We start from the raw sequence: 57,671 nt of genomic DNA, 5'->3' as shown, positions 1-57,671 counted from the left end.
TTCTAATTGATTTCTATGTAAAATCTGTGTAAGGATTATGTATTCAGCTGTTAAATATTCATAAGTCTCTGAACAAGCTTCACGCATTCCGCCGCATCCTCAGAATAGCCATCTGCGTTAATCTCATCCTTGAAGGTTTCGTTGATGCAGGCACCGCCAATGATAATCTGAGCGTTGCAGCCCTTTTCCTTGGCAAGCTTCACTACATCGTCCATGCGCATCATGGTGGTAGTCATAAGTGCAGATAAGCCAATGATATCAGCATTTACCTCTACAGCCTTGTCGATGATAGTCTCCGCTGGAACATCCTTGCCTAGATCAATCACCTCAAATCCATAGTTCTTAAGCATGAGTGCCACCAGATTCTTGCCAATATCGTGGATATCTCCCTCCACTGTAGCAATGACGATTTTTGCCTTAGCCTCAGTATCCTTGCTGGCAAGAAGCGGCTCAATGTGCTTCATTCCAATTTCCATTGCATTTGCACCAGCAATAAGCTGTGGAAGGAAGTATTTCTTTTTATCGTAAAGCTCACCAACCACATTAATACCCTTAATAAGGTGTTTCTCTATGATTGTCTGTGGCTCAATTCCTTCATCCAAAAGCTTCTGGATTTCAGCGACAATCTGTCCCTTTTTTCCTTTGATTACACATTCAGCAACAGGTCCCACCCCATCACAGGCATTTGATACAGTAAGTCCTCCGGAAGACGCAGGCGCTGCCTGAGCATTACCTGCCGCTTGAGCTGGTGCTGCCTTTGTCTCCACTACAGGAAGAGCTGCATATTTTTCAAGAGCACCAGGTTTATTCATAAGTGTATCTGCCGCTGCCGCGCAGTACATAAGCATCTCCTGATTTGGATTTGCTATAGCCATAGTCAAGCCCTTGCTGACAGCAATTGTAAGATAAGTCGTATTTACGAAGCCACGGTTTGGCATTCCAAAGGAAATGTTTGAAAGTCCGCAAACTGTAGGAAGACCCAATTCGTATTTACAGTATTCAATCGTCTCGAAGCACTGTAGTGCAGCTGTACCTTCTGCTCCTACAGTCTGAACTAAAACGTCAATAACTGCATCCTCTTTTCTTATGCCAAGCTCTGCTGCTTTATTCAAAACAGTATCAATGTGCTGCTTTTTCTCATTAATATCCTTTGGAAGGCCTGCACCAGAAAGAGGAAGTGTAATAAACATTGCACCGTATTTTTTAGCAAGCTTCAGCATCGACTCCATCTTCTCTTCCTCTGCTGAGATAGAGTTAATAAGAGCACGTCCAGGATAAATTCGAAGAGCAGCCTCCATAACATCCACATGGCTGGTGTCGATGCAGAGAGGTAAATCAACGGCAGATGTTACCTCATAAATACTATCCAGCATCATCTGCTTTTCATCGATACCATTCATTCCCATATTCACATCAAGAATAGAAGCCCCTCGTTCCTCCTGCTCTCTTGCAAAATCCACAACCATAGAAAGAGAGCCATTTCGAAGAGTCTCCTGAAACTTCTTCTTTCCAGTAGGATTGATGCGCTCGCCGATAACCATGAAATTGCCATCTAAATCAATCCAGGTATTCATACGCTCCGAAGTAACAACTCGAAGAGGCTTATCCTGAATCTGATGAGCCTTTTTATCCTTTAATCGTAAAACCAACTCTCTGATATGGTCAGGTGTAGAACCACAGCAGCCACCGAAAAGCGATGCTCCAGCTTCATACAATTTTTCACAGGCATCAGTGAATTCCACTGGTGTCATTTTATAGACAGTCTTTCCATTTTCAAGTTCAGGAAGACCCGCATTTGGCTTTACCATAATTGGCACATTTGCGACAGGTGCCATCTGATTAACAAGCTCAAGCATTGCGTCAGGGCCGGTGTTGCAATTCATTCCCACACAATCAACTCCCATGGACTGAAGCACGATAATAGCAGTCTCTGGCGAGGTTCCGTATAAAGTTTTTCCGTCAGGATTGTAGGTAAGTGAAACGATAATTGGCAAGTCACAGCTTTCCTTGATTGCAAGAACTGCGGCACGACATTCCTGAAGACTCATCATTGTCTCAACCACGAACAAATCAACGCCCTCAGAAAGAATTGCCTGAACCTGTTCCTTGTAGCAATCTACAAGGTCTTCAAACATCAAATCTCCGATGGGATACAGCTGCTTTCCTGTCATAGAAATGTCGGCAGCTACAAATTTACCAGCTGGCGCGATTTCCCGAGTAAGTCTAACAAGCTTACGGTTGATTTCAACTAAATCATTTTCCAAGCCATACTCTGCAAGCTTAATTCTGGTTCCAGTAAAGGTTGGAGCCAAAACTATATCAGAGCCAGCCTCATAATAAGCCTTCTGAACCTCCTGGATTGCCCATGAATTCTCAAGAATCCATTTTTCAGGACATACGCCTGCTGGCATTCCCCTCTTCTGAAGCTCAGTTCCAGTGGCTCCGTCAATAAAAACTGTTCTCTTTTCAAGTAGCTGTCTAAATTCCTGTCGTGTCATTCTGTCTTACTCCTCAATTGCATGCCTAACATAATCAATAAACTCCCGCGCCAAATCACTAGGAGTGTATTCATTATTATATAAATAACCAAACTCTATCTGCCCCTCATCATTAAATAGCTCAAAGCCTGGTTTATACTCCCTCTCGTAATTATTGAAGGATTCAGCACTAAGATTTGCCAGATGATTTTTCTCCAGCATGTTGTGCATTACATAATCACTATTTGTGACTACAGAAATATCCTTCCTGATATCAATTGGCTGCCCATTTGCGTCCTTCCATTTGCCCAATCGCAAATATTCATCATTCTCAGACTGGATAAACTTCAACCCATCAAGGCTTTTTTCGTCTTTTGAATTCGTATATGCGATATCCTCAGGTGCAAAATAAACCATGCCATTCATTGATTTGAGAGAAACAAATCTGAGATTGTATTTCTTAATCAAATACTCTATCTGTGCCCTTGTATCAGGGAAAACATAGATAAAGCTCACCTCATCATCTGATAGCTTCAAGCGCTCGATAAGGGATATTGTGCTGTCTGCATGAACATAAAAGCAGGCATCCTCATTTTTATGCGCCTCATAGAAGTTTGAAAAACAATTTGCTATCCATGAGCTATGAAGCATACCAATTCTAACAGTATTTTTTTGAACATTGCTGTTCTCGCTTTCAAGCTTGTCAAAGTCAGCTACAATAGTGCTGGCCTTCTTATAAAAAGCCTTCCCCTTTTCAGTTAAAATAATTCCCTTGCTGACGCGCTTAAACAGCGGATATTCCAGCTCGTTTTCAAGAGATGCGATCACCTTGCTGACGCTAGACTGCGTGGTAAATAAAACCAATCCCGCCTCACTGAATGATCCCACGTCTGCGGCCACTACAAAATATTTTAATTGCTTGATTTCCATAGCAATTCTCCTATCACTTTACTATGCTAAAGATTTTAACATAAACAAAAGAGCAGTTAAACAATAACTGCTCCTTTATCCCTCTAAATATTATTAATAAGACAATTAATTTAATCCAATTGCAAGACCTATTCCTCTTACCAGGAAGGCAATCACCCAAGCAACTGCGCACTGGAATAACACCATCTTAATAGCAGCTCTTCCACCGGCCTCTCGCTTCTCTGCAGCAATTGCAGCAACACAAGGTGTGTAAAGCAAACAGAAAATCAAGAAAACAAAAACTGTAAGCGGAGTGAGCTCTGCCTGCAAACCTTCAGCCCCACCATAAAGTACAGTAATCATTGATACAACACTTTCCTTGGCAAGGAAGCCCGAAATAAGTGATGTAACCATCTTCCAATCTCCAAATCCGAGTGGAATAAAGATTGGTGCCAATACACCTGCGAGACTGGCAAGAATGCTATCCTCTGAAGACTCCACCATATGGAAATAGAAATTGAAATTCTGAAGGAACCACACGGCAACTGTACCAAGGAAAATAACGGTAAAGGCTCTCTGAATGAAGTCCTTCGCCTTGTCCCACATAAGCATCAATACACTCTTTAGACTTGGCAATCTATAGTTTGGAAGCTCCATGACAAATGGAACTGCTTCGCCTTTAAACTTTGTGTTCTTTCCGCAAAGAGCTACCAAAACTGCCACAACGATACCAATAAAGTAAAGAGATATCATAACTATCGCAGCTTTATCTGGGAAGAAAGCAGCTGCAAAGAACGCATAAATTGGCATCTTTGCACTACAGCTCATGAAAGGAATCAAAAGCTGAGTCATCTTTCTATCTCTGTCAGATGGCAATGTACGAGTAGACATGATTGCTGGAACTGAACATCCAAATCCAATAAGCATTGGCACAATGCTTCGTCCTGAAAGGCCAATACGTCTAAGTAATTTATCCATTACAAATGCAACACGAGCCATGTAGCCGCTGTCCTCCAAAAGTGAAAGGAAGAAATACAGCACCATAATAATTGGAACAAAGCTTAACACTGAACCAACACCAGTAAAGATGGCATCAATTACCATTGAGTGAATTGGTGCAGCCACATTAGCTGCTGTAAGAACATTATCAACAGAATCTGTAATTGCACCTATAATGTTTTCAAGAATACCCTGAAGGAACGCACCTACCACATTAAAGGTAAGATAAAATACAAGCGCCATAATGCCTACAAAAGCAGGAATAGCAGTCCACTTACCTGTGAAGAACTTATCGAGATTTCTACTTCTGATATGCTCCTTGCTCTCCTTTGGCTTTACAATTGTCTCTTCGCAAATACGATTTATAAATGTAAATCGCATATCAGCCATAGCAGCCGCTCTATCAAGACCTCTCTCCTTCTCCATCTGAAGGATGATTTTCTCCAAAGTATCTTGTTCATTTTCATCTAAAGAAAGTGCCTTTGCCACAAGGGAATCTCCCTCAAGGAGCTTAGTCGCAGCAAAGCGAATTGGAATATCTGCCTTTTCTGCATGGTCTTCAATAAGGCTCATTACGCCATGAATTGCTCTGTGAACAGCACCGTTATGATCTTCCTTCCCACAGAAATCTGTACGGCCTGGCTTTTCATTATATTTTGCAATGTGAAGAGCATGGGAAACAAGCTCCGCAATACCCTCGTTCTTAGCAGCAGAAATTGGAACAACCGGAATCTGAAGCAATTCCTCAAGCTCATTAATGAGAACTGATCCACCATTTCCTGCCATCTCATCCATCATGTTAAGGGCAAGGATTGTAGGAATCTCCAGCTCCAAAAGCTGCATTGTAAGATAAAGGTTTCTCTCTATATTAGTAGCATCAACAATATTGATGATAGCAGTTGGCTTTTCCTCCAAAACGAAGCGGCGAGACACAATCTCCTCACTGGAATATGGACTCATTGAATAAATTCCAGGAAGGTCGACAACCTCAGTATTTGGATAACCCTTAATGGCACCACTTTTTCTATCAACTGTAACACCAGGGAAATTTCCCACGTGCTGATTTGCACCAGTAAGCTGATTGAAAAGAGTAGTCTTTCCGCAGTTTTGATTTCCAACAAGTGCAAATGTTAACATGCCAGTGTTAACAGCCTTCGCCTTGTGCTCCACCTCATAATCATGAGTGAGAGTCTCCTCACCAAGTGCAGGATGAGGGATGTCCTTCGCATGCAGCTTGCGGCTCTTCTCAACTTCTGCTGTATTGCGAACATTTTCTATTTCAATCTGCTTAGCATCTGCCAGTCTGATGGTAAGCTCATATCCAGAAATACGAAGCTCTATTGGGTCTCCAAGTGGAGCATACTTAATCATGGAAACATCCGACCCTGGAATTATTCCCATATCCAGCAAGTGCTGACGCAATGCACCGCTACCTCCAACCGCCTTAACCGTGGCAGTCTTGCCTATTTCTAAAGTGCTTAAATTCAATTTTCGACTCCTCTAATCGTAGTTAGTTTATTAACGCGTCCATTATATCATACTAACCGAAGTTTGTTGTATACAATATACAATTTTGTTTGAATAATGCTCTTTGTGCGGTCCTTATTTATTGGTCCCGCTATTATTTTGCTCCATTTATTTGGTAAATAGCCCACCTTGCCACCGTGCCCTGCCCAGTTCTCCTGCACAATCACAAAATGTTGATTTTCTATAAGCTGCGTGTCGCTTTCTTTATTAGTGGGTGTTCGTCTCATTCTTTGCACTTCTATTGCCACAGTATGCTTTACACAGACACCCTATATTTTTAAAAATAGCTTTCCAAAGCAAGTTTAGGAGTAATTGTGCGATTTTGGAATGAGCTTAGTAAAATCTTAAAGCAGGTTTTGCAGGATTTAAGTATGGGCTGCCATGGACGGCAGCCCAAGGCTGATAGTGAAACGGACTGAACTTGAAGCCGGTACTTAAATCTACAAAACCTGCTTTTGATTTTACTTAGCGAATGTAGTATGAGCACAATTATCCTAAACCTTGTTTGGAAAAGCTATTTGAAGTTTACAGGTGTCTGTGTATAAGCATACAGTGGCGTCGAAGTGCAAAATCAATAGAAGAACACCCACATAAAGCTCCACCAGCAGCTTAAGAAAATCTAACATTTTGCTCAAATGCTGCAGGAGAACTGGGCAGGCACGGTGGCAAGGTGGGCTATCTCTATATTTTTGAGCAAAATAATAGCGGTCCCTAGCCTAAGCCAGGAACCGCATAAAGAGCATTATTCAATCAAAATTTTATTCTGTAAATAGTGGTGTTGAGTAGTAGCGATCGCCTGAGTCTGGGAGAAGAGCTACGATTGTCTTGCCCTTGTTCTCTGGCTTCTTAGCGTACTCGATAGCACCGTGAAGTGCCGCACCTGAAGAAATACCAACAGAGATACCTTCCTTCTTTGCAAGAAGCTTAGCTGCCTTAAATGCATCCTCAGCCTCTGCTGTGAAAATTTCATCGTATACTTCTGTGTTAAGTACATCAGGTACGAAGCCTGCGCCGATACCCTGAATCTTGTGAGCACCTGCACGGCCCTCTGAAAGAACTGGAGAATCCTTTGGCTCGAGAGCAACAACCTTTACGTCAGGGTTCTGGCTCTTAAGGTACTCACCTACACCTGTTACAGTTCCGCCTGTACCAACACCTGCAATAAAGAGATCAACCTTTCCGTCTGTGTCTCTCCAAATCTCTGGACCTGTAGTCTCACGGTGTGCAGCTGAGTTTGCAGGGTTAACGAACTGGCCTGGGATAAAGCTGCCTTCGATTTCTGCAGCAAGCTCCTCTGCCTTTGCTATAGCACCCTTCATACCCTTAGCGCCTTCTGTAAGAACGATTTCAGAACCATAAGCCTTAAGGATGTTTCTACGCTCAACTGACATTGTCTCAGGCATTGTAAGGATTGCGCGATAACCCTTTGCAGCTGCGATTGCAGCAAGGCCGATACCTGTGTTTCCTGAAGTAGGCTCAATTATAACTGAACCTTCCTTAAGCTGTCCCTTCTTCTCAGCATCTTCAATCATAGCAAGTGCTACTCTGTCCTTTACAGAGCCTGCTGGATTGAAGTACTCAAGCTTAACAAGAACCTTTGCCTCAAGGCCAAGCTCCTTTTCAATGTTTGTAACCTCAACGAGAGGTGTGTTTCCAATGAGCTCAGATGCGCTCTTGTAAATGTTTGCCATAACATGTTCCTCCGATAAATGTTTTAAATATTATACTGCTTCTGAATTCTGATGTGAATCCGTATTTACGTTGTTAATTCCATCAATTGCTGCAAAGCCCTTCTCAAGATCTTCGATGATGTCGTCGATGTGCTCTGTACCAATTGAAAGTCTGATTGTAGACTGTGTGATTCCCTGATCTAAAAGCTCAGCCTCTGTAAGCTGTGAATGTGTTGTTGTCGCTGGGTGAATAACAAGGCTCTTAACATCAGCTACATTTGCAAGGATAGAGAAAATCTGAAGATTGTCGATAAACTTAAATGCCTCTTCCTTTCCACCCTTAATTTCAAATGTAAAGATGCTGCCGCCATCCTTAGGGAAATACTTCTTATATAATTCGTGATCTGGATGGTCCGATAGCGAAGGATGGTTAACCTTTGCAACCTTTGGATGATTCTTAAGGAACTCAACAACCTTTGTTGTATTCTCTGCATGTCTGTCGAGACGAAGTGGCAGTGTCTCGATTCCCTGAAGAAGAAGGAATGCGTTGAATGGTGAAATTGTAGCACCTGTATCGCGAAGAAGGATTGCTCTGATATATGTTACGAATGCTGCAGGGGCTGTAGCATCAGCAAATGAAATTCCGTGATAGCTTGGGTTTGGTTCTGCAATTGCAAGGAACTTTCCGCTCTTCTTCCAATCATAGGTACCAGCCTCAATGATAACTCCACCAAGTGTTGTTCCGTGTCCACCAAAGAACTTTGTAGCTGAGTGAACTACGATGTCTGCACCGTGCTCAATTGGACGTACCCAGTAAGCTGCTCCAAATGTGTTATCAACTACAAGTGGAAGATCGTGACGGTGTGCGATTTCTGCAAGTGCATCGATATCAGGAATATCTGAGTTTGGATTTCCAAGTGTCTCGATGTAGATTGCCTTTGTGTCTTCCTGAATTGCATCCTCAACCTCTTTAAGGTTGTGAGCATCTACGAATGTAGCTGTAATTCCGTACTGTGGAAGTGTATGTGCAAGTAAGTTGTAGCTTCCGCCGTAGATTGTCTTCTGTGCTACGAAGTGACCGCCGTTTGCCGCAAGGGCCTCAAGTGTATATGTGATTGCTGCTGCACCAGATGCAACTGCAAGTGCTGCTGTGCCACCTTCAAGAGCTGCAACTCTCTGTTCTAATACGCCCTGTGTAGAGTTTGTAAGTCTTCCGTAAATGTTTCCTGCATCTGCAAGACCAAAGCGGTCAGCTGCATGCTGAGAATCTCTAAATACATAAGATGTTGTCTGATAAATAGGTACTGCTCTTGCATCAGATGCTGGATCTGGATTTTCCTGTCCTACGTGAAGTGCTAATGTCTCGAATCTATAATTGCTCATAATTTTCTCCTCCTTTTGAATTACCTACCCTTTCGCTATGTTTTTGTGTTGAATAGATAATATAATTAATTACCTACCAAGTCAATAGGTTTTAAGATAAAGAAAAACTATAGCCAGTTATCAATCAAATTTATAACCAGCTATAGTCTAATAAAGTCTTATTCTAAAGCCACCTTTTGCTCCTTTAATAATGGGACAAGCGCGATATAAAGTGCATACGCATTTACGAATAAAGCTCCAAGCCAGGCGCTAATCTCTGCATAAGGCGTAGCCTTAAATCCAATTCTGCTAATGAAAAATGAAATTACAAAGGTTCTAAGAATCATCTCAAGGATTCCTGAAAACATTGGTAGCATTGGCTTTCCCATACCCTGCACCGTTGCTCTAACAATAAATAAGATGTTAAGGAAAATAAGCATTACACCGCATCTTGGCAGGAAGATACATACAAGCTCTATCTGCTTCTTACCATCCAACAGGAAGTCTGCAAGCTGTGCTGGCAGAAATACCATGATTGAGCCAAGAATCAGATAGAAAACTCCAACCATGCCAAGGCCTACCTTTACTCCCTCCTTGATTCGTCCGTATTCCTTAGCACCATAGTTTTGACTGGTGTATGCCGTGATGGCACTTCCAGTTGTAGCTGCAGGATTCATGAACAGATTCAAATACTTTGAGCACACTGAATATGAAGCAGTAAAGACAACGCCGTAGCCATTTACAAATGCCTGAACCACCATGCATCCAACAGCTGTTATAGAATTCATAATAGCCATTGGAAGACCATTCTTTAAAAGCTCATAATATACATTCCCTGAATTAATAAAATGCGCTTTTTTAAGCTTAATCATCTCAATCTGTCTTAAGCTGTTGATACAGATAACGACAGAAACCACCTGCGCTACTACTGTAGCAATGGCTGCACCCTCAACGCCAGAGCCAAGTCCAAAAATGAAAAAGCTATCTAACGTAAGATTCAAAATAGATGAAATGACGATAGCCTTTAATGGAGTCCTGCTATCACCAAAGGAGCGCAAAATTGAACCTGCTATATTATAGCTGATGCCAACTGGCAAACCACCAAAGACAATATAACCGTATTTCAGGCTATCCTTCATAATCACTTCATCAGTATTTAAAAATGTAAGAAGATTTGACAAAAATAACAGGCTTATAGTCGAAAGAACAATTGCTAAAATTACCCCAAGCTCTATAGTTGCTGCAAGTCTTCTTCTAAGCTGTTCCTCATCCTTTGCTCCATAGCTTTGTGCAATTAGAACTGCAAATCCATTTGCCAGTCCAAAGGAAAAGCCCACAATCAAAAAGAAAAGTGACCCCATATTACCTACAGCAGCAAGAGCATTGTCTCCCAAGCCCTTTCCAACAATCAAAGTGTCTACAAAATTGTATACCTGCTGAAGCATACTTGTTAAAAATAAAGGCCAGAAAAAAGCATTGATTAGCTTAAATGGACTTCCTTGGGTAAAATCAATATCTCTCTTTTTTGTCGCGCTAAAAATTTTTGCCATAATAACCCTCAATACAAAAATGCATACTACGCAATTGTTATGCTGTAGTATGCATTGTACACAATCAAAAAATTTTATGATGGTATTAATTTGATATCTTTTAGGTCATTTATTGCTTTAAATTTCTACTCTAACAAAATCAGCTCACTGTCACGAACAGTTAAATAATTATTCGCTCCTTCACTATAGGTATCAAACGTACCCGAGATTGTAATAAAGTCACCCTCCTTAGGGTAATCCTCCTGTGAATATTTATTTTCATCGAGAGTAAACTCCAGCCCTTGTGCGCAACACTGAGTAGCATCCTTGATTATACAGGCATAATAAACATTTCCTGTACTCTCATCTTTATATATAGAACAAGTACCCTCCATTTTGATTTTTTCACCTATATATTCCTGAGGCTCCATTACCATATTATAAACCTCAGAATAAACAAAAGTAGATGATAAGACAGTCAAATCAATATCTACTGATGGGTCAGCCTTTGCCTCATCTTCAGTCATATCAGCCTCAAGCCCTTCTCCAACTATTGCATCTTCAGCAGTCTCCTCTGCCACCTGACTACTTTCCACAACAGAAGATTTTCCAGTTGTATCCTCAATACTTTCAGCGTCAGCACATGACACGAAACATATTGCCTGCAACAAAATTCCTAACAAAACAATCTTCTTTTTCATCAGCTATTACCCCCTGACTTTTCCTAGCAAGTAACATGCTAAAAACAAAACTACATCTGCAGCTACGATAGTCGAACCCACAGGAGTTCCCGCAAGAATAGAGATAATAATTCCAAACAGTGCGCAGACAACTGATGAAATAGCAGAGAACACTATTACTGCCCTAAAGCTTTTGAGAATACTCATGGCTGACAGTGTAGGAAAAATAACAAGCGCTGATATGAGTAACGATCCCACTAAATTCATAGCCAGCACAATAATCACGGCAATGATTGTGGCAATTAGAAAATTGTACGCCTTCACATTAGTTCCTACCGCTATGGCAAAATTCTCGTCGAAGGTCACTGCAAATATCCTGTTGTAAAAAAGGATGAAAATGCCTACAACTATCACTGACATTATCCCACTAATCCAAACCTCTTCCTTTGTAAGTGTAAGTATAGAAGTGGAGCCAAACAAGGTGGAACATACATCTCCAGAAATATTAGAAGAAACTGGAAATACATTCATCAGCATATAGCCAAAGGCCAAGGCTCCCACCGAAATCATTGCAATGGCTGCGTCCCCCTTCACCTTTGTATTATTACCATTTTTCAGCAAAAGAATGGCTGCAAGCACTGTGAAAGGAAGTACTATAATCATCTTATTTGTGAAGTTTAGTACCGCAGCAATGGACATGGCACCAAATGCCACATGAGATAGTCCATCCCCTATATAAGAATATCTTTTAAGTACAAGTGTGACGCCAAGCAGTGATGAACACAATGCAATCAGCACTCCAACGATTATTGCGTATCTTACAAAGGGATACTGAAGATACATAAAAAGCATTTCTAACATGTACTTACACCTCCCTCTATAGAAATAGATTCCGGAATCTGATTCACGTCAAATATCGTATTTGCGTATTTTTGTACATTTGCAATATCGTGACTAATCATAATTATTGTCAGACCTTCATCATTAAGCTGCTTTATCATTCTATACATTTCTTCTGTTGCCTCCGGATCAAGGCCAGCTACTGGTTCGTCCAAAATCAAAACCTGTTTTGTAGCACAAAGTGCTCTTGCAAGAAGAACTCTTTGCTGCTGACCTCCTGACAGTTCTCTATAGCATCTTTTGGCCAGATGACCTATTCCCATTCGCTCTATATTTTTAAGCGCCATTTCCTTTTGACTCCTAGAATAGAAAAATCTATGGGTTAAGCCATTTTGACAGCCTGAAAGAACAATTTCAAATACTGATGCCGGAAAATCACGCTGAACATCAGACTGCTGAGGTAGATATCCTACTGCAGCCCTAGTAAAACCATCTCCGTAATTCAATTCACCTGAAATAGGAGGAATGAGCCCCACGATTGTTCTAAGCAGAGTGGTCTTTCCCGAACCATTTTCTCCAACAATACAGAAATAGTCTCCAGCCTTTACCTCAAAGCTCACATTTCGAAGTACAGACTTTCCTTCATAGCCAACCGCCAAATCCTTTGCTGATAATACAATCATTTTTATTTCTTACCTCAATGCTTCCTTTAATACTTCCAAATTGCTTTCCATAATACTCATATAAGAAGTCCCACCTGCAATATCCTGACTTGTAGTAGACTGCATTGAATCCATTGCTAAAACTGTCGCATCCTTGTTTGCAGTGTTTTGAATTATCGTGTTTGCAATCTTTCCATCTGATTTTTCTATTGTAAGTACTGTGTTAAGTCCAAGTTCATCTACCTTTTTTGAAAGGAAAGCAACTGTTTCAAAGCTTGCCTCTGTCTCAGCTGAGCATCCAACAAAAGCTGCATAATAGTTTAGGCCATAGTCATCAACCAAATATCTGAATGGGAATCTGTCTCCAAAAAGTAATGTATCCTTACTAGCATCTGCTACTGCTGCAGTGTATGTTTTATCTAAAGCTTCAAGCTTCGCAATGTACGCATCTGCATTTGAACTATACATATGGCTATTATCTGCATCGATAACTGAAAGATTGTCTGCAATCACCTTCACTAGAGTTTGTGCATTCTTTAGCGAAAGCCAAACATGCTCATCGATTTCTGGACCTTCTTCCTCTTCTCCTTCGTCTTCCTCTTCCTCGGCTTCCATGCCCTCTACAACCTCTTCTTCCTTAAGGTTGCTCTCTCCCAAAGCATCTAAAAGATTGATAACAACCATATCTGGATTAACAGACTCTTTAAGGGCATCCTCAACCCACTCATCTGATTCACCGCCTACGTAGATAAACATGTCGCAATTGGCAACCTTCATAATGTCCTCAGCTGTTGGCTGGAAGCTATGTAAATCAACGCCATTGTCCAGAAGCATTGTAATTTCTACGTTGTCATTATCACCTACAAGCTCCTTTACCCAGTCATACTCTGGAAAGATTGTGGTAACCACAGAGATTTTCTGGTTTGATTCACCTGTGACTGGCACCTGTTCTTCAGTAATCCCATCTAATTTTGTAGACTGATTATTGCCACATCCAATGAGACTTCCTGCAAAAATAACTACAGTAAATAAAAGAGTCATAAGTCTACGATTCTTTGTGAATAGTCTTTTAGTAAAAACCTTCGATATTAAATTTTTCATTTTTAGATCCTTTCATGCTTATCATCAAATTTATGCAACACAAATAAGACCTGAGCTAGCAGGCCTGAAAATAAGCATTTTTTAAGAATCTAATCTAACCTTTTGTGAAACTAATGTAGTCTGAACAGACTGATATTTATAATCTAAGCTTACAGTAAATATCTGCGATAAAACGACCGCATAAAATACTGCAGCTATAAGACCAGTACCAAGTGACTTAAGACTGCTCTCGCACTGAGCAAGCATTGAACATATAGGACAGTCAGCACTATCATTACAATGATGGTTAACATGCCCTGAAGAATACGCAACTGAAAAAAGCATCACAAAGATAGTAGCTACAAGAGCTACCATAGATATTATTCTGCTGTGAGACTTATTCATATACATGCAAATATCCTTTTTCAAATAATTAACGTCATAGAAATCATAGATAAATTTTTTTCATTTGTCAAAGAATAAATGCATGTATACAATATTCTTTTAATCCCAACCCAAAGCTTTACTCTTTTCCTTCATATCATTTACTATCTGCTTTGGCGCTACCACAGCCAACTATATGGGGGATAAGGTTCTCATACGATTTGCAGAAATCATCCGCTCAGCCATACGCTCCACAGATTTGGCTGGACGAATGGGTGGTGATGAATTTATTGAAATTTAATTCATGGCTTCAAGACTATCTTTATATAATCTTGTTCTGGTAATGATTACAAAAAATACTATATCAAGTACAATTGAAACTGGATTAACCAGTGTTTTGTAAACATCACTGAATGGATAGATCATTGCTCCTGTAAGAACGATATTTTCAAACATATGTAAAAAGAATATTGGAAAGACTTTTCTGTGTGAAATAACATATATCGAACTATATACAAGGGAATTTGTTACACACATAAGTACAAAGCATACCGCTAAAAGCATGTTTGAATGAGCCCATTCATACTGAATCTGAGCAGGATAAAAGAACAGTGGTAAATGCCATATTCCCCAGATTAATCCAATAATTATCGAACCTTTTACAACATTCTTTTTATTGATTACCATATCTGAGAGAAAGCCTCTCCAGCCAAACTCTTCAGAGAATGGTCCTGATATCAGCCCCCAAAACAGGAAATAGAAAACCATTAACGGATTTCCCGCAATAAGTTTTAGCCCCTCAAATCCGAGATTTTCTCCTCCATTCATCTTGGATATTGTCTGTGTGACAAAGCACTCAATACATATGAGAAGCAAGCTGATAAATATAGCTAAAATACTTCTTTTATCCGGTACAAGACATCTTTTGAAGAAATCTTTAATATTCTCTTTTTTGTATAAAACAGCGACAAAAATGCCTCCTAAAAGTGATGGAAGCATACCCCCGATAACAAAAAAGATAGATGCAAAGTCAAATGAAGATACCGAAGTCTCTTCTACATTCATTTGTAATACTATTGGCGTAAATTGAAAGAGCCACGTCAATAAAAGTGTAACTATAACGAAAATAACAGCTACCTTTTTCTTGCTTAAATTCTCATTTTTCATGCACTACCCCCATCCCCGTAACAATTTTTTATAATACTGTTCAATATTTTATCAGTTTATATGGCTGTTATCTACGCATTTAGTGCTAATTTTAATAAGGGGCCTCGCCCAGATGATTTAATCATCTAAAGCGACAGCCCCCCACATTTTATGATAGCTGGGTATCAATTATATTAATAGCAGCATAAATTATCTAAAACTCATCCATATGATACATTCTTACAAACTCACCGAACTGAGGAAGCTCAATCCAATAAAATCCATCTCTATTTATTGAAACAGTAAGAATTCCTTTACCTATCAAGCGTTCCTTATATGTATTAAAGCTTGCAGATGAGATAGGTTCTGTCTTTTCGACTTCTTTAATTATATCTTCACGCTTAACTTTTTGAGAGTCTGCACCAAGCTCAACCATGGATTTTACAATAAGTATTTCCTTTTCAGTAAGCTCGGTCCAAATCTTAGAATAACAATATTTTATTAACTCGCTGGTATACTCAAATTCAAGATTCTTACTCTTACCATTCACTGTCTTTTCAAAAAACAGCCAACCTAAAACCTGATAAGCGAAAGCATATCCTCGAGTCATTTTTGCAAGCTTGATTGCTTCTTTCTCAGATATATCAAATGTATTGAGATATGAAACAGCAATCTGACTATAATCTAATGGCTCAACCATAATCTGGAATGCCCTGGTTAAGAAAGTACAATCTTTAAATTCCGGTTTATTAGTCACATCTCTATAATTTGATAACAAACCAGTCATAATAATATGTACTGGAAGCTTTGCTCGAAGCAAGCCTTGGAATGTATGTGCAAACTCTCGCATCTCAGATGTTGCCGAAACATCATCAAGAGTAATAATGATTCTTTTTTCATGAGAAGATAAAGTTTGAACCATTCTCTCAATCAAAACATTGATATCAAAAATCTTCTCTTTACTATATTCAAGCCCAGCACTGATACCGGCTATTGATATCTCAATACTTGGTTTTAGAAAACACTTCTGAACCTGCTTTTCCTGAGCCAACTTCGCAGCCAATTGAAGCTGCATATCCTTGGTGACATTCAAATCTATAACAATCCAAGAATCATCCTTTTTTAATTCCTCAACAATTTTGGAAAGCATAACAGTCTTACCGCAGCCTCTAACTCCAGTAATCATGTAACATTTTTCACTTGGATTTGGATACGAAAAATTCTCTACTATTTCCTCAGTCTGCACTGTAGAAATATATTTACCTGGTTCCATACCAAAAGTATGTGTAAAAGGATTTTGCATGTCAGTTCCTCCATTCATCTGCTTATATTATAACAAGCAAATGCAAATGTAGCAACCTTTCTTATATTGTATAAACCTTTCTTACTCTTTCTTATCTGTATAATACCCTGCAAACCTTTCTTATTCTTTCATATCCTTTCTTATCGTTAAATATAACTAGCAACCTTTCTTCCTACCCCATTCGCTCATCAATCTCAGATTTCAAAAACATTTTCGTATTGTCCAAATCCTTCACGGAATGAAGCTTGTCCCTTTTCATGAGGTCATTTACATTTTGCCTACTACAATCCAAAGCATCACATACCCCAGTTGTAGAGATGGTTCTCTGATAAATAAATGTTTTAAACATGTCATAAGTAATATCCTGCTGTTTTCCAATGGAATAAAGTTCTTCACAAGAAATGAAACGTTTCTCATCCCAGGCAATTCCATATCCACTGGTAACGAGATGAAGCGAATAATAGAAATTTTCATTTATAGTAAGATAGTTAATCCAAAAATATTTATCCTGCAGTTTGTTCAAATCACAAAGCCTTGTCTCTCCATTTCTAAAAAAAACTATAATCTTTAAATCTGGAAGAAGGACATAGTCTTTTATCCTTTTAGCTAATCTCGAACAAATATCTATAGGCATAGCTTTTGCTGGGATTGGTTTTAAATAAAAATCATCTTGCGCACATCTTCCATCGGCATGCTTCAACAATTCAAACTCATTGTATTCATCAAGCTTTGCAGCATTTAAAATACTTCCAATATTCTGTCGGTCAATTGGAACAACTCGCTGCTCAATCCAAAGGTGTGATACACGCGGTCCCAATGTATATGTGCCATCTATAATAGCCTTATCTAAAAGAATTGGAGCATCTTTATACTCCAAATCTTCTGGTAGCTCAACTAAGTACTCATCACGTTTTTCATTATATATAACAACACCGTAAAGCTTCTCATCATCAGGAAGATCACTTCTTATTTCGAAGTACTTCATATAATTTCCACCTTTCAGAAATCATTTCACAAATTTTATCGCAATATCCTTTTTTCATTATTGAATCATCTATTCCATCAAACAAAGAAGTTATAATTTCTTTTTTATTAGAAGGAAGTTTTAACATTTTCTTTTGAGGAATCAATGAAAGATTTTCAAAAGTATAGCCTGAACCAATAAAATCCATTACTTTAATATCTTCCAATAACTCCTTCTTAGTTAACTTTTCTGGTTCTCTTGTGTCATACAGAAGAGATAAGCCTTGATCAAATAATGGTGCCAATCTTATATTTCCTTCTATATCTTTAAGCACCTCAATATTTGCACCATGTCGATCTCGATTTAAAATAAGATAATCTATAGTGAACATATTATAAATATATTCTAACCAACCTTGTCTTTTGCAAAAATCTAATGAAGATTCTCCTGGCTCAGCCATTACCTCATAAAATGCATCAAGTGCAATTTTCTTTTCACCTGCTTTTTTATAATCATATGAGCGACATATATAAGTCTCATACTCTTCCCCCTGAATAAGAATTAAAGCATGAACAAGTTCATAATCCAAATGCTCTATTCCAAGCGAGGTCAATAGTCTATCAGCAATGATTTCATTCACACATTCATGACCAATAATTCCTTTTCTCGTATCAAATCTAGAAAGTTTGTAATATACTTTTCTTCCATTGATAATCTCTTGGGCTTTCAGAAGGGTGCCGGCAGTCCCAGAACTATGCCTCGTCTTGCTCCAATCTAAATATCTTAAATCTTCTAAATCAAAAAAAATTTGCATAGGAATACCTCCTATACAGATTATAATTTTAAATCTTTACTATCGTCAAGTTTTATAGTATTTATTGGTAAAAATAATAACCAGTTATAAAATGAATTAATAACTGGCTAAACCTTTCTTACTCACCACATAGAATAACAAAAAATAGTAATACATAAATCAACAAACAATTAGTCGCTAAAAAATATATGTGATATATTTAGATTAACAATTTGTAAAAGGAGACTATGTATGGGCGAAAAATTTTTTGGTGAAAATACACCTAAGCTTGGTTTCGGCTTGATGCGTCTGCCAAAGGAAGCTGACAATCCTTCAAAGATTGACATTGAACAGACCAAGAAAATGGTAGATATGTTTATGGAAGCAGGTCTTACATATTTTGATACTGCCTTTGTTTATGATGGTGGCGAATCCGAGAAGGCAGCAAAAGTAGCTCTCGTAGACAGATATCCTAGAGAAAGCTACACTCTTGCTACAAAGCTTGGAGCTTTTGCAGCTCATGATGAGGAAAGTGCAAAGCAGGAGCTTCTTACCAGCTTGGAGCGTACTGGTGCAGGCTACATTGATTATTATCTGCTCCATGCTCTCTCAGATGGAAACTTAAAAAAATACGAAGAATGGCATCTTTGGGACTACGTAAAAGAGATGAAAGAAAAAGGGCTTATCAAGCACTATGGCTTTTCTTTCCACGATACGCCTGAGCGCTTAGATGAAATTCTTACAGCTCATCCAGATGCAGAATTCGTTCAGCTTCAAATTAACTATGCTGACTGGAACAATCCTAATGTACAGTCCAGAGGCTGCTACGAGGTAGCTAGAAAGCACGGTAAATCTATCGTGGTTATGGAGCCAATCAAAGGTGGTACACTGGCAAATCCTCCAGCTGCAGTACGTGAGCTCTTAAAGAAAGCAAATCCTAATACAAGTATTGCATCTTGGGCTATCCGCTTCGTTGCTTCCTTAGATGGAATTATCACTGTACTTTCTGGAATGTCTAATGTAGAGCAGATGGCTGATAATCTCTCATATATGAGTAACTTTAAGCCTCTATCCAATGAAGAACAGCAGGTTATTTCAAAAGCGCAGAATATACTTGATAGCATTGATTCTATTCCTTGTACATCATGTCACTACTGTACAGACGGTTGTCCAATGCAAATTCCTATTCCAGAGATTTTCTCTGCCAGAAACAAACAGCTTATTTGGGAACAAATAGAAGCTGGTAAACAGGATTACGAAAAGGCAACTAAAGATCGCGGTGTTGCCAGCGCATGTGTCCAGTGTGGACAGTGCGAAAGTGTTTGTCCTCAGCATATAAATATTATTGAAAGACTTCAGGATTGCGCCAGCGTGTTTGAATAAATATCCCTGTGAGGATTAGTCTTGGCGACTCCAATCTCCACTATCTTTGCTTCTAGAGGGACAAATGATTTCTGCAGGTATGTAAATGCATCCTTCATTTGCTCTGGCTCTAGTGTCTTGCCTAAAGTTATGTGAGGCATCCAGGAATATGGTAGATAATATTTACTAAAGGATATTTCTTCCATATCTTTTAATGCTTCATATAACTTTACCTGCAAGTCCATTATGTATTCGTTTATCACTGGGGATGCATAGATTACCCCAGGTAATATCTGTCCTAAAGTAGGAATCAGAATTTCTCCTGATGATAGTGTTTTCATCACAGCCGAAGCCTTTTCCACTACCGCTTCCTCATCCTTGGCTTCTATGCTAAGAATGGTCAAGTGTGATGGTACATTGTTATCTATCATGAAGTTATTTCCACAAGCTTTTGCCACACCATCAATATATCCTGATAAGATTTTATTTGCTTTTTCATCAAAATATGCTGATATTAAGTACATTTTCTACTCCCCACACAAATCTTCCGGTCTGCATTTCAATACTTTGCTTAGTGATAAAACAGTAGATGCAGCGGCTTTATTTATATCCTTTGCACCAATTTCATACTGCTGCAAGGTCCTCAGATTAATCCCTGCCTCCCTGGCTAATTCACTCTGTGACATTCCATAAAGCTTTCTATATGCCTGAAGCCTTCTGACTGTATCTGCATGCTCAGCTTTACTATTAATATATTCAACAATCTTTTCTTCATCCATTTCGTGATATGGATTATATTTCTTACTGAGCTCTTCTACTGTTATAATTTTCTGAATGTCTCTGAATGATTTACCAGAAGACCATTGATAATATGCCAACACCCATCCTGTCCAGTATTCTACAGTAGGTGGAGTATATGATGTATCCACTTCCTTACGACCATCAATCCCATAAACCTTTGTTACAACTGTATCCACCAATTCTGTCCCTGATTTTCCAACCAGATATCTAGGATTACCAACTTCAAATTGATGGGCAATACCAGAGTTTATAAACAGCTGCATAAAAAAATTCAATGTAAAGTTATATCCATTAACAGCAACATCAAATGCCTCTGCCAAGTTTAACATTGCATCATATAGATACATTTGATTATATGCATGAACCATACTAGCTCTCCTCTCGCATTAAATCCAAAATGTAAACTCCACCCTTATCCAAGGTGTTAGAAATCTCATTATAGCTATTTCTTGCGATTGTATCTCTTGACATTCTCTTTGGATAATAGTCTATATAGTCAACAGGATTTGCCTCAATAAACTTTAATCTTGAAAAAGCTTTTTCACTCTTGATGAAATATTGCGTTCCCAGCTCTCCAAGATACATGGCCTTTTCAAGTTGTGAAATGCTAATGGAATTTGAAACAAATGCTCTAGCAAAAGAAAAGTAAGAGTCATCTGCCCTATAACCAACTATCACATCATATTCTTCTATATCCACATAATATTTTTTCTTTAAATACTCCAAGCCATCTAACGCTACAGGGTTACTAATTTTGACATTGCGATGCTCTAATAAAACAGTTAGCCAATTCAAAATTGAATACTCACTGCCATTTAAATCTAGAACTTTTAATCCTTCTAAATTTACCTCATACGAATTTACAAATCCTGCCCTTTCATCATCTACTGCCCATTCTTTAGCAAGCTCAATATGCTTTGTACAGTAAAATCCCTGTCCATAATCATTATATATATTGCCCTCTTTATACTTTGGCTTTTCTATAATTCTCTCAGATCCATGATATAGAATAATATTATCCATATAGCCTCCTATACTTCTCTAGAAGTATATATATTATAACTCCACAGAAGTATATATTCAAGAATATAAAAAAGCCAGCCATGGCTTCCATGACTGACTTTATTAGAGTCCCGAAGGACTCCAATAATAAGTTATTTAATTAATCCTTAGACTCAACCTAATCCTGTATCCAATGCCATCATCAAAATAAATCCTGCCGCAAAGCATATTGTGGCGATGTTTGAATGTGGGCCTTCAGACATTTCTGGGATTAATTCCTCCACTACAACATACATCATTGCTCCTGCAGCAAAGCTAAGTAAATATGGCATCGTAGGAATTAGTAAGGCTGATGCAGCAATAACAAGAAGCGCGCCAACGGGCTCCACAATTCCCGATAAAACACCATAAAGAAATGTCTTCCCCTTTGGCACCCCTTCACCTAAAAGAGGTACTGAAACTATTGCACCCTCTGGGAAATTTTGAATTGCAATACCCAGTGATAACGCCAATGCGCCAGCAAAAGTAATTGAAGAATTCCCATACAACCAGCCTGCACACACAATACCTACAGCCATTCCCTCTGGCAAATTATGAAGTGTGACAGCTAACACCAGCTTTGTTGTGCGCTTCAACCCACTGTGAAGACCTTCTTCACAATGATTGAAATGCATATGTGGAGTCAATACATCCAGCACAAGTAAAAAAAGCATACCAATCGCAAAACCTATTGCCACTGGTATAAAACGCATTTTTCCCATATCAGTGGCCTGTTCCAGCGCTGGTAAAATCAAACTGAAGAATGACGCAGCCACCATTACACCAGACGCAAAGCCAGTCAACGCCCTCTGAAGTTTTTCTGTCATACCTTCCTTAAAAAGGAATACGCTAGCAGCTCCTAAGCTGGTTCCTAAAAATGGAATAATAATTATTTGCCACATAAAATCTTACCCCTATACTGTCTATCACAATATAGGGGTATTCTAACCTTTCCTTGTGTTTTTTTAATGATTTAGCTTAATGCTTATTTAATACTAACATTAAACGCACTCATTCCAGGATAAACTGCTAAGCAGGATTCTAGCTGGCAATTTCATTAATGCCAGCTAGAAGTCTTACACTAGTTAGAAATCTCTAACCAAAAGTAGAATAGCAGAACTCATTAGATTACTCAAGAAATCTCATATTATTTTATTGATTATTTTTATCGATAAAGAAATTTTAATATCACATTAATCTACTTTACCAAACAGGTATTCCCGCCATCTGCCCAATCTAAAATCGGTCTTGCATCAGGTATAAATAGCATATCCCTTGGAATTTCATCCTTAGCAAAAAATCTATGCTCTAATACCTCACAATCCTCATCAGAAATCTCTCCTTCATAGGTATGACCCTTAAAAATCACAGCAAGAGAATATACAACGTCATCATTTGGATAGGTAATCACTCTATCCTCTCCTGAATAAAGACCGAACAATTCTGGATCTGTAATCTTTATTCCCACCTCTTCAAATACTTCTCTTTTTACTGCTTCAATGTATGTCTCGTGTGGTTCTAATGCTCCTCCTGGGATACACCACAACCCATTGTCACTTCTCTTTTGGAGTAGCACTTCGCCCTTTTCATTTTCAAGTAATAAGCCACATCCAACTGTCATAAGAAGCTCATGCCCAAAAGTTTTTCTCAAATCTCCAAGATAATTCATAATACACTATTCCTTTTTTCTTTATTAGAAAGCCTCGTCCAATACCTGCTGCAATGTATTTCCTGAAGCCTGAAGTGCAATTTTTTCTTCTTCGCTTAGACGAATTGGAACGGAACCTTCAACACCGTTTCTACCAACTATAGCTGGCATACTAAGTGCCACTCCATCAATTCCGAAGTCTCCATGCTGGATGCTGGAAATTGGAAGAATTGACTTCTCATCACGAATTATTGCCTCACAGATTCTGCGAACACTCATGGCAATTCCGTAGTAAGTAGCACCCTTCTTCTCAATAATGCCATAAGCACTATTTTTAACATCCTCGGCAATTCTCGCCATTGATTTCTCATGCTCAAAATGGCCTCTCATCTCACAGAAATCATGGATTGGAATTCCTGATACATTTGCTGAAGACCATGCAGCTATTTCGCTGTCACCATGCTCTCCAATAATGAAAGCGTGAACAGAACGGCTGTCTACATCAAGATGCTCACCTAACAAATATTTAAATCTGGCTGTATCAAGAACTGTACCTGAACCAAATACCCTATTCTCAGGGAAGCCACTGAGCTTTACAGCTACAGATGTAAGAATATCAACAGGGTTAGCTACAATAAGAAGAATTCCATCCTTATTGTATTTTGTAATCTCAGGAATAATTGATTTAAAGATTCCTACGTTCTTCTTTACAAGATCAAGTCTTGTCTCACCAGGCTTCTGGCCTGCACCTGCAGTAACAACTACAACTGCCGCATCCCCTGCATCCTTATAATCGCCTGCATATATAGACATTGGCTTTGCAAAAGGTAAACCATGACTGATATCAAGGGCTTCACCCTCTGCCTTGTCCTTGTTCACATCAATGAGAACCATCTCAGAAAATAATCCACTCTCCATAAGTGCAAAGGCTGATGCTGAACCAACAAATCCACAACCTACAACGGCAACTTTTCTTTCATTTACTTTACTCATGATTGTACCTCCTACGTTTTTCTTTATTCTCCTACATTTTAGCTTAAGAGGCAATAACCCCAAGTTGCATTTGCAACTTTTAAATTGATAACATTTATCATTTATTTTTTTCTACAAATGTAAAGCAGATGATTTGTATGTCCTAGAAGCTCTCTCTTTTCTGAAAAAGCAAGGTACCAGTTCTTGAAACCTTCAAAATCTTCTTCTGGAATAGAAAAGTCAAGTCGATGCTCTATTGGCTCTAATAATCCATCTACTCCAGCTGTTGTAATCCATTCGACAGCCTTTGTCTCAAATAACTTTTCAAAATCAACAACATCATAACCGGTGAATAGCTGTTCTTTAAAATGTTTCACCTTATAATCTGAAGAGAAATTCTCCTCCTCTCCAAATTTCCAGTTGCCCTGGAAATAATTTGAATACATTATCGCAAATACGGATATGAAAGCAAATAAGATTGTTCCACCTGGCCTTGTTACCCTGATTGCTTCATCAATAGCCTTATTAACATCTACATCTTCATAAAGATGGTACATTGGGCCAAAAACTAAAGTAACATCATAGGAATCATCTTTAAGGCAGCTTAAATCAGTAGCGTCACCTTGCAATGCTCTAAGATTAGAAAGTCCCGCGCTCTTTTCCTTAAGAATTCCTATATTTTTCTCCACAAGCTCTACTGATGTCACATCATAGCCTTCCTTGGCAAGAGCAATAGAGTATCTTCCAGTACCTGCACCTACCTCTAAAATCTTAGCGTCTGTTCCCAAGTATCTATGAACATATTCCATAGTAATGGCATACTCTAACTGACCGTGTCTAGAGCGCTCTAATCTTGTTTCCTCATTATAATCAGTATAAAAATCACTAACTATTTCCTGCCTTGAACCATTTTCATCTATAGAATTTATTCTTGTGAAGTACTTTGTATCATTCTCATGATGAATGTATGCTCCGTTTTTTAGCTGCACCCGAAGACTGGCGGTATTGTCTTTATTGCAAGATAGATACGCCTCATGAATGCTCATCTCTCTTGCCTTTGCCAAAGTTAATTTTAGACCTTCTGTAGCATAACCTTTGCCACGGAATTTTGAAGAAATACCATAGCCAATATGTCCTGGACCTTCTCTTAAGAAATCATTTAAGCAGTGTCTCAAGTTAAAAACTCCCACATACTTATCATCATCCGACAACAAAAAGGTGGTATCTGGCACAAAACCTTCTGGAAGATCTTTTCCCTCAGACCAGTTTCTCTTTTTCTCTATCCACTGCAAGAACTGATTGTAATCATAGCCATACACACAATTTATAAATCCATTCTCATCCTGTTTAAAAGTCATAAACAAATCGTATGCCTTTTGATAATCACTGTCCTGCACTCTTACTAATTCCATTAGCGTGTCCTCCTGTTGTCTTGTATTATTTAATATTAAAAAAGCCTCATCAAACCCTAATAGTTTGATGAGGCTAGTAAACAATACTATAAATGTATAAAACTACTCTATACACCTGCACTCACCAAACATAGCAAAATCAGACCCCGGATTCTTCGAATCGGCGTCATTATTTGAAGCTATGAAATTATTGGTAAGTGTAAATGTTGTCATATACATTTCTTTTCCTATGTGTATTTTTTGACAGTATAATTATTATCGCAGTGATTGTCAATGAATTTTTATCTAAACTGAGTAACTACTTCAAGAGTTCTTACAAACTCTTCAAGTCCAGCCTTATCTTCATCTGAAAATCTATTGAGACTTGGGCTATCAATATCCAAGACACCAATAACCTTGCCGTCCTTATGAATAGGAACTACTATCTCAGAATTGGATGCACAGTCACATGCAATATGTCCTGGGAATTCGTGCACATTTGGAACTACAAGTGTCTCGTCCTTTTCTGCAGCTGTTCCACATACACCTTTTCCAATAGCAATTCTTATGCAGGCAACCTTTCCCTGAAATGGTCCAAGTAATAATGAACCATTATTCATCAAATAAAAGCCTGCCCAGTTTAAATCCTCTAAATTTTCATTTATAAGCGCTGAAGCATTTGAAAGTACTGGAATGTAATTTGGCTCATCCTCGGCTAATGCTTTTAATTGTTCTGCAAGCAATTTATAATCAGTCATTTGTATTCCTCCAAATTAAAATGTTTGCGCCACCTGATCTTTCATCATCATATTCAAGGAACAATGCATCAACATTCTCCTTACCTTTTTTAGGGGAGTTTTTTCACAGCCCCTTTTTAAAAACAAATATTAATCTTCCTCATAAATAACCGACTTATCAATCTGGTCTAATGCCTTGTCAATCTCTTCCAAAAATTGCTGGCCCATCTTAGACATAACAGTATTTTTCTTAGTGATATATCCGATATCCATTACACTGTTTGGGTTTTCCTCATCGCCTCGGAATGGCACAACAATATAGCCATCTCCGTTAAGATCACCCCAGACAATTCCTGAGCATAACGTATATCCGTTAAGAGCTCGCACCAAATTAAGCATTGTTGAACGGTCTGTTACACGAAGCATCTTAGGATAGAAGTTCTCGCTAAGGATTTCCTCAGCAAGGTATTCACTATTATCTCCCTGCTCGAAGAACATGCAAGGATAATCCTGCAAATCCTCTATGCTGATGGACTCCATCTTTGCAAGTGGATGCTCATGCCATAAATATACAAAGGCTTTACACTTAATCAGGGAATGAAACTCAAGGCTGTGCTCTGTGAAAAGACGATTTAATCCTTTTCTGTTAAGCTCATTAATATAAAGAATACCTATTTCACTCTTAAGTGAGCTAACGTCCTTGATGATATCTAACGTGGTAGTTTCACGAAGAGCAAAATCGAATTCATTCATATCGTACTGCTTTGCCATATCTACAAAAGCTCGTACTGCAAAGGTGTAGTGCTGAGTGGAAACACCAAACTTTCTCTTGTAGGTACCCTCTCCGCTGTACTTCTGCATTACCATATCGTATTGACGATAAAAGCCTCTGATATCATTAAGGAACTCCTCCCCCTCAGGGGTAACGATAACACCCTTGTTGGTTCGCATGAATATCGTAATTCCGATTTCATTTTCAAGCTCCTGAATAGCACTTGTAAGTGTTGGCTGAACAATATAGAGCTTTTCTGCAGCCTTGTTCATTGAGCCATATTCTTCGATTGTAAGTGCATATATTACCTGTTGTATTGTCATTTTTTCTCCCTATTTTAATCCTTTCACAGACTAACTTACTAGGTAATATATTATTTTATCTAGGCCCCCAAATCAAGTCCAAATATTTATTCAAAGTTACTATTCAAATGCAAAGTAAAACTGCTGCCAAGGAAAGCAGCAGTTTTATCTGCAAGCAGACAGCTGATTTTGAACCAGTTCAAAATCAACTGCAGTTACGCATTTGAGTAAATTTGATATTTACTCAAATGCTACTACAGCCCCGTCGTAAGTGTCAGCAATAAATTTCTTTACATCATCAGACTTAAGAACGTCTACAAGAGCCTTGATACCATCATTGTTCTCGTTGCCTTCTGCTACTGCGATAATGTTTACATAAGTCTTTGCAGCCTCTGAATCTGTTGACTCATAAGCAATTGAATCCTTTGCTACTGAGAAACCTGCCTCAAGAGCATAGTTACCATTGAGAACTACGAATGCTACCTCATCCTTAACACGTGCAACCTGTGCTGCCTCAAGCTCCTGGAACTCCAAGTTCTTTGGATTCTCTACGATGTCGTTGATTGTAGCTGTAAGACCTGCACCATCCTTAAGCTTAAGAAGTCCATTGTCCTGAAGAAGAAGGAGTGCTCTTGCCTCGTTTGTTGTATCGTTTGGAATAGCAACTACATCGCCATCAGCTGCATCATCAAGTGAAGCCTTTGTGCCTGGATAAATTCCGAATGGCTCATAGTGGATATCACCTGCATCAACAAGATGTGTTCCCTGCTCCTCGTTGAAGCTATCAAGATATGGAACGTGCTGGAAATAGTTTGCATCAAACTCACCTGATTCTACAACAAGGTTTGGCTGAACATAATCATCAAAAACTGTTACATCAAGCTTGTAGCCCTTTGCCTCAAGAAGTGGTGCTGCAAACTCTAAGATTTCTGCATGAGGTGTAGCTGATGCTGCAACCTTGATTGTCTGAAGCTCTGCTGGTGCTGCCTCGCTCTCAGCCGCTGTCTCTGCTGGTGCTGAAGTATCTGCAGGTGCTGACTCCTCTGCTCCACAGCCTGTGATTGCTCCAAGTACGAATGTCGCTCCTAAAATGCTTGCTAATATTTTCTTTGTCATAATCATTTCTCCTTTACCCTTTATTATGTCGCGTTTATCTTATGCATTAAGTTATAAACTTTATTACCCTACTAATCAATAGGTTTTACCCTAAACAAAACTTATAGCCTGTTATCAATTCAATTGATAACTAAATCATGTTTTAATTATATGAGAATGTTCTAAGGAATTTCTGCGCTCTCTCTGTCTCAGGTGCAATAAAGAACCCTTCCACATCATCAGATTCCTCCACAATTTCTCCCTTATCAAAGAATATAATTCTATCTGCTACAGCCTCTGCAAATCCCATTTCATGGGTAACAATAAGCATTGTTGAACCTGACTTTGCAAGCTCAAGCATTGTCTCAAGCACCTCATGTACCATCTCAGGATCGAGGGCTGCTGTCACCTCATCAAAAAGTAAAATCTCTGGATGCATCAAAAGCGCTCTTACGATTGCAACACGCTGCTTCTGTCCACCTGAAAGCTGGCGTGGGAAATAATCCTTTTTATCAAGAAGTCCCACCTTATCAAGAAGCACAAGTGCCTCCTTGGTAGCTTCCTCCTTGCTTCTCTTCTGAACCTTAGTTGGTGCCAGAATCAAATTATCTATAACTGATAAATGCGGAAACAGCTCATAAGACTGAAACACCATTCCAATCTTCTGTCTAAGCTTTGTAATTTCCCGCTTATCTGCCTCCACTGGGAGTCCATCGATTGTAATAACGCCCCCCTGAATATCCTCAAGTCCGTTCAAGCATCGAAGGAAAGTACTCTTTCCACAGCCAGATGGTCCAATAATAACCACAACCTCTCCCTTATTTACGGAAAGGTTGATGTCCTTAAGAACTATGTTATTTCCAAATTCTTTTCGTAAATGTTTAACCTTTAGTAATTCACTCATTTATGCCCACCTCTTTTCAAGATATACACTAAGTCTGCTGATTGGCCAGCATACCAAAAAGTACAGCAAGAATACTACTGCAAAAACACCAAAGGCTGCATTAGGCGAAGCCTTTCTGTTTGCCTCTATAATCTGCTGCGCCACCTTTAATACCTCCACGATTCCAATCATCATTACAAGAGAAGTTGTCTTTATCATTCTTGTAATAAGATTGATGGAAAGCGGTATCAATCGTCTGATTGTCTGTGGCAAAATAACATATCCGTACGCCTGAATCTTGTTCATTCCTAACGCATATGCGGATTCAAACTGCACCTTTGAAATACTTTTAATGGAGCCTCTAACCAGATCTCCCATCTCAGCAGTTCCCCAAAAGCAAAATACAAATATAGCCGAAGTCTCTGCCGACAAATCCCAGCCAAATACTCTTGTCGTTCCAAAATAGACTATGAACAACAGAACCATCTGCGGCATTATTCTAACTATCTCCAAATAGATTTTTAAAATGACATGTAAAATCGGATTTTTTAGTGTCATAAGCACACCGATAATCAATCCCAGTGCAATGCTTATAACTACGGATATAAGACTGATTTCAACAGAAACCCACAGTCCCTGAAGCAGTCTAAGAAAGTTCGTGCCTTTAAATAAAACATCAATCCCCAAATCCTGCATAACGCAACCTCCTTTCAATAATCGCTCCTATGATAGAAACTGGAAGAAGCATTATGAGATAAAATACGACTAGCAGGAACAGACACTCGATAGTCTTCGCGTACATTCCTATTAGGTCCTTTGCTGTAAACATCAAATCCATCAGACTGATGGTTGAGAAAACAGATGTCTCCTTCAAAAGGAAAATCACATTAGCCAAAAGTCCAGGCACACTGATAGAGATAGCCTGCGGCAGGATAACATGAATGAAGGTCTGCCCCTTTGTCATCCCAAGACTAAGAGCGCTCTCTGTCTGAATGACAGCCACCGATTCAAGACCACTTCTAAAGGTCTCAATCATATAGGCTCCTCCAAGAAGTCCCAACCCCAGCACACCGCAGGTCTCCGCTGTTATCTTTATGCCCACCTTTGGAAGCGCAAAATAAATAAAAAACAACTGTACCAAAAGTGGAGTATTTCTGAATAATTCTATGTATATTCCAATGATTGTCTTAAGCCCGCGGACTTTAAAATGCAAGATGGCAGCGCCAATCAAGCCAATAATAAAGCTTAAGAAAATGCCCTGCCATCCAATTTTTAAGGTGAGTAATAACGCGTTCTTATACAGTGGAACATAGCTTTCTATAACTGCTAAATCCATTATGTCAAAATCCTTTTATCAATTATTTTTGCAAATCAAATTACTTGCTAGGCTCTACTACTAATTCATCCTCATAGTCAGCACCATATGTATCAAGAAGAGTTGCCTCATATCCAGCGTGGAAGAAGTTTTCACTACCAAGTGAAACAAGTTCATCATTGAGCCAGTTAAGAAGAGTCTTATTTCCCTTTGTTACTGCTGGTGCAATTGTATCCTGATCACCAAGTGAAGGTATACCTACTGTGAAGCCTTCGTTCTCAAGTGAGAATGCAATAACCTCTGTATTGTCGTTTGCCCAAGCTACACCATTGCCATTCTCAAATGCTGTCTTAGCCTCTGCGTATGCATCATACTTCTGAAGAGAGATATCTGGATAGTTCTTTGTAAGATATGTCTCAGCTGTTGTACCAGAGATAACGATAATCTGATCATCTGCGCCGATTTCATCAAGGCTCTCAACAACTGCATCTGAAGGTGAAACTACACCAAGTGCAACATTCATATATGGAAGTGCAAAATCAACCTCTTCGGCTCTTTCCTCAGTTACTGTGAAGTTTGCAAGGATAATATCAACCTTTCCTGTCTGAAGGTACTCAATTCTGTTTGCAGCCTCTGTTGAAACATAATTGATTTCTACTCCAAGATCCTCACCCAATCTTTCAGCGAGATAAACATCGTAGCCTGCATACTCGCCGTTCTCATCTACATAGCCAAATGGGCTCTTGTCTGAAAATACGCCAATGTTAATAGTTCCACTTTCTTTGATTTCATCAAGTGTTCTGAATCCTGATGATGATGCGCTTTCGATTGAATCTCCATCTGTTGTGACTGCCTCGTCTGCTACCTCTGCTGTATTAGCTGAACCGCATGCTGTAAGTCCAGATACTGCAAGTGCTCCTACTAATGCTGCTCCTGTTACCTTGTTTAAAAAATTCTTTTTCATAATCAATTTACCTCTCTATCCTATTTATTATATTTTTATCAATTTTTCATATATTGCATTTGCCAAAGCTACATGTCCGCTCTCATCCAAATGCTCCTGGTCGATTTCTGAAGGCTCCGCCACATCAGATGCTGCCAAAAATGAACAGTCATATTCCTCGGCCAGGCGTTTAAAATATGCCTTCAGCTCTCTTGATGTCTCCAGCGATTTCTGATTAAACTCTGGATCAAATTCCTCCAGGTAAACCTTTTCTCCCAAAAAAATCGGTGAAACCAAAAGAACCTTCAAATTATTATCAAAGGACTTCACCTGCTTCAGAAGAATCTCAGCTCCCCTAGTAATAACCTTCGCTGATGCATTGTAGACTGCTTTGCAATCATTCGTACCAAGCATAATCACAACCTTTTCAATAGGATTATGGGTTTCCAGAATAACCGGAAGCAGTGCCGAACCATTTCTTCCAGCCCTGATGCTGTCTTCAAAAACTGTCGTCCTTCCAACAAGCCCTTCCTCTAATACTCTGTATCCCTCAGGAGCCAACCTCAATGAAAGAATTCCTGTCCATCTGGTGGCTTCATCAAATCGTCCTGTGCCATCTGGCTTATAACCATATGTATTTGAATCGCCGAAGCATAAAACACTCTTCATCTTGTACCTCCTTCCATTACCTATTTATCTACTAGGTTGATAGGATATTAACATATAATCTCCACACGGTCAATAATCGCAGTTCCTAAAATATGTTATAGCCGGCTATCAATTCGATTTATACCTAACACCGATTCGCCAAAATCAACTCTCTTCTGTACCGTATAGTTAATTCCCAGGCCGCCCTTCTGCCATGTCCACCGCCCTGCCCCGGGCCCAGCCCATTCTCATTTGCACAGTCGCATAATTGTGATTCTCTAAAACTACGTTTCGCTTTCTATATTTGTGAGTGTCCGTTCCATTCTTTGCACTTCTATTGCCACAGTATACACAACACAGACACTAACAAATCTTAGATTAAGTTTCTCTGCACCAAACTTAGGAGTAATTGCGTGATTTTGAAATGAGCTTTGTGGGAAAGAAATGTTGTTTTGATAGATATAGGCAAGACGAGCCACGGATGGCGAGGAGAACGAGCGGCTGAACATGGACGTGAATCCCGAGTGGTGCCTATATCTACAAAACACATTTCGTTTTCCCACTTAGCGAATGGAGTATGAACGCAATTATCCTAAGCTTTGTGCAGAGAAGCTTATATAAATTACAAAGTGTCTGTGTAGTGTTGATACAGTGGCTTCGAAGTGCAAAATCAATAAAAGGACACTCACAGAAAGCTCCAACAGTAGTTTAAGAGAATCTACAATTATGCTCCAATGATGCAAATGAGAATGGGCTGGGCCCGGGGCAGGGCGGTGGACATGGCAAGAGGGGGTCCCGTTCAAAATTTAGGTGCAGAAGAGAGTTGATTCACCCACTTACCTATGTTATATTAGGGTTAATCAACGAAAGGAGATTTTGGATATGTTTAGTACAAAAGGAAGATACGCACTTCGTGTAATGATAGATTTGGCTGGTCAGGATCCTGATGCGTATATTCCGCTGAAGGATATCGCAGAGCGCCAGGATATTTCAAAGAAGTACTTAGAGATTATAGTAAAAGAGCTTGTACACGGCGGCTTAGTCACTGGTGTCAGCGGAAAGGGTGGCGGATACAAACTTACCAGAAAGCCTAACGAATATTCTGTTGGTGAAATCATTGAACTTTTAGAGGGAAGCCTCTCTCCTGTTGCGTGCCTTGCTGATGGCGCACCGGAGTGCCCAAGAGAAAGTGTCTGCAAGACTCTGCCAATGTGGACAGAATTCTACCTGCTTGAACGCGACTTTTTCTATGGAAAAAAGCTATCAGATATTGTCGGCTAAGATTAAAGGGACTCCATTTCGGAGCCCCTTTAGTAATGTTACCAGCTGCGTTTTTCCAGTCGCAATCGCTCGTGTTCTATTTCATCCATAAGTGATTTTGCTGGAACTGGCGCTGTGCTTTCATCATAGAGCAATTCTATAAGCTGATTTTGCTTTTCTATCAAGTTGCTCTTTATGAAGCTTGTTGGCTCCAAGTTTTCCCAAAGCTGCTCTTTTCCAGCTTTAATGCTTGCATCCCACTCTGCTTTGTTCTTTTCATACTGCTGATTTAATTCGTCTATACGTTTTTCAGCTTCAACACGGAGCTTCTCCGTCTCCAGACGGATTTCTTCCATTCTAGCCTTAACTTTTTCTGTACGATAAATTACATCAGGATAAGCATTGGCAAATCTTCGATAGAAAATAGATCTGTCACTAAGTAATAATTTGACATCCTTGCTTATGGCTTCTGTATTATCAGCTTCACTGGATTCAACTCCTATTTTTACAAGCTTTAATACAAAATGAGAAACACTGTAATCCGCAATGAAAATTGAAGCCAGGCAGCCTGCAATTATTTCCCTGACAAACAGACTGAGGTTTTCTAATGCCAAATATAAAAGCGGATTTACAATATGAATAATTGCAACTCCACCTATTCCAAATAAAATCAGATTTCCTATCCATACTCTTCCATTCAGGTTCATTGGCTTTTGACTGTAGTCCCACCATCTTGCGTGAAATCTTTTTTCCATAAAATAACTGGCGAGATACTCAATCAAGCCACATACGATTAATGAAATAGCAAAGGTAGTTCCAATTCCTCTCTCCACAGGAGTAAGTCCTGCAACTGTAAGAGTAATGAGCGCGGCCCCAGCACCATATATTGGAAGCCATGGACCAATGAGAAAACCTCGATTTATGAAGCGTCCAAACTGTCTATATTTCAGTGTTACCTCAATGCACCAGCCTACGAACGAAAATGTAAAAAATACCAATATCAAATTTATAAAGAAGTCCATATACCCTCCAATTTTAGGAAATTAAATTGATGTCATTTTTATTGATTATACATTTTTTCCTTAATATACGAAAGAAATAGCCTTCAAACCGAAGGCTATTTCTTTAACTACCATAATATAATTATATATTTTGCAATATCTGTATGCTCTTCTGTGTTTTTGGAGCATTCCTAGAATCTAGCAACTACTACTTTATCAATTGACACCTTGCCAGCCTACATACTTTCGTTTTGGATTGATAAAATTTTTTCAAAATTCAAGTTTTTTATCAATTGCTAACGAATACATGCTAGATTGAGCATTGTCCATTTATAAAATTTCCTGTTTTTACATGTTTTTTATCAATGAATTTATCTCAAAGCCCTTTATCTTCATTTATAATTGATAAATACTTCTGTTTTGCATCTGGCTCAGCACTATTTAAAAGATGGATAATTAAATTTCACTACATATCAATTAAAATAGTATGCATGACATCACCAGAAATCTTCACTGTCGATTCAGAAAACAATCCCGTGATAAATGCCTTTAACAGTTGATAATATAAATCCCCATCAAGGCCAGCTTCCTTAAAGTAGCTGGAATGAAGATCAATGGCTCGAATGATTTCAACTTTTCCATCTGAATTCAAATTCACCATACTAGCTCTGTCGCAAGGCATGCCGTCCAGTAAAACTTCCTGTAGTTTAAAGCAAGCGTCCTCCGGACTATTTACACCTTCAATCCTCATTGATTCGCCTACTGCTTTAACAGTAGCTTCAATCTTCTCTAATCTCTCTAACTTATCTTTTGCAATAGCAGCTACTACACCTGCAAATCTCTTTTCAGCTCCATCCACCATTCCAAATAAAGATGCATGGATGTTACTTAAATCTACAGCCTCTTCTATTGGTGGAAAATTCTCGATAACAAAGTCATTCACATCTACATTCCATCCCTCTGCCTTGGATAAGTCTGCAAGAGCATTTATAACCTGCTGCATGGTAATGATTCTATTGTACATAAGTGAATGAATTGGTCCTAAAAATGCACTCATCTTCTATCCTCCTAGCCAATCAAAGTCTTGATATCATCTTCTACATTAGTGATTCCAGCAATGCCAAAGTTTTCTACTAATACGTTAGCAACGTTTGGTGAAAGAAATGCTGGAAGTGTTGGTCCAAGGTGGATGTTCTTCACACCAAGGTATAGAAGCGCCAAAAGAACAATTACAGCCTTCTGTTCATACCATGAAATGTTATAAACGATTGGAAGATTATTTACATCATCAAGCTCGAATACTTCCTTAAGCTTAAGCGCGATAAGAGCAAGTGAGTACGAATCATTACACTGACCTGCATCTAATACTCTTGGGATTCCTCCGATGTCTCCTAAATCAAGTTTATTGTACTTGTACTTGGCACAACCCGCTGTAAGAATCACAGTATCCTTTGGAAGTGCCTGAGCAAATTCTGAATAGTAGCTTCTGCTCTTTGCTCGTCCATCACATCCTGCCATAACAACAAACTTCTTGATTGCACCAGACTTAACCGCATCTACAACTGTATCAGCAAGTGCAAATACCTGCTCATGTGCAAATCCACCTGTGATAGTACCTGTCTCGATTTCTGTTGGAGCATCACATTTCTTTGCCATCTCAATTATTTCTGAGAAATCCTTAGTCTGACCGTACTCACCATCAATATGCTTACAGCCTGGATAGCCACATGCACCCGTTGTAAACATTCTATCCTTATAAGAATCTGCTGGTGGGACAATGCAGTTTGTGGTCATAAGAATTGGACCGTTGAAGCTATCGAATTCTTCCTTCTGCTTCCACCATGCATTACCATAATTTCCTGCAAAGTTATCGTACTTTTTGAAGAATGGATAATAGTGAGCAGGAAGCATCTCTGAGTGAGTATAAACATCCACGCCTGTTCCCTTAGTCTGCTCTAAAAGCATTTCAAGATCCTTTAAGTCATGGCCTGAAATAAGAATACCTGGATTATTTCTTACACCAATATTTACCTGTGTAATCTCTGGGTTTCCAAAAGCTGTTGTATTAGCCTCATCAAGAAGTGCCATTCCTTCCACACCGTATTTACCAGCTTCAAGAGTAAGCTGTACCAAGTCATCCACTGTAAGGCTGTCATCAAGTGTATCAGCAAGAGCCTTCTGTAAAAATGCATCTACTTCCACATTTTCCTTAAGAAGCGCATTAGCATGCTTTGAATATGCAGCAAGTCCCTTGAGACCGTATGTAATAAGTTCTCTAAGTGAACGAATATCTTCATTTTCTGTAGAAAGAACGCCTACAGTCTTTGCCTTTGCATCAAACTCAACTTCTTCGCCTGCCCAAAGTGCAGCCTCTGGAAGTTTAGCCTTCACGTCATCGCCAAGCTGACCTAACAACTGTTCCTTAACAAAAATTGTCTCCCTAATTTTTCCTGAAATTGCATCATAATCAAAATTAGCATTTGTAATAGTAGTAAAAAGATTTACTGATACAAGGTGATTTACATTTTCTGAAACTTCCTTACCCTCATTACGAAGTGCTGTTGTTACTGCAGAAAGTCCCTTTGTAACATAAACTAATAAATCCTGAATATTTGCAACCTCTGGCTTCTTTCCGCATACACCAGACATTGTACAACCACTGCAACCTGCAGTTTCCTGACACTGATAACAAAACATTTTATTTTCCATTTGTTTGACTCCTTTTAAAACAGTTTTTGTTCATGCCTAGGACTATAAAACAGGAATCAAACAAATATAGTTGCAAATGCAACTCTTTTCATCGTACTATTTAGGTAGTATATAGATAGGCAGGTGAACCCTATGAATAATGAAATTAGCTATAACGACGTTGCTCTTTTTGAAAATATTAAAGAAGTTGATTTGGACAAGCTATTGGTTTGCATTCATTCCTTCAAAAAAGAATTCAAGAAGGGGCAGACAATCTATATGGAAACAGACCATATTCCTTATGTAGGTATCGTTCTATATGGAAGTGTTCATATGATAAAGAATGACATTTGGGGCAATAGTACTCTATTTACCTTCTTCGGTCCTGGGGAATTGTTTGGTGAAAGCTTTGCTGTTCAAAAAGACGTTTCTTCATCGGTGATATTTAAAGCTGCCGAGAATACGAAAGTCTTATTCCTTTCAGCCTCAAACATAATTCATTCATGTCCTAATGCCTGTGTCTTTCATGCTCAGATTGCAACAAACCTGTTTCACCTACTGGGAACAAAAAATCAAAAGTTCCTTAATAAGATAGAAGTTCTCTCAAAAGGCAGCATCCGGGAAAAGCTTTTGGCATACATTTCCCAGCTTGCTCAGGAGCAGAATTCTAAATATGTTAACTCCCCTCTTTCAAGAGTAGCTCTTGCTGAGTACTTGTCCGTTAATCGCAGCGCAATGATACGCGAACTCTCAAAAATGAGGGATGATGGAATTATAGATTTTGATAAAGATACGTTTATCGTAAAGGAAGGAAATTATGGAAAAGAGAATTGATACTATTGGCGAAACTTTAAAAAACGAAAGCTATGGCATGGGAATCGGCTCTAAGGTAAAGGCTGCTCCATTGAAGAGGCAAGATGGTGCTGATGAGCAGTATCTCATTCTTAAGCAAATTGAGAATCATCCTCTTAATATATTCGCTCTTGAGAATGAAGCTATTTCTGAGGCTCTTAAAGAACTACGCACTGCCATGGAAAGCCGTGAAAATCTAATTCCAGCTTTGGATAAGGCCAGAGAGCTTGCTATTCATTATGCTGAAAAAGGCGATTTACTCTATCCTCTCCTCAAGCTTAAATATCATTTTGTCGGCCCTACAGATATTATGTGGACAGTGGATGATGAAATTCGTGACGAAATGAAGGCACTGTCTAATAGTGCTAAAGATTTCTCGTCACTTTTAGAAGATAAAGATTGGAATGAAAGACTTGAAGCAGTAGTCACTCGCGCTGAGGAAATGATTTACAAAGAGGAAAACATCATCTTCCCTCTTTGCGCTAAAAATTTTACTGAGGAAGAATGGCAGGATATTGCAAGAGACTTTGATGACTACAAACCTTGTCTTATCGGGAAGCGTCCACTTTGGAAGAAAGCTACTCCAAAGAAAAATGTTAATGACTTGCCTCAGACTGGTGAAATGATTACCTTCCCATCTGGTCAGCTCACTCCATATCAATTGGATGCAATGCTTAACACTATTCCTATTGAGCTTACATTTGTTGACGCAAATGATGTAAATAAATACTTTAATGACGGCGATGAAATGAAGCTTTTTAAGCGTCCCCTCACCGCTCTTGATAGAGAAGTCTACACCTGTCATCCTCCTAAGTTTGAGCCTATGGTTCGCTCAATAATTGCTGATTTCAAAGCCGGCACCAGAGACTGCATCGAAATTTGGAGCAGTCGTGGCGACCAGGCGGTATTGATCCGATACATGGCTGTTCGCGACAAAGATCACAACTATGTAGGCACTCTGGAATGCGTTCAGCCTATGGGCTTTGCCGAGCAGCATTTTGGAAGGTAAAACAATTATTAATTCAAAAAGTGGAGCAATCATATATCGCTCCACTTTTTTAGTCTACTTATTCAATTATCGAATTCAATATTTCCAGCTTCTGCTGCGCAGCATAGATTAGCTCTGCTGCAGCCAAGAGTTCCTCTTCGAAATCTACTTCCTGAGCGTCTAGTGATTTTTCCTTCTTTGATAGAGTCTTATACTTAATATCGTGCTCAAGAGACGCCCATAAATCCATAGCTGTAGTACGAATTTGAAGCTCTACTGGAATCATCTGCTTCTTATTCATAAAGTACACAGGAACACGAATAATCATGTGTAGGCTCCGATAACCATTTGGCTTTGGACTTGCAATATAGTCTTTTATTTCTATTATCTGCACATCATCCTGAGAGAGAATTCTATCCCTAATAAGGTAAACATCCTTGATATAAGGGCACACACATCTTACACCAGCAATATCATAAATATTATTAAAAGCCTCTGTAAGCGAGAGCTTCATCCCCATTTCCAATCTTAATAGATTTCTTCAAATCCCTGCCAATAGACTCCTCCATCTTCTGCACTTCCTTTTCCACGTACCTATCTATAAAGCCGTCCTTGAAGTAGACCTCATCAGCTTCACTGTCCTGCTTGTCTGTCTCTGTATCAAAGTTTTCTTCTTCATGCAAACTTTCAGTCAAGGCTTTTATTAGATCTTCCTTAGCCTGAAGATCATGTTCTTTCTTTAAATGGCTAAACAGGCTGCCATCATGTAAAGCCTTATCAGCCTCTAATTCTTCTGTCAATCTTTTATACTCTCGCTCTTTGGCTTCCCTGTCTTCCAGGTATTTATTAAGAATATCTGAGTTCTTAAAATCAAAGCCTCCAAAGCTATCATATTGCCCCGACGCATAATTCTGAACCTCGCTGTCGAGCCATTGCTGTTCCTTACTTGAAAGCGCCTGTCCCTCTGCCATCTTGGTAAGAATATCATCCATTCTAGTCACATATTCACTATAGGACTCTGAATTCTTATTAGGCATAGTATTAGAATTAGCTTTAAACTTTTCTGTTCCCTCCCTGGAAAAAGAGACAGAACATGCATCAATCTTTTTCTCTCCAAGAACAGCTTTACCATTATTTGAAACATCAGCATTTTTTGCAGGTATCACAGTTTTATTAGTTAGATTAAGACTTGAAGCTTTTACATCCATTTCAATTCTCCTTTGTAAAAGAACAGCCATTTCCACTTATATCGCAATTATAAAACCAATTTATGAAGAAACTGCAAACGAAAAAAACTATTTTATTTATCATATTCATCCAGGAAATGATGTTTCACACCATCCTGCTTGTATGCTATTACTGTCGCAAGGTTTACGTTTTCAACACTACGGAAAATGTTTGACTCCACGTATGGGTTAACCTTTTTTAGCTCTGCAATGAGTCTACGAGTCTCTATTCGTTTTGATTCAACTATATCATCTGGCGAATAATTTGCATTACGCTCTGTAAAATGACATGCACACTGTAAAAATCTAAGCTCATTATATTTAACCCATGCAATAATATCATCCTGACGAATAAGGTATAGCGGACGAATTAATTCCATGCCTTCAAAGTTTGTTGAATGAAGCTTTGGCATCATGGTCTGTACCTGTGCGCCATAAAGCATACCCATAAGAATAGTCTCAATAACATCATCATAATGGTGACCAAGCGCTATCTTATTACAGCCCATCTCTTTAGCCTTAGCATACAAATGACCTCTACGCATTCTTGCACAGAGATAGCAAGGATTCTTTTCGATATTATCTACTGAATCAAAAATATCACTTTCGTATATCTCAATTGGAATCCCCATAAGCTTGGCGTTACTTTCGATAAGCTCTCTGTTAGCCTTGCTATATCCTGGATCCATCACTAAGAATGAAAGCTCAAAATTAACCTTCTGATGACGCTGTATTTCCTGGAAAAGCTTTGCCATAAGCATAGAATCCTTACCACCCGAGATACATACACAGATGTGATCGCCTTCTTTGATTAGCTCATACTGCTTGCAGGCACGGGCAAAAGGAGAAAAAAGAGACTTATGAAATTTCTTTCTTATGCTCTTTTCTATTTCATCTCTTTTTGCTTCCAAATCTAATTCTAAATTTTGATTATTTATATCTTTCAATTAACACCTCATCCGTCAGCTTTGCTGACACCTTTTCTCGGCTACCGCCTCGGTCGGTGCTAAACATATGCCACTGGCATCTAGCACCCCTCAAGGGGAAGGCTTATATCAAATCCTTTACTACTTCACTTGCTATTATAAGTCCAGCCACTGGCGGACAAAATGACGATGAACCAGGCACAGCTCTTCTGCCATCAGATGGCTCCTCTACCTCATCAACATCGGTGGATGGTTCAAGTGGCTTTTCATCTGAGAAAACTACTTTTAGCGAATCAACTCCACGCTTCTTTAGCTCTTTTCTCATGACTTTTGCTAAAGGGCACATTGTGGTCTCATTAATATCAGCTATTCTAAAACGGCTAGGATCCATCTTATTTCCAGTGCCCATGCTACTGATAATTGGAGTATTGCTCTCCTTACATTTCATAATAAGAGCAAGCTTTGCTGTAACTGTATCAACAGCATCCACCACATAATCATATTCCTTAAAATCAAAGGTATCTGCATTGTCTGGTAGAAAAAAGCATTTATGAATCGTCACATCAACCTCAGGATTAATGTCCAGCATACGCTCCTTCATTACCTCAACCTTGTCTCTGCCAACTGTAGAATGAGTAGCAATAATCTGTCTGTTAATATTTGTGAGGCTCACATCGTCGTTATCAATCAAATCAAAATGGCCCACTCCGCTGCGAACCAAAGCCTCACAAACGTAACCACCAACACCACCTATTCCAAAGATGGCAACTCTTTTATTATGTAATTTCTCCACAGAGGTTTTTCCTATCAAAAGCTCTGTTCTTGAAAACTGATTCATTATTTCAATACCTCGTTCATGCTTCCCGTTCTGTATCCCTTTAAATCCAGTGATACATAATTGAAGCCATAGATTTTCAGAATATCGTATATACGAATTCTATAATCCTCATCCATAAATCTATTAAAGTCCTCTGGAAGAACCTCTATCCTAGCCAAATCATCCCCATGTATTCTAACTCTAAATTGTTTGAAGCCCTCGTTATACAACAGTTCCTCTGCTTTTTCAACCATGAAGAGCTTGTTTTCTGTAATAGTCTCCTCATAAGGAATCCGGCTGGCAAGACATGCAAAGGATGGCTTGTTTGCTGTAGGTAATCCAAACTCAGAAGATAACTCCCGAATCTCTTGTTTCGTAAATCCGATAATACGAAGCGGACTTAATATTTCAAGCTCAGCTATCGCCTGCATTCCAGGACGATAGTCTCCTTCATCATCCAGGTTAGAACCCTCTAAAACATATTTAATATCCTGACCTAAGGCTAAAGCCTTCATATGAGAAAACAAATGCTTCTTACATATATAACAACGGTTTGAGGGATTGCCTGAAAAGCCTTCTACTTCAAACGGATTAGCATTATACACTATTTGTTTAATGCCATTATCCCTGCAAAACTTAGTGGCCTCATCCTGCTCTCTCTTCGGAATTAAATCAGAAATTGCAGTAATTGCTATGGCATTGTCCCCCACTGCCTGCTTTGCAGCATAAAGTAAAAAAGTAGAATCCACGCCACTGGAAAAAGCCACTGCAACTCTATCAAGCTCTTTTATATATGCAATTAGACGCTGATATTTTTCCTCTAAATTCATTTTCATTGATTATTTTTCTTTCAAAATTGAAATCGCTACAAATACTATCAAAACAAATGGATAAATCAACCATGGAATAAGTGAAAAGCTGGCAATCTTTGCAATATTTGCTGCCACAAGAAGCTGAGCTCCATAAGGAATGATTCCCTGCATGATGCAAGAACATGTATCAAGGAGCGATGCTGTCTTCTTAGGCTCCACGCCATACTCTTCGCTAATATGCTTTGCAATAGGCGCTGCTATTACAATAGCAACAGTATTATTTGCAGTTGCAAGATCCATAAACATAGTAAGGAAAGCAATACCAAGCATTCCACCTTTTTTGTTCCCTGCTTTTTTTCTTATTATCTCTAATATAGCTTCAAAGCCACCATGCTCCCTGATAAGAGATGCAACTGATGCAACAAGAATAGTTACAATCATGGTCTCAAACATTCCGGCTATTCCTGTTCCCATAGAAGAAAGTCCTGAAACATAAGTAAGTGAGCCAGTAAATATTCCCACTACTATAAACATAAAGCATCCAAGCAATAATACCTTAAATACATTTACACTAAGAATAGATAATAATAATACGACGAAATATGGAAGTGCCTGCCAAATATTATAATCATAATTTCCGATAGCAACTCCACCTTTTGCAAAAGAATAGGTCACAAGGATAACCAATGTGACTATAGCCGAAGGCAATGCAAGCTTTAAATTTGCCTCAAACTTATCCTTCATGGCTATACCCTGAGTTTTGGTTGATGCAATAGTCGTGTCTGAAATAAAGGATAAATTATCCCCAAACATTGCTCCACCGACAACTACTCCAACACAAAAGGCCAGACTGAGATTTCCATTTTTTGATACAGCGCATGCAATAGGCGCAAGTACAGAAATCGTTCCCACGCTGGTGCCCATTGCCATAGAAATAAGACAGGCAATAATAAATAAACCAGGCACAGCAAATCTGCCTGGGATAACGCTAAGCAAAAGATTCGCTGTGGATGAAGCTCCACCTGCCTCGCCCGCTACTCCACTAAAAGCACCTGCCAAAATGAAAATAAAAAGCATTGTTACAATATTGTCGTCCCCAATGCCCTCGGCGCATATATGAATCTTTTCCTCGAAGCTCTTGCTTCTGTTTTGTGTAAAAGCAAGAATAAGCGCAAAAGTAAAGGACAGAACTACCGAGACTACATAGAATCCCATCTGCCCTTCAATCGGTGAAATATACTGGAAATAAATACCATTTCCAAGATATAAAACCAAAAACAATGCTATAGGAAGTAACGCCTTAGCATTTGCTTTTGGTTGTTGATTTGTGTTACTCATTAATAGTTTCCCTTCATTTATAAAATCAGATAGAAACTATTTTACTTTGTTCAGCCATTATTTGCAAATTAATGCATATGACAACTTTCACAGTCATGCTCCTCAGGGAAATCCTTTGGATCATATGCGATGCCGTTCTTGTCATAGTAATCCTTTACCGCACTCTTGATTGCTTCCTCAGCAAGAACTGAACAGTGAAGCTTGTGTGGTGGAAGTCCATCAAGTGCCTCTGTAACAGCCTTGTTTGTAAGCTGAAGTGCCTCTGAAACTGGCTTGCCCATAATAAGCTCTGTTGCCATTGATGATGATGCGATCGCGCTACCGCAACCAAATGTCTCAAACTTAACATCCTCAATAATCTGCTCATCATTTATCTTTAAGTAAATCTTCATGATGTCGCCACAGACTGGGTTACCAACCTCGCCAACTCCTGACGCATCTTCAATCACTCCTACGTTTCGTGGATTTCTGAAGTGATCCATTACCTTTTCACTATATAATGCCATTTTAATTATTCCTCCGGTATTTTTTCTAATTAATTTACAAAACAATGAAGAAGTGCCATTTTAAATTTGCCTTTGGCAAATAGGCACTTCTGGGCATCAATAAAGCCTTCCTTAAGTCGACTTTATTGATGCAGTACGTGTGGACGCTTTCCACTTACTAAATCACCCCAGAATGGTGAGAAGCCTCTTAAGTACTCCACAACCTCACCAACTGACTTGATGATGTAATCAACCTGCTCCTCTGTGGCATCCTCGCCAAGAGAAATACGAAGTGAACCGTGAGCTACCTCATGTGGACGTCCGATTGCGAGAAGCACATGGCTAGGATCAAGTGAGCCTGATGTGCAGGCTGAACCAGATGAAACTGCAACACCCTTATCATCTACTAATAATAGAAGTGATTCACCCTCAATTCCCTCAAAGCAGAAGTTTACATTGGACTTAACTCTAAGATTTCTGTCGCCGTTAAGCTCTGAATAAGGAATATTAGAAAGACCTTCGATAAGCTTATCCTGAAGCTTTGCGAACTTTTCATTATTCTCGTCAATATGTGAAATTGCATCCTCAAGAGCAACTGTCATACCAACAATACCTGCAAGGTTTTCTGTACCTGCTCTCTTACCACGCTCCTGCGCACCACCATTGATTACATTTGTAAGAATGATGCCGCCTCTTGCATAAAGAACTCCAACGCCCTTAGGACCGTGAAACTTGTGAGCTGAGATTGAAAGCATATCGATATTCTGCTCAACCACATCAATGTGAACATGGCTTACTGCCTGAACTGCATCTGTGTGGAAAAGAACTCCTCTTTCCTTGCAAACTGCGCCGATTTCAGCGATTGGCTGGATTGTTCCGATTTCGTTATTTGCATACATCACTGTTACAAGTGCTGTATCCTCACGAATTGCTGCTGCGATATCTTCCACCTTTACAACACCGTTTGAATTAACATCAACAAGTGTAACCTCAAATCCTTCCTTCTCAAGAGCCTGAAGTGTGTGAAGCACTGCGTGATGCTCGAACTTTGTAGAAACGATGTGCTTCTTTCCCTTCTTCTCTCCAAGTCTGGCTGCTGAAATTATAGCCTGATTGTCAGCCTCACTACCGCCTGATGTGAAATAAATCTCACGTGGCTTTGCACCAAGAAGCTTTGCGATTCTCTCACGAGACTCCTCCAAAACCTCCTTTGCCTTCTGACCAACTGAATATAAGCTTGATGGGTTTCCATAAACCTCTGTAAAATATGGAAGCATTGCTTCCACAACCTTAGGACTAACAGCTGTAGTTGCTGCATTATCTGCATATACGAACATATTTCATAACCTTTCTATTATATATAAATTATTAACGAGCCGCATTCACCTACCCGTTTGATATGTAAATAAAAATAGCATCAATTACCCATTCAGTCAATAGGTAAATGATGCTATTTCCTCTGTTGATATTTTTTATCAAGAACTACTCTACGCTCTTTAATGCTTCGGTTAATGGAATCTTTTTGATTCTCCTCATATCAAGCAATACTACTATCAAGTATGAAACCACAACCATCAAAACCATTTTTGCATAATCCTGAACTGATGCGTAGAAATTGAACCAGCCGTTCAATCCGTACATTACAGATTTCCACATTTCCTGAAGCACTATGTCACTGAGCTTTGTCGAAATCACTGCAAACACAACTACCATAATAGTCGTGAGTCTGATGAAGATACTATTAATCTCACCATTGTTGTAGCCAAGCACCTTCAGCATTGAAATTGACACTGTATTCTTCTCGATAATTATCTTTGTCAAAAGAAGTATCAGAAGAACAGCAAGCGCCATGCAGCCATAGCCAAAATAATCCATGTAAGCGCCCATTGAGTGATCCAGCTGATTAGCCATCTTCAAAATATCGTCTATCGTAATTACGGATAAAATATACTCATCATCAATATCGGTTATCTCCTTGTCGGAAAGATATCCAGTAAAATGATCATCATCGTAATCAAACATCTTGTTGAAGTTTTCGTTAGGCATAAAGATTGCCATCATGCCAGGCTGATTATAAATACCTCTGATGATGAAATCATGTATATCGCTGGTGTACTGCTCCTTTAGGGTCAATTTCTGCCCTTCTTCCAATGAGAATTTTTCTGCAAAGGATTCTGATACCCAAATCTCATTTTCCTTAGCCTCATTTGGAAGGATAATGTAATTACTGTCCTTCGTGTATCCGTAAACTGTAATTTCCTCGTCCACGTGCACGCCGTCTATTGTAAGCAAGCCTCTTGAGCTGTACTTCTCAGCATCCTTTACCTTGGTTGTAATCTCATTGCCCTCTGGGTCCACAGTCTTTTTCAGCACGTACTGATAATCAGTAATCATATAATCCGCCGCATTATCCTGATAGTTCTTTAATGTAGATGGCAGACCAACTGCAAAATCAATCAATATCATAACAAAGCATATTCCAAGGAATAATGTGAAATAGCCTGTTACATTCTGCATAAGCACACGCAGTCTAAATCGATTCAGGAAATTCCATCTCGGTAGTCGAATCGCCTTCTTTCTCTTGGATTTACTCAAATCTCTTCGCAAGAACTGAAGCGGCGAAAACTGAAGCTTCGAAGAGATAACAAGGAAGTTTATAACTATGACAAGAATTACCGGATATACGGTAGTCTTGACGAAAGCATCTGTATTCCATAATGTCTCATAGGTAGGAAGACTATAGGAATTGTAATACATGGACACTACCACGTTTTTAAAATAAGTGTAGCCTAGAATATTTCCTACAAGTGCTGCCAAAAGTGTTACCAAAATTGGAACTGTCACATAGTGTCTAAGCAGCTCGCCCTTGGTGTATCCCGAGGCTCTCAGCGTTCCAATCACTGACGCTTCGTTCAAAATCGTATTGCTGATTGCGATTGCAAAGATAAAAGCGATAACACCTATCAATACTATAAGAAGAACCTCGCCCATAATCTTATCCTTGCCAATATCCTCAGGTGCAAAATGGGTTGCCTGATTCAGATATTCTGGAAGATATCCTGTCACCTCATTCAAATGCTCAAAATCCGGATTATCAACATCTCCACCTGTGGCAGCAAGCTTATAAAGCTCCTCTACGAAATCATCGGATTTTTCCTTTTGCTCCTCTGTGTCCGCTGGGGGATCTACATACGTATATGCGTATTGATAAACGGTTGCTCCCTTGATATTATCAAAGCCCTCTTTAGTGACCACTGCCACATCAAAGGTAATGGCATTGAACATTATTTCACCATTGTCCTCATACAAGGTGCTGTAATCTGAAAGTGCCACAAGACCTGAGACCTTCATTTCCTTTCCGTCAACCTTGATTGTATCGCCTACCTTTATTCCCACATTGTCTGCATGCATTCTATCAATGGCAATTTCATCCTTTGCCTTTGGATATTCACCTTCCATGAGGCATGTTCCATTGACCTCATCTCGCATAACAAAGACTCTGATTTTGGATTTCTCAGCATCCTTCTTATCAGGAATTCGCTCTGACACCTGCTTATAGAACTGCTTATAGGTAACAACACCTTCATTCTCAATTGCATCTAAAAGCTTGTCAGTTGCCTCCTCCTTTAGTTCAAAATGTCCATCTTCAATATTATATTTCTCATAGGAATCGTTGGCGGCTGTCTCCATGCTGTCATTTGCCACGAACATACCAGCCACAAAGCCTATAGTAATTACCATAATTGCAAATAATGCAAAGTATTTCTTCCAGTCTGCAAGAAGCTCCCGGAGTATTCTCTTTTTCAAAGGATTTCTCATAATTCTAGCCCTCCACAAGTCAATCTAGGCCTCCAAGTAATGCCAGTTACGCTTACAAGCCTTGGTATTACTCCGTCGCGAGATTGGCTCCTTGAGTAACACCAAGAGCTTGTTAGCTACTGGCTCTCTATCCAAGTCTATGTGGCCTAGATTCACTTACGCTTACCACTCTAAGTCTACTGCGCTAACCTTATTGTCATTAATTATGTTTTTACGAACGACGCCGTCACGAAGTTTTATTGTGTGATCGGCCATATGCGAGATTGCTTCGTTGTGGGTTACCATGATTATCGTATTTCCGTAGCGCTGATTTACGTTCTCTATCAGGCTAAGGATTTCTTTTGAGGTATTGTAATCCAGCGCTCCAGTAGGCTCATCACAAAGGAGAATGTTAGGATTCTTCACGATGGCGCGTCCAATTGAGGTGCGCTGCTGCTGTCCGCCTGAAAGCTGATTCGGCAGCTTATAGCGATGCTCAAAAAGCCCAAGTGTATTAAGTAAATCGTCAATGTCTAATGGATTATCTGAAAGATATGCCCCAACCTCGATGTTTTCCTTTACATTCAGATTAGGGATTAGATTATAGAGCTGAAAAACGTAGCCAAGATGCTTGCGTCGATAGTTTGTGAGAGCCTTTTCGTTCATGTCCTTAAGCTTCTCTCCGTCAATTGAAATATAGCCTGAATCAGCATTATCAATTCCACCTATTATATTCAGCAAGGTAGATTTGCCTGAACCTGATGGTCCAAGGAGCACACAAAATTCCCCTTTGGCAACGCTAAAATCTGTTCCGCGAAGAACCTCCTGCCTGCTGTCACCCGTTCCATAAGCCTTATGTATGTCACGTACTTCCAAAAAATTCTCTGGCATATCATGTACCTCCCGTATAACTTAATCGTTTAGTTAGCATTAGCTAACCTCTGAACATATGATAATATATTCATATGTTCTTTGCAACACTCTTTTAATTTTTTTACAAAAAAAAGATCGACTCCGAACGGAACCGACCTTTTGCGACTATAATTTCTTATTAACTATTTGCTTGTAATTGCTCTTCTGACTGTACCCTTTGGATCCTTGATTAAAACATATACAACCCAGATAACCAAAGCCAAAGCAATAACTGATAGTCCAAGGAATGAATCATTAATCATATCCTCTACTGCTGGTGCAAAATAATCTGCGCCAAGCTCTGCATACTCAAAGATTGCATCAACAAGCCACATAATTGAAGCGCCCCAAAACATAAACATAAGAACGCCCAGCTTCATCTCATCGTTCTTGCGGTTGTACCATACAAGTGTAGTAACAACAGCTGCAAAAACTGTAAGTAATAAAGTCATAACGAATCCTCCTATTAAAATGTCTTTGAAGTAGAAAGTGGTCTCTTCACAATAATGTCAGCTGTAACACACATTGCAATCCAGATTGCTGTGATAAGAACTGCCATAGAAACACCTACTGTAGACATTTCGTGAAGCATCTCTGCCTTGTCAGATGGATCAGACATTGCTGTAAGAAATGGGAAAAATGGAACAACTTCACCATGCCAAACGTGCTCAAATGCAAGAAGAACTGAACCACCCCAAAGAAGCTTTGAGAGCCATCCAAGCTTTCTGCTAAGAGGAACTGCTACTTCTGATTTCTTAGAATTATCGCTATTTAATTCCTTCTTTGATTCTACCTTTTTAACTATTTCTGTAACTACGCCTTCACCGGCTGGTACTAAAAAACATGCCATGATATTACTCCTCCTATATAACACTTTTCTTTTTAGCAAGATGCATTATAGCAAAATCTCCTTTAAATATGGGATTTTTAAGCAATTCCATCCATTCAAATAAAAAGGCACAATATTCCATCTTGGAATATCATGCCGCAACATTTTTCTTATTCTGTTTATTTTATCACCGGACGAACCCTACGGGATATAACCAATGCCAGTCCAAGCTTAATTAAATCAGGAATGATAAATGGGAACACACACCAGCCAAGTGCTGTCATCACTCCAATTGCACCTGATGATTTTGCATAAACTGTCATGAACCAGACTGTCCCAAGAGCATAGCAGGAAACAAGCCCAAGCACAAGTGCAATCACTTCCCCCACAAGAGTCTTTTTAAAAAACTTTTCAAAGAGAATATATATCAAACCTGTGAGTATAAATCCAACAATATATCCTCCAGTTGTGCCAAGAAGAACTCCAACTCCTCCTGAGAAACCTGCAAATACAGGTGCACCTACTGCACCTAAAAGTATGTATACCAATGTGGCAAGTGTTCCTCTTTTGCCTCCCAAAAGTGCAAGCATTGCAAATACTGCAAAGGTCTGCAAAGTAAATGGTACCGCTGTTGGAATACTTATCCATGAGCATATTGTAATTAGCGCCGCCCCAAGAGCAATGTAAACAATATCCAGAGTGTTAAGATTTGATTTGTGTGTAAGTAATTGTGTATTATCCATGTTGCCTCCTTATGCATTTACTTCATGTTGTCTGCATAAAGGTAACATATCCCCCAGTGATTGTCAACCTATCATTAGTATCAAGGTGACATTTAATCATTTTCCCACAGGAGTACCCCAAAATGAGGAAACCATTTCTTGTGGTCCAAAAAAGCTGGTGGCTTATCCCAGTCCTATAGTTCTGAGTAAACCACCAGCTTTTATCAAATTCTTATTCTACATCCTGCAATGCTGCGAAGTCCTCTTCTCCTGTACGGATCTTAACAACCTGCTCTACATCGTATACGAAAATCTTACCATCTCCAATGTGGCCTGTGTAAAGAACCTTCTTGGCTGTCTCAATGACATCCTTAACAGGAACCTTGCAAACAACAACATCCACACGAATCTTTGGAAGAAGTGAAGGCTCTAAAGCAACACCTCTGTAGTACTCTGGTGCACCCTTCTGTACGCCACAACCCATTACGTGAGAAACTGTCATACCTGTGATTCCAAGCTTAAGAAGTGCATTCTTGAGCTTCTCAAGGTTACGCTCCTTGCAAAGGATTTCTACCTTAGTCATACGTGGACGACCTGCTGCTGTAATCTGTGAAGGTGCGTACTCAACCTCGATTGCCTCATCAGGAGTTGCAAGACCAGCTGCCTCAAGAGTTTCAGTAATAAGTGATGCTGTCTCCTCATCGTAATCATCTGTATCGAAGTCATCCTCAAGCATATTGAAGCCAGAATATGCTGATGGAAGTCCGTGCTCAGTTCTATCAAGACCAACGATTTCCTCTTCTGCTGATGCACGAAGGCCGATTGTTGCTTTGATTACTGAAAATGCGATTGTAATTGTAACTGCTGCCCAGGCACCTACTGTAAGGACACCTAAAAGCTGTATTCCAAGTAACTTAAAACCTCCCCCATAGAAAAGACCTGTAAGCTCACTATCAGGAGCTGATGTTGTAGCAAAAAGACCAACTGCGATTGTTCCCCAAATACCATTCATCATGTGAACTGCAACAGCTCCAACTGGATCATCTACGTGAAGCTTATAATCAAGAAGCCATACACCAAATACTACAAGGAATCCTGAAACAACACCGATGATAATTGCACCAAGTGCATCTGTTACATCACATGGAGCTGTGATAGCTACAAGACCTGCAAGTGAAGCATTAAGTGACATTGAAACATCTGGCTTGCCAAACTTAAGCCATGTGAAAACCATTGTTGTACATGTAGCAACTGCTGGAGCGATTGTTGTTGTAACAAAGATTGAAGCAAGCTGCTCTAAAGATGTAGCTGCTGCGCCGTTGAAACCATACCAGCCAAGCCAAAGAATAAATACGCCAAGTGCGCCAATTGCAATATTATGTCCAGGGAAAGCATTTACTTTTGTAATATGTCCCTTGCTGTCACGTGAGAATTTACCAATACGAGGTCCAAGAATCTTTGCACCGATAAGTGCACAGATACCGCCAACCATGTGAATTGCACATGAGCCTGCAAAATCATGGAAGCCAAGCTGTGAAAGCCATCCACCGCCCCAAATCCAGTGAGCCTCGATTGGGTAGATAACAAGTGAAATGATACCTGAATATACACAGTAGCTTACAAACTTTGTACGCTCTGCCATAGCACCGCTGACGATTGTAGCTGTTGTTGCACAAAATACAAGGTTAAATACGAAATTGCTCCAATCGAAATTAGCGTAATCTGTAAAGATGCCAAGTGTTGGTCTACCAACAAGACCAAAGAGGCAATCCTCACCAAAAAGAAGGCCAAAACCTAAAACTATAAACATTACTGTTCCAATACAGAAATCCATCAGATTCTTCATGATGATATTTCCTGTATTTTTTGCTCTGGTGAAGCCTGCCTCTACCATTGCAAAGCCTGCTTGCATCCAGAAAACCAATGCGGCACCTATAAGGAACCACACACCAAATAAAATGCTTGTGTACTCTTCCATAATATTTCCTCCTTGGGGTTTTTATTTATTAAAAAAGCGCACAGTAATTACTTAGTAATTACTGCACGCCTTTGTGCTATCGGGAAGGCAGCACCCATTTATAATTGCCTTCGGCAATGGGGTGCGCCGTGGCAAACAGGTTCTCCCAGCAAGCTGGGGCCTCCTATTTGCATATTATTTAACCGAATATAAGATCTCTCCATAAGTTGGATAAGGCCAGATATCACTTGGTACTACTGTCTCAAGTAAATCTACCACCTCACGAACCTCGTTCATGTCAGCGAAGATTACATCGTGATGGAACTTAGCCAACTCGTATGTATCTGAAAGCTCCTTAGCCTTCTCAATATCAGCCTCAAGCTTCTCAAGTCTCTCATCCATTTTGCAAGTAAGCTTTGAAGCACACTCAAGTCTCTTCTTTTCAACTGTTGAATCAACTGAAAGTCCTGTTGCAGCCTTTGCATTAAGTGTTTCAGCAAGTGTGTACTGATAATCTGTAGCAGCTGCCATGATGTCCTTCTTAACCATTGAATCAAGAGTAAGAGCTTCGATATCAAGTACCTTGTAGTAATTCTCAAGCTGAATATCGTAACGGCTGAAGATTTCCTGCTCTGTAAATACACCATGCTTTGTAAATACATCAATTGACTTCTTCTCAACAAATGCAGGAAGTGCATCAACTGTAGACTTAAGATTTGCAAGGCCTCTCTTCTTTGCTTCCTCAACCCACTCTGGCGCATATCCATTGCCGTTGAAGATAATTCTCTTGTGAGCTGTAAGCTCTCTCTTGATTAATGCATCAACATCTTTATCGAAATCCTTTGAACCTTCAAGTTCAGCAGCAAACTGGTCAAGAACTTCTGCAACGATTGTGTTAAGAATTACGTTTGGTCCTGAGATTGATGCTGAAGAACCAAGTGAACGGAACTCAAATTTATTTCCTGTAAATGCAAATGGTGATGTTCTGTTTCTATCTGTAGTATCCTGTGAAATACTAGGAACTACAGTAGCACCAATTGTCATCTTCTTTTTCTTAATATCATGATAATCTGTACCATCGATGATTGACTCTACAATTGCCTCAAGCTCATCACCAATGAACATTGAAATGATTGCTGGTGGTGCCTCATTTGCACCAAGTCTATGATCATTTCCAGCTGATGCAACGGACACACGGAGTAACTCCTGATAATCGTCGACAGCTTTGATTACCGCTGTTAAGAACAGCAAAAACTGGGTATTCTGGGAAGGAGTAGCACCAGGTTCAAGAAGGTTTACTCCGGTGTCAGTTGATATAGACCAGTTGTTGTGTTTTCCTGAGCCGTTTACACCTGCGAAAGGCTTTTCATGTAAGAGACATACCATGCCATGTCTCTTGGCAACTACCTTCATCATCTCCATGGTAAGCTGATTATGGTCTGTTGCTATATTAGTGGTTGAGAACACTGGCGCCAGCTCATGCTGTGCAGGAGCAACTTCGTTGTGCTTTGTCTTTGCAAGGACACCCAGTTTCCACAACTCCTCGTCTAACTCTTTCATGAAGGCAGAAACTCTTGGCTTAATTGTTCCGAAATAGTGATCCTCAAGCTCCTGTCCCTTTGGAGGCTTAGCTCCAAATAATGTACGGCCTGTGTAAATCAAATCAGGACGCTTATTATAAACCTCTTCATCAATAAGGAAATATTCCTGCTCTGGTCCAACTGTTGTGATAACGCGCTTAACATCATCATGACCAAATAATTTAAGAACTCTGACAGCCTGCTTATCAAGTGCCTCCATAGAACGAAGAAGTGGTGTCTTCTTATCAAGAGCCTCACCTGAATATGAGCAGAAGGCTGTTGGTATGCAAAGTGTATCATCTTTGATGAATACATAGCTTGTTGGGTCCCATGCTGTATAGCCTCTAGCCTCGAATGTAGCTCTAAGACCACCTGATGGGAATGAAGATGCATCAGGCTCGCCCTTAATGAGCTCCTTGCCCGAGAAAGTCATGATAACCTTTCCACCTTCATCTGGCTGAATAAATGAATCATGCTTCTCAGCTGTAACACCAGTCATTGGCTGGAACCAATGTGTGAAGTGTGTTGCGCCAAGCTCGATTGCCCATTCCTTCATGGCATGTGCAATAACATTAGCCAAATCTCTATCAAGAGGACGACCTTCCTCTACTGTGTTCCTAAGTGCCTTGTAAGCATCCTTAGGTAAACGCTCTTTCATGGTTGCATCATTAAAAACTTTGCTTCCAAAAATTTCTGTAACTTTCTTTTCCATAATATATCCTCCTTTTAATCCGCCAGCTACGCCTACAAGCCTGAGAGTTTCTCAGTTCAGCATAGAAAGCTTCACTTGAGAAACCTCAGGGCTTGCCAGCTACTGGCTCACTTAATTAGCCCAATTTATTTATATTCCTGAAGCTCCATAATTTGAAAGTACTCTCGCTGACGGGTCGTTTACATCGCAGCCTTCCCAATTTTTATTTGGCATCCAGAAGTCCACTATCATGTGAGCCTGTCCTGGATAATATTTTTCAAACAAATCGCGATACAAAAGCGATTCCTTTGTGAATGGAGTGCGATATTCGTATTTACGTTTTGCATTCTCCAAATCCTCGTCTGAGTAAATACTGTTTGCATACTCCTTTAAGTAGTAAACCATCGAATGTCCTACCGCATCTGAGAATGCTGCTTTCTCCCTAAACAGTATGTCGTATGGCAGGTAATCAAGTCCTTCGAAGGCATGTCTTAAAAGATATTTGCCTTTATTGTATTTGTTCATCTTTATCTCAGGATTTATGCTCATTACATAATCCACAAAGGCCAAATCTCCAAATGGAACTCTTGCTTCCATTGAGTGAACCGAAATGCATCTGTCAGCTCGAAGCACATCATACATGTAAAGCTCTCTAAGTCGCTTCTCAGCCTCTCGCTGGAACTCTTCTGCATTCGGTGCAAAATCTGTATATTTATATCCAAAAATCTCATCAGAAATCTCACCAGTTAAAAGAACTCTTATCTCTGGGAACTGCTTTTTGATGCCCTTACAGATCAGGTACATTCCCATACTGGCTCTGATTGTTGTTATGTCATATGTTCCAAGAGCTGCAACAACTTCCTCTAGAGACTCAAGAACAATTTGCTTATTGATAATGATTTCGTGATGTTCTGAACCGATGTAATCAGCAACCTCTTTTGCATATTTCAAATCGATTGCATCCTCGTTCATTCCGATTGCAAAGGTTTTAATTGGCTTGTCCATCATCTTCTGCGCTATTGCACAAACAAGTGATGAATCAAGTCCGCCTGAAAGAAGGAAGCCAACAGGTGCATCAGCATCAAGTCTCTTCTCAACTCCTGCTACAAGAAGCTCTCTAATATTCTTTGCTGCTTCCTCAACATTCTTTGTTCTGTACTGTTGGCGCTTTGCCAAATCACAGTAGCAGGTGAACACGCCTTTGTAATAGTAATGTCCAGGTGGAAATGGCTTTACTTCATCTGTAAGTCCAATCAAATTCTTTGCTTCCGATGAAAACATGATTGAGCCTTCTGAATCATAGCCGTAGAACAAAGGTCTGATACCAATTGGATCTCTTGCAGCCACAAGATTATCAAGCTCTTTGTCGTAGATGACCATTGCAAATTCTGCATCAAGCTTTTCAAACATCTTTAATCCGTATTTACGATACAGAGGTAAGATGATTTCGCAATCGCTGTCGCTTAAGAATTTGTAACCATCAGCTTTAAGCTCCTCTCGAACTGGCTTGAAGCCGTAAAGCTCTCCATTGCAGATTGCATAATTGCCATCCAACTCGAAGGGCTGCATACCTGCATCAGTTAACCCCATAATGGATAATCTTTGAAAGCCCAGCACTGAATCACTTACTGTGATTACCTTTTGCATGTCAGGGCCGCGTGATAGAGTTTTAGAAAATGCCAGCTCAAAGTCCTTCATGGACATATGGCATTTACTCAGAGCCATAATAGAACACATAACTTTTATTTCCTTCCCAGATTCTCAGTTGGTTACGGCCACAAGCCTTAGTGTCTCTTAGACCTAAGAGCTTGATGCCTACCAACTGGCTACAAAAAAAGGCGCCGCAGAGAACACTGTAAGTGTTTTCTACGACGCCTTTGTCGATTCGTTTTATTTGTTTGATATAATACGACTTCATAAATACGATGTCAACAACTTTTTTACAAAAAAATTTATTTTTCATATTTTTCGATGACGCCAAGTGCCATCTGATACCTGGAAATCCTTAAATCCATGGCATTTCTCTCAAGATATTTGTGTGCCTCTTCCTCTGTCATACCATCATTTACAATCAAAAGAAGCTTCGCCCTTGAGACAGTTTTCAGCTCCTCCAACTTTTTCTCAAGCTTGACACTTTCCTTGTGGGCCATGCCAATACGACGCTGCGCAGCCATAGCCGCTTTAAGAGCCTGCCAAAACAGTTGCTTGTTGATTGGCTTTGAGACAGTGATAATGCCATAATCAGCCACCTGATCTGTTATCTCTTCAAAGTAGTCCGCCTTCACCAAAAGAATAATCTGGCAGACATTCTTCTCCGCAATATCGATAACATGCTCTGTGGAATTGCTTCCGCAGATAGGCAAATTAATCAGGCAGATATCAAAGTCGTAATCCAAAATAGTTCGTTTGGCAGTGGGCATACTTTCCACTGTCATCATGTCTATAAAACCATTTTCCTTGAGAAAGGATTTATAGAAGGCTGTTCCCTTGTCGTTATCGCAGACAATTAATGCTCGTTCCATAGTCTACTCCTTCACAAGGCTAAATAGATGCC

The 57,671-nt window shown here is 39.5% G+C and carries 55 protein-coding genes and 1 pseudogene (1 of these 56 only partly in view); 5 read left to right on the top strand and 51 right to left on the bottom strand.

The genetic code is table 11. The features are described from left to right. Positions 1 to 50 precede the first annotated feature (50 nt). From FXF36_RS11270 to FXF36_RS11220, 11 genes are all read right to left on the bottom strand, one after another. Positions 51 to 2,498 (bottom strand): homocysteine S-methyltransferase family protein, encoded by a 2,448-nt coding sequence (locus FXF36_RS11270; RefSeq protein WP_151624135.1) that lies wholly within the window; start codon positions 2,496 to 2,498, stop codon positions 51 to 53. 6 nt (positions 2,499 to 2,504) lie between these two features. Beyond that, positions 2,505 to 3,407, bottom strand: coding sequence for a LysR family transcriptional regulator (locus tag FXF36_RS11265; protein WP_151624133.1), 903 nt, complete (start codon positions 3,405 to 3,407; stop codon positions 2,505 to 2,507). Between the two features lie 105 nt (positions 3,408 to 3,512). Beyond that, on the bottom strand, positions 3,513 to 5,873 hold the full coding sequence (feoB, locus tag FXF36_RS11260) for a ferrous iron transport protein B (RefSeq protein ID WP_151624131.1): 2,361 nt from the start codon (positions 5,871 to 5,873) through the stop codon (positions 3,513 to 3,515). 797 nt (positions 5,874 to 6,670) lie between these two features. Further along, positions 6,671 to 7,603 carry a cysteine synthase A gene (cysK, locus tag FXF36_RS11255; protein WP_151624129.1) on the bottom strand — a complete coding sequence of 311 codons (933 nt, stop codon included), beginning with the start codon at positions 7,601 to 7,603 and terminating at the stop codon, positions 6,671 to 6,673. 30 nt (positions 7,604 to 7,633) lie between these two features. After that, positions 7,634 to 8,965, bottom strand: coding sequence for an O-acetylhomoserine aminocarboxypropyltransferase/cysteine synthase family protein (locus FXF36_RS11250; RefSeq protein ID WP_151624127.1), 1,332 nt, complete (start codon positions 8,963 to 8,965; stop codon positions 7,634 to 7,636). Positions 8,966 to 9,123: 158 nt separating this feature from the next. After that, positions 9,124 to 10,494: an MATE family efflux transporter gene (locus FXF36_RS11245; RefSeq protein WP_151624125.1), complete on the bottom strand. Its 1,371-nt coding sequence runs from the start codon at positions 10,492 to 10,494 to the stop codon at positions 9,124 to 9,126. A 125-nt stretch (positions 10,495 to 10,619) separates the two neighbouring features. After that, a complete protein-coding gene (locus FXF36_RS11240) occupies positions 10,620 to 11,174 on the bottom strand; it encodes a hypothetical protein (RefSeq protein WP_151624123.1) in 555 nt (184 codons plus the stop codon). Positions 11,175 to 11,180: 6 nt separating this feature from the next. Further along, the gene (locus FXF36_RS11235; RefSeq protein ID WP_151624121.1) at positions 11,181 to 12,014 is read right to left on the bottom strand and encodes a metal ABC transporter permease; all 834 of its coding nucleotides are present in this window, start codon (positions 12,012 to 12,014) and stop codon (positions 11,181 to 11,183) included. Further along, positions 12,008 to 12,676 (bottom strand): metal ABC transporter ATP-binding protein, encoded by a 669-nt coding sequence (locus FXF36_RS11230; RefSeq protein WP_151624119.1) that lies wholly within the window; start codon positions 12,674 to 12,676, stop codon positions 12,008 to 12,010. Before FXF36_RS11230 ends, FXF36_RS11235 begins: the two co-directional genes overlap by 7 nt. A 9-nt stretch (positions 12,677 to 12,685) precedes the next feature. Beyond that, a complete protein-coding gene (locus FXF36_RS11225) occupies positions 12,686 to 13,756 on the bottom strand; it encodes a metal ABC transporter substrate-binding protein (protein WP_243143505.1) in 1,071 nt (356 codons plus the stop codon). A gap of 81 nt (positions 13,757 to 13,837) precedes the next feature. Then, a complete protein-coding gene (locus FXF36_RS11220; RefSeq protein WP_151624117.1) occupies positions 13,838 to 14,146 on the bottom strand; it encodes a hypothetical protein in 309 nt (102 codons plus the stop codon). A 169-nt stretch (positions 14,147 to 14,315) separates the two neighbouring features. Here FXF36_RS11220 and FXF36_RS11215 point away from each other — a divergent pair, with 169 nt between their 5' ends. Beyond that, positions 14,316 to 14,420, top strand: coding sequence for a diguanylate cyclase (locus FXF36_RS11215; RefSeq protein WP_151624115.1), 105 nt, complete (start codon positions 14,316 to 14,318; stop codon positions 14,418 to 14,420). Here the strand turns inward: FXF36_RS11215 and FXF36_RS11210 are convergent. From FXF36_RS11210 to FXF36_RS11195, 4 genes are all read right to left on the bottom strand, one after another. Continuing rightward, complete coding sequence (locus FXF36_RS11210) at positions 14,417 to 15,286, bottom strand: CPBP family glutamic-type intramembrane protease (RefSeq protein ID WP_151624113.1); 870 nt, start codon at positions 15,284 to 15,286, stop codon at positions 14,417 to 14,419. The two genes, FXF36_RS11215 and FXF36_RS11210, sit on opposite strands and share 4 nt — an antisense overlap. Before the next feature lie 193 nt (positions 15,287 to 15,479). Continuing rightward, positions 15,480 to 16,568, bottom strand: a complete 1,089-nt coding sequence (locus tag FXF36_RS11205; RefSeq protein WP_167511372.1) for an ATP-binding protein — start codon at positions 16,566 to 16,568, stop codon at positions 15,480 to 15,482. A 172-nt stretch (positions 16,569 to 16,740) separates the two neighbouring features. Next, a complete protein-coding gene (locus FXF36_RS11200) occupies positions 16,741 to 17,553 on the bottom strand; it encodes a hypothetical protein (protein WP_151624109.1) in 813 nt (270 codons plus the stop codon). Beyond that, positions 17,528 to 18,346, bottom strand: a complete 819-nt coding sequence (locus FXF36_RS11195) for a HipA domain-containing protein (protein ID WP_151624107.1) — start codon at positions 18,344 to 18,346, stop codon at positions 17,528 to 17,530. Before FXF36_RS11195 ends, FXF36_RS11200 begins: the two co-directional genes overlap by 26 nt. Before the next feature lie 231 nt (positions 18,347 to 18,577). On the opposite strand from FXF36_RS11195, the gene FXF36_RS11190 reads away from it, so the two are divergent. Further along, entirely contained in the window at positions 18,578 to 19,708 is a 1,131-nt protein-coding gene (locus tag FXF36_RS11190) for an aldo/keto reductase (RefSeq protein ID WP_151624105.1), read from the top strand. Here FXF36_RS11190 and FXF36_RS11185 read toward each other — a convergent pair. The 15 genes from FXF36_RS11185 to FXF36_RS11115 all read right to left on the bottom strand — a co-directional run bounded on the left by FXF36_RS11185 (position 19,681) and on the right by FXF36_RS11115 (position 32,256). Then, complete coding sequence (locus FXF36_RS11185) at positions 19,681 to 20,211, bottom strand: 2'-5' RNA ligase family protein (RefSeq protein ID WP_151624103.1); 531 nt, start codon at positions 20,209 to 20,211, stop codon at positions 19,681 to 19,683. The two genes, FXF36_RS11190 and FXF36_RS11185, sit on opposite strands and share 28 nt — an antisense overlap. A 3-nt stretch (positions 20,212 to 20,214) precedes the next feature. Then, entirely contained in the window at positions 20,215 to 20,856 is a 642-nt protein-coding gene (locus tag FXF36_RS11180) for a helix-turn-helix domain-containing protein (RefSeq protein WP_151624101.1), read from the bottom strand. A gap of 1 nt (position 20,857) precedes the next feature. Then, positions 20,858 to 21,511 carry a DUF3990 domain-containing protein gene (locus FXF36_RS11175; protein ID WP_151624099.1) on the bottom strand — a complete coding sequence of 218 codons (654 nt, stop codon included), beginning with the start codon at positions 21,509 to 21,511 and terminating at the stop codon, positions 20,858 to 20,860. Between the two features lie 152 nt (positions 21,512 to 21,663). After that, a complete protein-coding gene (locus FXF36_RS11170) occupies positions 21,664 to 22,431 on the bottom strand; it encodes a ZIP family metal transporter (RefSeq protein ID WP_151624097.1) in 768 nt (255 codons plus the stop codon). A gap of 296 nt (positions 22,432 to 22,727) precedes the next feature. Next, complete coding sequence (locus tag FXF36_RS11165) at positions 22,728 to 23,198, bottom strand: NUDIX hydrolase (protein ID WP_151624095.1); 471 nt, start codon at positions 23,196 to 23,198, stop codon at positions 22,728 to 22,730. Between the two features lie 24 nt (positions 23,199 to 23,222). Further along, positions 23,223 to 24,170, bottom strand: coding sequence for an L-lactate dehydrogenase (locus FXF36_RS11160; RefSeq protein ID WP_151624093.1), 948 nt, complete (start codon positions 24,168 to 24,170; stop codon positions 23,223 to 23,225). 101 nt (positions 24,171 to 24,271) lie between these two features. Beyond that, positions 24,272 to 25,561, bottom strand: coding sequence for a GNAT family N-acetyltransferase (locus tag FXF36_RS11155; protein WP_151624091.1), 1,290 nt, complete (start codon positions 25,559 to 25,561; stop codon positions 24,272 to 24,274). 281 nt (positions 25,562 to 25,842) lie between these two features. Then, positions 25,843 to 26,298, bottom strand: coding sequence for a free L-methionine (R)-S-oxide reductase MsrC (gene msrC / locus FXF36_RS11150; protein ID WP_151624089.1), 456 nt, complete (start codon positions 26,296 to 26,298; stop codon positions 25,843 to 25,845). 129 nt (positions 26,299 to 26,427) lie between these two features. After that, the gene (locus FXF36_RS11145; RefSeq protein ID WP_151624087.1) at positions 26,428 to 27,372 is read right to left on the bottom strand and encodes a LysR family transcriptional regulator; all 945 of its coding nucleotides are present in this window, start codon (positions 27,370 to 27,372) and stop codon (positions 26,428 to 26,430) included. A gap of 219 nt (positions 27,373 to 27,591) precedes the next feature. Continuing rightward, positions 27,592 to 28,467, bottom strand: coding sequence for a MetQ/NlpA family ABC transporter substrate-binding protein (locus FXF36_RS11140; RefSeq protein ID WP_151624085.1), 876 nt, complete (start codon positions 28,465 to 28,467; stop codon positions 27,592 to 27,594). A 142-nt stretch (positions 28,468 to 28,609) separates the two neighbouring features. Further along, positions 28,610 to 29,350 (bottom strand): amino acid ABC transporter ATP-binding protein, encoded by a 741-nt coding sequence (locus FXF36_RS11135; protein ID WP_151624083.1) that lies wholly within the window; start codon positions 29,348 to 29,350, stop codon positions 28,610 to 28,612. Then, positions 29,351 to 30,025 carry an amino acid ABC transporter permease gene (locus FXF36_RS11130; protein WP_151624081.1) on the bottom strand — a complete coding sequence of 225 codons (675 nt, stop codon included), beginning with the start codon at positions 30,023 to 30,025 and terminating at the stop codon, positions 29,351 to 29,353. Beyond that, entirely contained in the window at positions 30,006 to 30,665 is a 660-nt protein-coding gene (locus FXF36_RS11125; protein WP_151624079.1) for an amino acid ABC transporter permease, read from the bottom strand. Before FXF36_RS11125 ends, FXF36_RS11130 begins: the two co-directional genes overlap by 20 nt. Positions 30,666 to 30,705: 40 nt before the next feature. After that, positions 30,706 to 31,608: a transporter substrate-binding domain-containing protein gene (locus tag FXF36_RS11120; RefSeq protein ID WP_151624077.1), complete on the bottom strand. Its 903-nt coding sequence runs from the start codon at positions 31,606 to 31,608 to the stop codon at positions 30,706 to 30,708. 27 nt (positions 31,609 to 31,635) lie between these two features. Continuing rightward, entirely contained in the window at positions 31,636 to 32,256 is a 621-nt protein-coding gene (locus FXF36_RS11115; protein ID WP_151624075.1) for an SGNH/GDSL hydrolase family protein, read from the bottom strand. Positions 32,257 to 33,117: 861 nt separating this feature from the next. On the opposite strand from FXF36_RS11115, the gene FXF36_RS11110 reads away from it, so the two are divergent. After that, on the top strand, positions 33,118 to 33,516 hold the full coding sequence (locus FXF36_RS11110) for an RrF2 family transcriptional regulator (RefSeq protein ID WP_151624073.1): 399 nt from the start codon (positions 33,118 to 33,120) through the stop codon (positions 33,514 to 33,516). Between the two features lie 38 nt (positions 33,517 to 33,554). On the opposite strand, the gene FXF36_RS11105 is transcribed toward FXF36_RS11110, so the two are convergent. The 3 genes from FXF36_RS11105 to hcp all read right to left on the bottom strand — a co-directional run bounded on the left by FXF36_RS11105 (position 33,555) and on the right by hcp (position 37,205). Beyond that, positions 33,555 to 34,517, bottom strand: coding sequence for a putative ABC transporter permease (locus FXF36_RS11105; protein WP_151624072.1), 963 nt, complete (start codon positions 34,515 to 34,517; stop codon positions 33,555 to 33,557). Between the two features lie 445 nt (positions 34,518 to 34,962). Next, positions 34,963 to 35,553 (bottom strand): hypothetical protein, encoded by a 591-nt coding sequence (locus FXF36_RS11100; RefSeq protein ID WP_151624070.1) that lies wholly within the window; start codon positions 35,551 to 35,553, stop codon positions 34,963 to 34,965. A gap of 11 nt (positions 35,554 to 35,564) precedes the next feature. Next, positions 35,565 to 37,205, bottom strand: a complete 1,641-nt coding sequence (hcp, locus tag FXF36_RS11095; protein WP_151624068.1) for a hydroxylamine reductase — start codon at positions 37,203 to 37,205, stop codon at positions 35,565 to 35,567. A gap of 132 nt (positions 37,206 to 37,337) precedes the next feature. Between hcp and FXF36_RS11090 the strand changes: the two genes are divergently transcribed. Both FXF36_RS11090 and FXF36_RS11085 read left to right on the top strand, forming a co-directional pair. Beyond that, the gene (locus tag FXF36_RS11090) at positions 37,338 to 38,018 is read left to right on the top strand and encodes a Crp/Fnr family transcriptional regulator (RefSeq protein ID WP_151624066.1); all 681 of its coding nucleotides are present in this window, start codon (positions 37,338 to 37,340) and stop codon (positions 38,016 to 38,018) included. Beyond that, complete coding sequence (locus FXF36_RS11085; protein WP_151624064.1) at positions 38,002 to 39,045, top strand: PAS domain-containing protein; 1,044 nt, start codon at positions 38,002 to 38,004, stop codon at positions 39,043 to 39,045. Before FXF36_RS11090 ends, FXF36_RS11085 begins: the two co-directional genes overlap by 17 nt. 58 nt (positions 39,046 to 39,103) lie before the next feature. Here the strand turns inward: FXF36_RS11085 and FXF36_RS11080 are convergent, their stop codons facing one another. The 18 genes and pseudogenes from FXF36_RS11080 to FXF36_RS10995 all read right to left on the bottom strand — a co-directional run. Then, positions 39,104 to 39,544 (bottom strand): GTP pyrophosphokinase, encoded by a 441-nt coding sequence (locus tag FXF36_RS11080; RefSeq protein WP_151624062.1) that lies wholly within the window; start codon positions 39,542 to 39,544, stop codon positions 39,104 to 39,106. Further along, on the bottom strand, positions 39,510 to 40,232 hold the full coding sequence (locus FXF36_RS11075) for a hypothetical protein (RefSeq protein WP_151624060.1): 723 nt from the start codon (positions 40,230 to 40,232) through the stop codon (positions 39,510 to 39,512). Before FXF36_RS11075 ends, FXF36_RS11080 begins: the two co-directional genes overlap by 35 nt. A 92-nt stretch (positions 40,233 to 40,324) precedes the next feature. Next, positions 40,325 to 41,152 (bottom strand): annotated as a pseudogene (locus FXF36_RS11070) (tRNA 2-thiocytidine biosynthesis TtcA family protein); the annotation flags it as partial. A 148-nt stretch (positions 41,153 to 41,300) separates the two neighbouring features. Then, positions 41,301 to 42,017: a tRNA threonylcarbamoyladenosine dehydratase gene (locus FXF36_RS11065; RefSeq protein ID WP_151624056.1), complete on the bottom strand. Its 717-nt coding sequence runs from the start codon at positions 42,015 to 42,017 to the stop codon at positions 41,301 to 41,303. Beyond that, on the bottom strand, positions 42,014 to 42,829 hold the full coding sequence (gene larE, locus FXF36_RS11060) for an ATP-dependent sacrificial sulfur transferase LarE (protein WP_167511371.1): 816 nt from the start codon (positions 42,827 to 42,829) through the stop codon (positions 42,014 to 42,016). Before larE ends, FXF36_RS11065 begins: the two co-directional genes overlap by 4 nt. Positions 42,830 to 42,832: 3 nt before the next feature. Beyond that, the gene (locus FXF36_RS11055; RefSeq protein ID WP_151624053.1) at positions 42,833 to 44,143 is read right to left on the bottom strand and encodes a Na+/H+ antiporter NhaC family protein; all 1,311 of its coding nucleotides are present in this window, start codon (positions 44,141 to 44,143) and stop codon (positions 42,833 to 42,835) included. Between the two features lie 68 nt (positions 44,144 to 44,211). Then, a complete protein-coding gene (nifU, locus tag FXF36_RS11050; RefSeq protein ID WP_151624051.1) occupies positions 44,212 to 44,649 on the bottom strand; it encodes a Fe-S cluster assembly scaffold protein NifU in 438 nt (145 codons plus the stop codon). A 122-nt stretch (positions 44,650 to 44,771) separates the two neighbouring features. Beyond that, positions 44,772 to 45,965 (bottom strand): cysteine desulfurase NifS, encoded by a 1,194-nt coding sequence (gene nifS, locus FXF36_RS11045; RefSeq protein ID WP_151624049.1) that lies wholly within the window; start codon positions 45,963 to 45,965, stop codon positions 44,772 to 44,774. Positions 45,966 to 46,110: 145 nt separating this feature from the next. Continuing rightward, entirely contained in the window at positions 46,111 to 48,447 is a 2,337-nt protein-coding gene (locus tag FXF36_RS11040; protein WP_174819746.1) for an FtsX-like permease family protein, read from the bottom strand. Positions 48,448 to 48,609: 162 nt separating this feature from the next. Then, positions 48,610 to 49,317, bottom strand: a complete 708-nt coding sequence (locus tag FXF36_RS11035; protein ID WP_151624044.1) for an ABC transporter ATP-binding protein — start codon at positions 49,315 to 49,317, stop codon at positions 48,610 to 48,612. Positions 49,318 to 49,481: 164 nt separating this feature from the next. Beyond that, positions 49,482 to 49,790 carry a hypothetical protein gene (locus FXF36_RS11030; RefSeq protein WP_151624042.1) on the bottom strand — a complete coding sequence of 103 codons (309 nt, stop codon included), beginning with the start codon at positions 49,788 to 49,790 and terminating at the stop codon, positions 49,482 to 49,484. A gap of 14 nt (positions 49,791 to 49,804) precedes the next feature. Then, positions 49,805 to 50,188, bottom strand: a complete 384-nt coding sequence (locus FXF36_RS11025; protein ID WP_151624040.1) for a hypothetical protein — start codon at positions 50,186 to 50,188, stop codon at positions 49,805 to 49,807. A 158-nt stretch (positions 50,189 to 50,346) separates the two neighbouring features. Further along, entirely contained in the window at positions 50,347 to 50,910 is a 564-nt protein-coding gene (locus tag FXF36_RS11020; protein ID WP_151624038.1) for a biotin transporter BioY, read from the bottom strand. A gap of 211 nt (positions 50,911 to 51,121) precedes the next feature. Continuing rightward, positions 51,122 to 52,867 carry an ammonium transporter gene (locus FXF36_RS11015; protein WP_151624036.1) on the bottom strand — a complete coding sequence of 582 codons (1,746 nt, stop codon included), beginning with the start codon at positions 52,865 to 52,867 and terminating at the stop codon, positions 51,122 to 51,124. A 174-nt stretch (positions 52,868 to 53,041) separates the two neighbouring features. After that, entirely contained in the window at positions 53,042 to 55,138 is a 2,097-nt protein-coding gene (locus tag FXF36_RS11010; RefSeq protein ID WP_151624034.1) for a glutamine synthetase III family protein, read from the bottom strand. A gap of 129 nt (positions 55,139 to 55,267) precedes the next feature. After that, a complete protein-coding gene (gene asnB, locus FXF36_RS11005; RefSeq protein ID WP_151624032.1) occupies positions 55,268 to 56,854 on the bottom strand; it encodes an asparagine synthase B in 1,587 nt (528 codons plus the stop codon). A 215-nt stretch (positions 56,855 to 57,069) separates the two neighbouring features. Then, positions 57,070 to 57,639, bottom strand: a complete 570-nt coding sequence (locus tag FXF36_RS11000) for an ANTAR domain-containing response regulator (protein ID WP_151624030.1) — start codon at positions 57,637 to 57,639, stop codon at positions 57,070 to 57,072. A gap of 19 nt (positions 57,640 to 57,658) precedes the next feature. After that, a protein-coding gene (locus FXF36_RS10995; RefSeq protein WP_151624028.1) for a glutamine synthetase family protein crosses the window boundary here: on the bottom strand, positions 57,659 to 57,671 show its end. The gene runs 1,235 nt beyond the window's last position; only the last 13 of its 1,248 coding nucleotides appear in the window; its start codon lies off the right edge, out of view; it ends in the stop codon at positions 57,659 to 57,661.

The sequence above is a fragment of the Pseudobutyrivibrio xylanivorans genome (assembly GCF_008935055.1).
Lineage (GTDB): Bacteria > Bacillota > Clostridia > Lachnospirales > Lachnospiraceae > Pseudobutyrivibrio > Pseudobutyrivibrio xylanivorans_A.
The sequence above is the reverse complement of the archived record's forward strand: the minus strand, read 5'-3'. Positions and strand labels throughout refer to the sequence as shown.

Excerpts from the sequence above, each read along its gene's own strand:
- FXF36_RS11270 (WP_151624135.1), bottom strand. The coding sequence starts at position 2,498 with ATGACACGACAGGAATTTAGACAGCTACTTGAAAAGAGAACAGTTTTT.
- FXF36_RS11265 (WP_151624133.1), bottom strand. The coding sequence starts at position 3,407 with ATGGAAATCAAGCAATTAAAATATTTTGTAGTGGCCGCAGACGTGGGA.
- cysK (WP_151624129.1), bottom strand. The coding sequence starts at position 7,603 with ATGGCAAACATTTACAAGAGCGCATCTGAGCTCATTGGAAACACACCT.
- FXF36_RS11250 (WP_151624127.1), bottom strand. The coding sequence starts at position 8,965 with ATGAGCAATTATAGATTCGAGACATTAGCACTTCACGTAGGACAGGAA.
- FXF36_RS11245 (WP_151624125.1), bottom strand. The coding sequence starts at position 10,494 with ATGGCAAAAATTTTTAGCGCGACAAAAAAGAGAGATATTGATTTTACC.
- FXF36_RS11240 (WP_151624123.1), bottom strand. The coding sequence starts at position 11,174 with ATGAAAAAGAAGATTGTTTTGTTAGGAATTTTGTTGCAGGCAATATGT.
- FXF36_RS11235 (WP_151624121.1), bottom strand. The coding sequence starts at position 12,014 with ATGTTAGAAATGCTTTTTATGTATCTTCAGTATCCCTTTGTAAGATAC.
- FXF36_RS11230 (WP_151624119.1), bottom strand. The coding sequence starts at position 12,676 with ATGATTGTATTATCAGCAAAGGATTTGGCGGTTGGCTATGAAGGAAAG.
- FXF36_RS11225 (WP_243143505.1), bottom strand. The coding sequence starts at position 13,756 with ATGAAAAATTTAATATCGAAGGTTTTTACTAAAAGACTATTCACAAAG.
- FXF36_RS11220 (WP_151624117.1), bottom strand. The coding sequence starts at position 14,146 with ATGTATATGAATAAGTCTCACAGCAGAATAATATCTATGGTAGCTCTT.
- FXF36_RS11215 (WP_151624115.1), top strand. The coding sequence starts at position 14,316 with ATGGGGGATAAGGTTCTCATACGATTTGCAGAAATCATCCGCTCAGCC.
- FXF36_RS11210 (WP_151624113.1), bottom strand. The coding sequence starts at position 15,286 with ATGAAAAATGAGAATTTAAGCAAGAAAAAGGTAGCTGTTATTTTCGTT.
- FXF36_RS11205 (WP_167511372.1), bottom strand. The coding sequence starts at position 16,568 with ATGCAAAATCCTTTTACACATACTTTTGGTATGGAACCAGGTAAATAT.
- FXF36_RS11200 (WP_151624109.1), bottom strand. The coding sequence starts at position 17,553 with ATGAAGTACTTCGAAATAAGAAGTGATCTTCCTGATGATGAGAAGCTT.
- FXF36_RS11195 (WP_151624107.1), bottom strand. The coding sequence starts at position 18,346 with ATGCAAATTTTTTTTGATTTAGAAGATTTAAGATATTTAGATTGGAGC.
- FXF36_RS11190 (WP_151624105.1), top strand. The coding sequence starts at position 18,578 with ATGGGCGAAAAATTTTTTGGTGAAAATACACCTAAGCTTGGTTTCGGC.
- FXF36_RS11185 (WP_151624103.1), bottom strand. The coding sequence starts at position 20,211 with ATGTACTTAATATCAGCATATTTTGATGAAAAAGCAAATAAAATCTTA.
- FXF36_RS11180 (WP_151624101.1), bottom strand. The coding sequence starts at position 20,856 with ATGGTTCATGCATATAATCAAATGTATCTATATGATGCAATGTTAAAC.
- FXF36_RS11175 (WP_151624099.1), bottom strand. The coding sequence starts at position 21,511 with ATGGATAATATTATTCTATATCATGGATCTGAGAGAATTATAGAAAAG.
- FXF36_RS11170 (WP_151624097.1), bottom strand. The coding sequence starts at position 22,431 with ATGTGGCAAATAATTATTATTCCATTTTTAGGAACCAGCTTAGGAGCT.
- FXF36_RS11165 (WP_151624095.1), bottom strand. The coding sequence starts at position 23,198 with ATGAATTATCTTGGAGATTTGAGAAAAACTTTTGGGCATGAGCTTCTT.
- FXF36_RS11160 (WP_151624093.1), bottom strand. The coding sequence starts at position 24,170 with ATGAGTAAAGTAAATGAAAGAAAAGTTGCCGTTGTAGGTTGTGGATTT.
- FXF36_RS11155 (WP_151624091.1), bottom strand. The coding sequence starts at position 25,561 with ATGGAATTAGTAAGAGTGCAGGACAGTGATTATCAAAAGGCATACGAT.
- msrC (WP_151624089.1), bottom strand. The coding sequence starts at position 26,298 with ATGACTGATTATAAATTGCTTGCAGAACAATTAAAAGCATTAGCCGAG.
- FXF36_RS11145 (WP_151624087.1), bottom strand. The coding sequence starts at position 27,372 with ATGACAATACAACAGGTAATATATGCACTTACAATCGAAGAATATGGC.
- FXF36_RS11140 (WP_151624085.1), bottom strand. The coding sequence starts at position 28,467 with ATGACAAAGAAAATATTAGCAAGCATTTTAGGAGCGACATTCGTACTT.
- FXF36_RS11135 (WP_151624083.1), bottom strand. The coding sequence starts at position 29,350 with ATGAGTGAATTACTAAAGGTTAAACATTTACGAAAAGAATTTGGAAAT.
- FXF36_RS11130 (WP_151624081.1), bottom strand. The coding sequence starts at position 30,025 with ATGCAGGATTTGGGGATTGATGTTTTATTTAAAGGCACGAACTTTCTT.
- FXF36_RS11125 (WP_151624079.1), bottom strand. The coding sequence starts at position 30,665 with ATGGATTTAGCAGTTATAGAAAGCTATGTTCCACTGTATAAGAACGCG.
- FXF36_RS11120 (WP_151624077.1), bottom strand. The coding sequence starts at position 31,608 with ATGAAAAAGAATTTTTTAAACAAGGTAACAGGAGCAGCATTAGTAGGA.
- FXF36_RS11115 (WP_151624075.1), bottom strand. The coding sequence starts at position 32,256 with ATGAAGAGTGTTTTATGCTTCGGCGATTCAAATACATATGGTTATAAG.
- FXF36_RS11110 (WP_151624073.1), top strand. The coding sequence starts at position 33,118 with ATGTTTAGTACAAAAGGAAGATACGCACTTCGTGTAATGATAGATTTG.
- FXF36_RS11105 (WP_151624072.1), bottom strand. The coding sequence starts at position 34,517 with ATGGACTTCTTTATAAATTTGATATTGGTATTTTTTACATTTTCGTTC.
- FXF36_RS11100 (WP_151624070.1), bottom strand. The coding sequence starts at position 35,553 with ATGAGTGCATTTTTAGGACCAATTCATTCACTTATGTACAATAGAATC.
- hcp (WP_151624068.1), bottom strand. The coding sequence starts at position 37,205 with ATGGAAAATAAAATGTTTTGTTATCAGTGTCAGGAAACTGCAGGTTGC.
- FXF36_RS11090 (WP_151624066.1), top strand. The coding sequence starts at position 37,338 with ATGAATAATGAAATTAGCTATAACGACGTTGCTCTTTTTGAAAATATT.
- FXF36_RS11085 (WP_151624064.1), top strand. The coding sequence starts at position 38,002 with ATGGAAAAGAGAATTGATACTATTGGCGAAACTTTAAAAAACGAAAGC.
- FXF36_RS11080 (WP_151624062.1), bottom strand. The coding sequence starts at position 39,544 with ATGGGGATGAAGCTCTCGCTTACAGAGGCTTTTAATAATATTTATGAT.
- FXF36_RS11075 (WP_151624060.1), bottom strand. The coding sequence starts at position 40,232 with ATGGATGTAAAAGCTTCAAGTCTTAATCTAACTAATAAAACTGTGATA.
- larE (WP_167511371.1), bottom strand. The coding sequence starts at position 42,829 with ATGAAAATGAATTTAGAGGAAAAATATCAGCGTCTAATTGCATATATA.
- FXF36_RS11055 (WP_151624053.1), bottom strand. The coding sequence starts at position 44,143 with ATGAGTAACACAAATCAACAACCAAAAGCAAATGCTAAGGCGTTACTT.
- nifU (WP_151624051.1), bottom strand. The coding sequence starts at position 44,649 with ATGGCATTATATAGTGAAAAGGTAATGGATCACTTCAGAAATCCACGA.
- nifS (WP_151624049.1), bottom strand. The coding sequence starts at position 45,965 with ATGTTCGTATATGCAGATAATGCAGCAACTACAGCTGTTAGTCCTAAG.
- FXF36_RS11040 (WP_174819746.1), bottom strand. The coding sequence starts at position 48,447 with ATGAGAAATCCTTTGAAAAAGAGAATACTCCGGGAGCTTCTTGCAGAC.
- FXF36_RS11035 (WP_151624044.1), bottom strand. The coding sequence starts at position 49,317 with ATGCCAGAGAATTTTTTGGAAGTACGTGACATACATAAGGCTTATGGA.
- FXF36_RS11030 (WP_151624042.1), bottom strand. The coding sequence starts at position 49,790 with ATGACTTTATTACTTACAGTTTTTGCAGCTGTTGTTACTACACTTGTA.
- FXF36_RS11025 (WP_151624040.1), bottom strand. The coding sequence starts at position 50,188 with ATGGCATGTTTTTTAGTACCAGCCGGTGAAGGCGTAGTTACAGAAATA.
- FXF36_RS11020 (WP_151624038.1), bottom strand. The coding sequence starts at position 50,910 with ATGGATAATACACAATTACTTACACACAAATCAAATCTTAACACTCTG.
- FXF36_RS11015 (WP_151624036.1), bottom strand. The coding sequence starts at position 52,867 with ATGGAAGAGTACACAAGCATTTTATTTGGTGTGTGGTTCCTTATAGGT.
- FXF36_RS11010 (WP_151624034.1), bottom strand. The coding sequence starts at position 55,138 with ATGGAAAAGAAAGTTACAGAAATTTTTGGAAGCAAAGTTTTTAATGAT.
- asnB (WP_151624032.1), bottom strand. The coding sequence starts at position 56,854 with ATGTGTTCTATTATGGCTCTGAGTAAATGCCATATGTCCATGAAGGAC.
- FXF36_RS11000 (WP_151624030.1), bottom strand. The coding sequence starts at position 57,639 with ATGGAACGAGCATTAATTGTCTGCGATAACGACAAGGGAACAGCCTTC.